General features: G+C 70.4%; 48 protein-coding genes, 1 tRNA gene and 3 pseudogenes (2 of these 52 only partly in view). 25 read left to right on the top strand and 27 right to left on the bottom strand.

Going from position 1 to position 57,671, the window contains the following annotated elements:
• The 8 genes from FHY05_RS11805 to FHY05_RS11770 form a co-directional block, all read right to left on the bottom strand.
• A protein-coding gene (locus tag FHY05_RS11805) for a 3-oxoacyl-ACP synthase III family protein (RefSeq protein ID WP_183944576.1) crosses the window boundary here: on the bottom strand, positions 1-425 show its 5' portion. The gene continues 661 nt to the left of window position 1, outside the view; the window shows 425 of its 1,086 coding nt (coding positions 1-425); it begins with the start codon at positions 423-425; its stop codon lies beyond the left edge, outside the window.
• Positions 422-652, bottom strand: coding sequence for an acyl carrier protein (locus tag FHY05_RS11800; RefSeq protein WP_183944575.1), 231 nt, complete (start codon positions 650-652; stop codon positions 422-424). Before FHY05_RS11800 ends, FHY05_RS11805 begins: the two co-directional genes overlap by 4 nt.
• Positions 649-1,458: a GNAT family N-acetyltransferase gene (locus tag FHY05_RS11795; RefSeq protein WP_183944574.1), complete on the bottom strand. Its 810-nt coding sequence runs from the start codon at positions 1,456-1,458 to the stop codon at positions 649-651. Before FHY05_RS11795 ends, FHY05_RS11800 begins: the two co-directional genes overlap by 4 nt.
• A 1-nt stretch (position 1,459) precedes the next feature.
• Positions 1,460-2,998 carry an amino acid adenylation domain-containing protein gene (locus tag FHY05_RS11790; protein ID WP_183944573.1) on the bottom strand — a complete coding sequence of 513 codons (1,539 nt, stop codon included), beginning with the start codon at positions 2,996-2,998 and terminating at the stop codon, positions 1,460-1,462.
• 140 nt (positions 2,999-3,138) lie between these two features.
• Positions 3,139-3,744, bottom strand: a complete 606-nt coding sequence (locus FHY05_RS11785; RefSeq protein ID WP_183944572.1) for a sugar transferase — start codon at positions 3,742-3,744, stop codon at positions 3,139-3,141.
• Positions 3,741-4,841, bottom strand: a complete 1,101-nt coding sequence (locus FHY05_RS11780; protein ID WP_311732460.1) for a DegT/DnrJ/EryC1/StrS family aminotransferase — start codon at positions 4,839-4,841, stop codon at positions 3,741-3,743. Before FHY05_RS11780 ends, FHY05_RS11785 begins: the two co-directional genes overlap by 4 nt.
• Before the next feature lie 473 nt (positions 4,842-5,314).
• Positions 5,315-5,629: a hypothetical protein gene (locus FHY05_RS11775; RefSeq protein ID WP_183944570.1), complete on the bottom strand. Its 315-nt coding sequence runs from the start codon at positions 5,627-5,629 to the stop codon at positions 5,315-5,317.
• A 297-nt stretch (positions 5,630-5,926) separates the two neighbouring features.
• Complete coding sequence (locus FHY05_RS11770) at positions 5,927-7,273, bottom strand: O-antigen ligase (RefSeq protein WP_183944569.1); 1,347 nt, start codon at positions 7,271-7,273, stop codon at positions 5,927-5,929.
• A 385-nt stretch (positions 7,274-7,658) separates the two neighbouring features.
• Between FHY05_RS11770 and FHY05_RS11765 the strand changes: the two genes are divergently transcribed.
• Positions 7,659-9,173, top strand: a complete 1,515-nt coding sequence (locus tag FHY05_RS11765) for a hypothetical protein (protein WP_183944568.1) — start codon at positions 7,659-7,661, stop codon at positions 9,171-9,173.
• On the opposite strand, the gene FHY05_RS22805 is transcribed toward FHY05_RS11765, so the two are convergent.
• The 12 genes and pseudogenes from FHY05_RS22805 to FHY05_RS11715 all read right to left on the bottom strand — a co-directional run bounded on the left by FHY05_RS22805 (position 9,148) and on the right by FHY05_RS11715 (position 21,861).
• A complete protein-coding gene (locus FHY05_RS22805; RefSeq protein ID WP_311732462.1) occupies positions 9,148-9,279 on the bottom strand; it encodes a hypothetical protein in 132 nt (43 codons plus the stop codon). The genes FHY05_RS11765 and FHY05_RS22805 overlap by 26 nt on opposite strands.
• Positions 9,280-9,282: 3 nt before the next feature.
• A pseudogene (locus tag FHY05_RS22800) lies at positions 9,283-9,516 on the bottom strand (hypothetical protein); the annotation flags it as partial.
• Between the two features lie 115 nt (positions 9,517-9,631).
• Positions 9,632-10,015, bottom strand: a pseudogene (locus FHY05_RS22540) (autotransporter domain-containing protein); the annotation flags it as partial.
• 89 nt (positions 10,016-10,104) lie between these two features.
• Positions 10,105-12,534 carry a hypothetical protein gene (locus FHY05_RS11755; protein WP_183944566.1) on the bottom strand — a complete coding sequence of 810 codons (2,430 nt, stop codon included), beginning with the start codon at positions 12,532-12,534 and terminating at the stop codon, positions 10,105-10,107.
• Positions 12,535-12,555: 21 nt separating this feature from the next.
• Entirely contained in the window at positions 12,556-13,923 is a 1,368-nt protein-coding gene (locus tag FHY05_RS11750) for a hypothetical protein (protein ID WP_183944565.1), read from the bottom strand.
• Positions 13,924-13,966: 43 nt separating this feature from the next.
• A complete protein-coding gene (locus tag FHY05_RS11745; protein ID WP_183944564.1) occupies positions 13,967-14,419 on the bottom strand; it encodes a hypothetical protein in 453 nt (150 codons plus the stop codon).
• Positions 14,395-14,661, bottom strand: coding sequence for a hypothetical protein (locus tag FHY05_RS11740; protein ID WP_183944563.1), 267 nt, complete (start codon positions 14,659-14,661; stop codon positions 14,395-14,397). Before FHY05_RS11740 ends, FHY05_RS11745 begins: the two co-directional genes overlap by 25 nt.
• A 215-nt stretch (positions 14,662-14,876) precedes the next feature.
• Positions 14,877-17,300: a zinc-dependent metalloprotease gene (locus FHY05_RS11735; protein WP_183944562.1), complete on the bottom strand. Its 2,424-nt coding sequence runs from the start codon at positions 17,298-17,300 to the stop codon at positions 14,877-14,879.
• 326 nt (positions 17,301-17,626) lie between these two features.
• Complete coding sequence (locus FHY05_RS11730; RefSeq protein WP_183944561.1) at positions 17,627-18,304, bottom strand: OmpA family protein; 678 nt, start codon at positions 18,302-18,304, stop codon at positions 17,627-17,629.
• The gene (locus tag FHY05_RS11725) at positions 18,301-20,118 is read right to left on the bottom strand and encodes a sodium:proton antiporter (protein WP_183944560.1); all 1,818 of its coding nucleotides are present in this window, start codon (positions 20,116-20,118) and stop codon (positions 18,301-18,303) included. The genes FHY05_RS11730 and FHY05_RS11725 overlap by 4 nt, the downstream gene beginning before the upstream one ends.
• 67 nt (positions 20,119-20,185) lie before the next feature.
• Positions 20,186-20,956 carry a PhnD/SsuA/transferrin family substrate-binding protein gene (locus FHY05_RS11720; protein ID WP_311732457.1) on the bottom strand — a complete coding sequence of 257 codons (771 nt, stop codon included), beginning with the start codon at positions 20,954-20,956 and terminating at the stop codon, positions 20,186-20,188.
• Positions 20,953-21,861, bottom strand: a complete 909-nt coding sequence (locus FHY05_RS11715; protein ID WP_183944559.1) for a fatty acid desaturase — start codon at positions 21,859-21,861, stop codon at positions 20,953-20,955. The genes FHY05_RS11720 and FHY05_RS11715 overlap by 4 nt, the downstream gene beginning before the upstream one ends.
• Positions 21,862-22,389: 528 nt before the next feature.
• Between FHY05_RS11715 and FHY05_RS11710 the strand changes: the two genes are divergently transcribed.
• Both FHY05_RS11710 and FHY05_RS11705 read left to right on the top strand, forming a co-directional pair.
• Positions 22,390-23,232 carry a histone deacetylase family protein gene (locus tag FHY05_RS11710; RefSeq protein WP_409321726.1) on the top strand — a complete coding sequence of 281 codons (843 nt, stop codon included), beginning with the start codon at positions 22,390-22,392 and terminating at the stop codon, positions 23,230-23,232.
• Between the two features lie 16 nt (positions 23,233-23,248).
• Entirely contained in the window at positions 23,249-24,619 is a 1,371-nt protein-coding gene (locus FHY05_RS11705; RefSeq protein WP_183944558.1) for a sugar porter family MFS transporter, read from the top strand.
• 151 nt (positions 24,620-24,770) lie between these two features.
• On the opposite strand, the gene FHY05_RS11700 is transcribed toward FHY05_RS11705, so the two are convergent.
• On the bottom strand, positions 24,771-25,706 hold the full coding sequence (locus FHY05_RS11700; RefSeq protein ID WP_183930684.1) for a ribose-phosphate pyrophosphokinase: 936 nt from the start codon (positions 25,704-25,706) through the stop codon (positions 24,771-24,773).
• Positions 25,707-25,786: 80 nt separating this feature from the next.
• Between FHY05_RS11700 and FHY05_RS11695 the strand changes: the two genes are divergently transcribed.
• The 6 genes from FHY05_RS11695 to ribH all read left to right on the top strand — a co-directional run bounded on the left by FHY05_RS11695 (position 25,787) and on the right by ribH (position 31,158).
• Positions 25,787-27,151: a glutamate--tRNA ligase gene (locus tag FHY05_RS11695; RefSeq protein WP_183944557.1), complete on the top strand. Its 1,365-nt coding sequence runs from the start codon at positions 25,787-25,789 to the stop codon at positions 27,149-27,151.
• A 17-nt stretch (positions 27,152-27,168) separates the two neighbouring features.
• Complete coding sequence (locus tag FHY05_RS11690; protein ID WP_183944556.1) at positions 27,169-27,516, top strand: hypothetical protein; 348 nt, start codon at positions 27,169-27,171, stop codon at positions 27,514-27,516.
• 244 nt (positions 27,517-27,760) lie between these two features.
• Positions 27,761-28,708 carry a bifunctional diaminohydroxyphosphoribosylaminopyrimidine deaminase/5-amino-6-(5-phosphoribosylamino)uracil reductase RibD gene (ribD, locus tag FHY05_RS11685; RefSeq protein ID WP_183944555.1) on the top strand — a complete coding sequence of 316 codons (948 nt, stop codon included), beginning with the start codon at positions 27,761-27,763 and terminating at the stop codon, positions 28,706-28,708.
• A 9-nt stretch (positions 28,709-28,717) separates the two neighbouring features.
• Positions 28,718-29,341 carry a riboflavin synthase gene (locus tag FHY05_RS11680; RefSeq protein WP_183944554.1) on the top strand — a complete coding sequence of 208 codons (624 nt, stop codon included), beginning with the start codon at positions 28,718-28,720 and terminating at the stop codon, positions 29,339-29,341.
• Positions 29,331-30,464 carry a 3,4-dihydroxy-2-butanone-4-phosphate synthase gene (gene ribB / locus FHY05_RS11675; RefSeq protein WP_183944553.1) on the top strand — a complete coding sequence of 378 codons (1,134 nt, stop codon included), beginning with the start codon at positions 29,331-29,333 and terminating at the stop codon, positions 30,462-30,464. The genes FHY05_RS11680 and ribB overlap by 11 nt, the downstream gene beginning before the upstream one ends.
• A 274-nt stretch (positions 30,465-30,738) precedes the next feature.
• Positions 30,739-31,158, top strand: a complete 420-nt coding sequence (ribH, locus tag FHY05_RS11670) for a 6,7-dimethyl-8-ribityllumazine synthase (RefSeq protein ID WP_183944614.1) — start codon at positions 30,739-30,741, stop codon at positions 31,156-31,158.
• Positions 31,159-31,578: 420 nt separating this feature from the next.
• Here the strand turns inward: ribH and FHY05_RS11665 are convergent, their stop codons facing one another.
• The 3 genes from FHY05_RS11665 to FHY05_RS11655 all read right to left on the bottom strand — a co-directional run bounded on the left by FHY05_RS11665 (position 31,579) and on the right by FHY05_RS11655 (position 33,273).
• Positions 31,579-32,388 (bottom strand): DUF72 domain-containing protein, encoded by an 810-nt coding sequence (locus tag FHY05_RS11665; RefSeq protein ID WP_183944552.1) that lies wholly within the window; start codon positions 32,386-32,388, stop codon positions 31,579-31,581.
• A 62-nt stretch (positions 32,389-32,450) separates the two neighbouring features.
• Complete coding sequence (locus FHY05_RS11660; protein WP_183944551.1) at positions 32,451-33,128, bottom strand: HPP family protein; 678 nt, start codon at positions 33,126-33,128, stop codon at positions 32,451-32,453.
• A gap of 70 nt (positions 33,129-33,198) precedes the next feature.
• Positions 33,199-33,273: transfer RNA gene (locus FHY05_RS11655), tRNA-Gly, on the bottom strand.
• 159 nt (positions 33,274-33,432) lie between these two features.
• On the opposite strand from FHY05_RS11655, the gene FHY05_RS11650 reads away from it, so the two are divergent.
• The 11 genes and pseudogenes from FHY05_RS11650 (at position 33,433) to FHY05_RS11600 (ending at position 44,268) form a co-directional block, all read left to right on the top strand.
• Entirely contained in the window at positions 33,433-34,143 is a 711-nt protein-coding gene (locus FHY05_RS11650) for a response regulator transcription factor (RefSeq protein ID WP_183944550.1), read from the top strand.
• Positions 34,144-34,154: 11 nt separating this feature from the next.
• Complete coding sequence (locus tag FHY05_RS11645; RefSeq protein ID WP_183944549.1) at positions 34,155-35,468, top strand: ATP-binding protein; 1,314 nt, start codon at positions 34,155-34,157, stop codon at positions 35,466-35,468.
• Positions 35,469-35,851: 383 nt separating this feature from the next.
• On the top strand, positions 35,852-37,408 hold the full coding sequence (locus tag FHY05_RS11640; protein ID WP_183944548.1) for a SulP family inorganic anion transporter: 1,557 nt from the start codon (positions 35,852-35,854) through the stop codon (positions 37,406-37,408).
• 166 nt (positions 37,409-37,574) lie between these two features.
• Complete coding sequence (locus FHY05_RS11635; RefSeq protein WP_183944547.1) at positions 37,575-38,426, top strand: TorF family putative porin; 852 nt, start codon at positions 37,575-37,577, stop codon at positions 38,424-38,426.
• A gap of 292 nt (positions 38,427-38,718) precedes the next feature.
• The gene (locus FHY05_RS11630) at positions 38,719-39,615 is read left to right on the top strand and encodes a tetratricopeptide repeat protein (RefSeq protein ID WP_183944613.1); all 897 of its coding nucleotides are present in this window, start codon (positions 38,719-38,721) and stop codon (positions 39,613-39,615) included.
• Positions 39,612-40,235, top strand: a complete 624-nt coding sequence (locus tag FHY05_RS11625; protein ID WP_183944546.1) for an LON peptidase substrate-binding domain-containing protein — start codon at positions 39,612-39,614, stop codon at positions 40,233-40,235. The genes FHY05_RS11630 and FHY05_RS11625 overlap by 4 nt, the downstream gene beginning before the upstream one ends.
• Positions 40,232-40,429, top strand: a complete 198-nt coding sequence (locus FHY05_RS11620; RefSeq protein ID WP_183944545.1) for a Trm112 family protein — start codon at positions 40,232-40,234, stop codon at positions 40,427-40,429. The genes FHY05_RS11625 and FHY05_RS11620 overlap by 4 nt, the downstream gene beginning before the upstream one ends.
• A 236-nt stretch (positions 40,430-40,665) precedes the next feature.
• The gene (locus tag FHY05_RS11615; protein ID WP_221191143.1) at positions 40,666-41,169 is read left to right on the top strand and encodes a CheR family methyltransferase; all 504 of its coding nucleotides are present in this window, start codon (positions 40,666-40,668) and stop codon (positions 41,167-41,169) included.
• Between the two features lie 5 nt (positions 41,170-41,174).
• A pseudogene (locus tag FHY05_RS22875) lies at positions 41,175-42,217 on the top strand (chemotaxis response regulator protein-glutamate methylesterase).
• 15 nt (positions 42,218-42,232) lie between these two features.
• Complete coding sequence (locus FHY05_RS11605) at positions 42,233-43,954, top strand: hypothetical protein (RefSeq protein ID WP_183944543.1); 1,722 nt, start codon at positions 42,233-42,235, stop codon at positions 43,952-43,954.
• Positions 43,955-44,025: 71 nt separating this feature from the next.
• A complete protein-coding gene (locus FHY05_RS11600) occupies positions 44,026-44,268 on the top strand; it encodes a glutaredoxin domain-containing protein (protein ID WP_260181499.1) in 243 nt (80 codons plus the stop codon).
• 39 nt (positions 44,269-44,307) lie between these two features.
• Here FHY05_RS11600 and FHY05_RS11595 read toward each other — a convergent pair whose 3' ends face one another.
• From FHY05_RS11595 to FHY05_RS11585, 3 genes are all read right to left on the bottom strand, one after another.
• A complete protein-coding gene (locus FHY05_RS11595) occupies positions 44,308-44,724 on the bottom strand; it encodes a cupin domain-containing protein (protein ID WP_183944542.1) in 417 nt (138 codons plus the stop codon).
• A 65-nt stretch (positions 44,725-44,789) separates the two neighbouring features.
• A complete protein-coding gene (locus tag FHY05_RS11590) occupies positions 44,790-45,668 on the bottom strand; it encodes a type 1 glutamine amidotransferase (RefSeq protein ID WP_311732456.1) in 879 nt (292 codons plus the stop codon).
• A 79-nt stretch (positions 45,669-45,747) separates the two neighbouring features.
• Complete coding sequence (locus FHY05_RS11585; protein WP_183944541.1) at positions 45,748-46,785, bottom strand: cache domain-containing protein; 1,038 nt, start codon at positions 46,783-46,785, stop codon at positions 45,748-45,750.
• A gap of 312 nt (positions 46,786-47,097) precedes the next feature.
• On the opposite strand from FHY05_RS11585, the gene FHY05_RS11580 reads away from it, so the two are divergent.
• The 5 genes from FHY05_RS11580 to FHY05_RS11560 all read left to right on the top strand — a co-directional run.
• Positions 47,098-50,226: a TonB-dependent receptor gene (locus FHY05_RS11580; protein ID WP_183944540.1), complete on the top strand. Its 3,129-nt coding sequence runs from the start codon at positions 47,098-47,100 to the stop codon at positions 50,224-50,226.
• A 58-nt stretch (positions 50,227-50,284) separates the two neighbouring features.
• Positions 50,285-51,793, top strand: a complete 1,509-nt coding sequence (locus FHY05_RS11575) for a tryptophan halogenase family protein (RefSeq protein WP_183944539.1) — start codon at positions 50,285-50,287, stop codon at positions 51,791-51,793.
• A gap of 46 nt (positions 51,794-51,839) precedes the next feature.
• On the top strand, positions 51,840-55,244 hold the full coding sequence (locus FHY05_RS11570; RefSeq protein ID WP_183944538.1) for a glycosyl hydrolase 2 galactose-binding domain-containing protein: 3,405 nt from the start codon (positions 51,840-51,842) through the stop codon (positions 55,242-55,244).
• 203 nt (positions 55,245-55,447) lie between these two features.
• Positions 55,448-56,977 carry a carboxylesterase/lipase family protein gene (locus FHY05_RS11565; protein WP_183944537.1) on the top strand — a complete coding sequence of 510 codons (1,530 nt, stop codon included), beginning with the start codon at positions 55,448-55,450 and terminating at the stop codon, positions 56,975-56,977.
• Positions 56,974-57,671: the 5' portion of a GDSL-type esterase/lipase family protein gene (locus FHY05_RS11560; RefSeq protein WP_311732455.1), read on the top strand. It continues 22 nt past the right edge of the window; the window shows 698 of its 720 coding nt (coding positions 1-698); the start codon lies at positions 56,974-56,976; its stop codon lies off the right edge, out of view. The genes FHY05_RS11565 and FHY05_RS11560 overlap by 4 nt, the downstream gene beginning before the upstream one ends.

Below are 57,671 nucleotides of genomic sequence, written 5' to 3'. Positions count from 1 at the left end.
TTTTCCACCGAGGGCTGGTCGAGAAGCAAGAAGCCGGTCATGGCGCCCACCAGGAAGCCGGCACAACCTTGATTGATGTCGAGGCAGAAGACGTCGTGATGGAGTCCCAGTCGCCCGTGAACGACCTTCGACGTGCCCGGCATGAGATAGTCGGGTGATTGAGTCACAAGAATCAATCCGCCGATCTCCTCGCGGTCCACCACGCCGCGGGCCAGAAGGTGCTCGATCGCTGCCACGGCGAGATCAGACGAGCACACGGGCCCGGCAACGACCCGATGTCGGTCGTAACCCATGACCTCCTTCAGCTTGAGCGATCGCGCGAGCGAGAATTTGAAATTCGCCATCTCCTCGATGAAGGTCCGCTCGTGGGCGGGAACGATCGTTACGAGCCCGGTGATGGCCTTGCCGGTGAACGCGAGTTTCACGCGGCCACCCCATAGCGTGCCAGGAGCGCCTCGATCGAGGCGACACTCGCGAAGTGCGCCGGGACGATGTCCATTCCGTCGATGGAGATCCCGTACACTCGGTCAAGCTCCGCGACGAGCGTCACAAGATCGAACGAGTCGAGCGCACCTTCCTCAAAAAAATCGCCGGTCGCGGCAAAATCCACGTCAGGTCGGATCTCCGCCAGGATCGCTGGTACCTTGCTCATCGACGCTGATCCTCGTTCCTTACCATGATATGATCCAGCAAGCTGTCCATCTCGAACCCGTAGTGGCGATAAATCGCGATCGAGCGCTCGTTGTCACCGATAACCCATAGGACGGTTCGAGCGGCTGCGCGACAGCGCGACAGAAAGTCGGCCATTAAGCGGCGTCCGATCCCCGCCCCTCTGGACTGCGGGTCGACATGCCAGAAGCGCAGGTGCGCGAGCTGTCCTGTCAGATCGTACATCAGTACGCCGGTAGGGCCGCTGCTTCCGCGCACCAGCAGGAGGCGCTCGCCCGAAACCGCTTCGTGCAGTTCGTCCGGCTCCGGCACCTGCTCGACAAAGCGATCTAGCAGTCGATCGAGAAAGGCAGCGATACACTTCACATCGGCCATTGTGGCCACTGCGGTATTGCCTTGTGGCAACGAGAAAGCAGCTCGCTTCCGGATCATTCGCCGCAGGTGGGTGCGCGGATCGAAACCGGCCGCCCGGTAGGCGGAGCATAGGTCGTGGTGGCGCGCGTCGTCGCGACCGATCAGATCGGCGGCGTAGCGGCCAGGGGGAAGCGCCTCGAGGGCCTGCTGTAGGGCGGGGAGATCACGCGCGACGTGATACACATGATCGAAGTCACGATCGCGTCGGAGCAGTAGCACGGCGCCCTCGATCGCTTCAACGCGAAGCCGCCCCTTCTCGCCCCACCGCGCCAGCTGCGCCTGATCCGCGTAGAGATTGGTGCTATATTGATTGCTGACCCTTGGGACACGGTTGACGAGGTCGTGCCATGCCTGCCAGTCGCGAAAAAATTTCATACTAGGCGGCGCTCGATAGTCTCTGAGCCAATCCGTTGCGGTCAATCTTGCCGTTGGGGTTCATGGGCAGCCGCTCCATCGAATGGAACGCGGTCGGCAACATGTATTTAGGAAAGATGTCCGCTAACGCCTTGCGGATCACCGCCACGGGAACGTCTTCACCGACAGGTTGGTAGAATAACGTAATCGCCTTCTTTGGATGATCGTACAGAACGCAGGCATTTGCAATACCGTCGATACTCAGCACCTGATGCTCGATCTCGGGTAGCTCGATCCTGTATCCCATATGTTTGATCTGATAATCTTTTCGTCCCGCCAAGAAGATGCGGCCATCCGCCCGGCGCACCGCGAGATCGCCGGTACGATAGATCAACTCAGGATACAGAGAATTCAACGGATTCTGCACGAAGGCGCGTGCGGTCTTCTCCGGATCGTTCCAATAGCCGAGCGCGAGTGAACTGCCGCGGACGCACAGCTCACCTTGTACGTCGATTGGGCATTGTTGATTGTTGTCATCCAGGATCAGAACGTCAGTGTTCCTGCATGGGCGCCCGATCGAGAGAGGTTCGTCATCGGCCATCTCTCCCTCGATGATGTGGTATGTGCAATCGACATGTATCTCGATCGGACCGTAAAGGTTCACGAAGCGAACATCCTGGAGGGCGCGTCGCCACATATTAAGGTGGCGCGTCGGGAACACCTCCCCAGCGAAGAAGACGGTTCGTAGATCTGGAAGCTTGATTCTGTCGAGCAATCCAAGGTTGGCGATGTTGACCATGATGGTCGGCACCCAGAAAAGAAAGCTGACCTTCTTTTCAGCCAGGAACTCCATCAACTTGGCAGGGAACGCGGCCAGCGTCTCCGGAATGATAACGATTGTTGCCCCTCTGGACAAGCACAAGAACAGTTCGAGCGTATAGATGTCAAAGTAGAACGGCGATAGGCTGCCGATCGTGACAGTCTCGTCGAAGTCGAATGTGTCAAAGACCCAATCCATGAAATCGATGGTACCGCGATGGCTCAATGCCACGCCCTTGGGCGTACCGGTCGATCCCGAGGTGTTGATGATGCAGACCGGGTCGGTGTCGATCACCTGAGCGAGACGCTGCTCGATGACGGAGAAATCTGCATCGGCGGGCACCGATGCAAGATCCTCAATCTGAATGATGTTCGCCGCGTCAAAGCCCGCCGCGATAACTTCAGCGGCGCGATCGTGGGAGGTGATCACGAGCCGCGGGGCGAGATGCGCGAGCACGTTCGCAAGGCGCTGTGGCGGCCACTTCACGTCGAGATTGCTGTAGATGTTGCCGCTGTAGAGAATGCCAAGGTCGGCAACGACGACATCGGCGCTCTTGGGCAAATAGACCGCGATGGGATGCCGAAGCACGTCGGCGCGGCCGATCGCGAGTGCGGCGAACCGGCGCGCGAGCGCGTGCAGCTGCGCGAACGTCACCGTTCGCTCACCATCGACAATGGCTATCTTGTCGGGACATGCTCGCGCCGCGCCATGCTCAAAATAGGCGAGGACGTTCAGCTGCATCGGTGTCTCCCAACGACGATTGACGGACATCAGTTCGGGGCCGCGCGAACCCTGGAGGCTTGGCTGCTAGACGATGATCATCGGCATGGAAAGGCTGCGCGGTCGTCGCGCCAGCTCCGCGACCAGCCGACCCAGTATGGTCATTCCACGCCTCTCGTGCCGGTGAATTCCGGCATCGTGGCGGAGTCCGCGGAGTTGATTCCCCGTCGGCGGATGACCTGCAACACCGTCGCGAAAAGAATTTTAGCGTCGAGCCACGTCGACTGATGGTCGACATACCAGACATCCAGCGCGAACTTCTCTTCCCACGAGATGGAATTCCGACCATTGATTTGCGCCCATCCGGTTATGCCGGGCTTGACGTCGTGACGGCGCGCTTGCTCGACTGAGTAACGGCCTAAATAAGAGGTAAGCAGGGGGCGTGGACCTACCAAACTCATCTCTCCCATGAGCACGTTCCAAAGTTCCGGCAGCTCGTCAATACTGGTGGATCGTAGCCATCTGCCGGTTCTGGTCAGGCGTTCGGCATCCGATAGGAGTCGCCCACTAGCGTCGCGATCATTCGCCATGGTCCTGAACTTGACCATCGTGAACGGCCGCTCGCCCAACCCGGGTCGTGTCTGACGGAAAAGAACGGGCCGCCCCATACTCAGCCATACCGCCGCGGCAGCCGCAGCGATGAAAGGCGATAGCAAGACTAACCCGAGCATCGCACCGACCACATCGAGCGCGCGTTTGACCGTCATCGCTGCGTACGAACCGAGTCGATGATTTCGCATACGCGGTCGACGTCATCGTTTGTCATGTTGGAGCCTGACGGCAGGCAGAGCCCCTCGGCAAAGGCTTGCTCGGCTACGTCGCCGCCGTGGGACGAGGCGCCGGCGAAAATGGGCTGCATATGCATCGGCTTCCACAGGGGCCTGCTCTCGATGTTATGTTCCTCGAGCTTGAGGCGGACGACCTCGCGGTCATACCCGGCCGCGGCCGGATTGATGCGCACCGTGGTAAGCCAGCGGTTCGCCCGCACTCCGGACGCCTCCGGGCTGAACGAGAAGCCGCTTCGATCGCCGAGCTGTTCACGATAACGCAGGTTGATCTCGCGGCGACGTTCAACGCGCTGCGGCAGGACGGCCAACTGGCCCACGCCGATCGCGGCACTGACGCCGCTAAGTCGATAATTGTAGCCGAAGGTGCTATGCTCATAATGGGGAGCCGGGTCGCGGGCCTGAGTGGACAGGAAGCGTGCGCGTTCGATCATGGCGCAATCATTGCTGGCTAGCGCCCCGCCACCAGAAGTGGTGATAATCTTGTTGCCGTTGAAGGACATGATCATGAAGTCCGCGCCTGCGCCAGCGTGCCGTCCGGCGCTGTAGGCGCCCAGCGCCTCAGCCGTGTCGCTGATCCAGAGGAAGCCGAAACGCTGGCGCAACGTGCTCAGCCGCTCGACATCGATGGGGTGACCGTAGATGTCGGTGGTAATGATCGCACGCGGCAACCCGCCCCGGCGAGCGGCACGCGCGAGTTCGGCCTCGAGGAGGTCGAGATCAAGCAGGAAGGTCTCGGCTTCGACGTCGACGAACACCGGCTTGCCGCGCAGATAGAGGATTGGGGCGACGCCGCCGATGAAGGTCATCGTCGCGCTCCAAACCTCGTCGCCGGCCGAGATGCCGGCCAGCCGCAAAGCAAGGTGAAGCGCCGCGGTGCCGCTCGACAGCGCGGCGACGTGAGCGAAGCCGGTCAGGCAAGCGAGATCTTCCTCAAAACGGGTCACCATCGGCCCCGTAGGCGCGACCCAGTTGGTGTCGAACACCTCGTCCACCAAGGCGCGCTCCGCGCCCCCCATATGGGGCGACGAGAGAAAGATGCGGTTGGGTGTCATCTCGTACTCACTCGTTCCACGATGACGGAGGTGCGACCAACGCGGACCGCCTTAGTGTCTCGTCTTTCGGCGCGCCGCATGACGCGATTTAGAGCATTTGACAACGTCGGTCGCGATTTGAGGCAGATTTGCCTTCGCCGTCTGGGTCAGCTAAGCGCTCCCAATGCGATTGATGATGTCCTGCGTCACGGCCACGAGCCTGATTGCCTCGGCGCCCGCCGGCGCTCAGGCAGCGCGGGATACGCGAAGCGTGCGCGAGGCCTATGGTGCGCGACTTACGCCTGTCGGACCTTCGATCGTCGCGCCACCGAATCGACGCATTTCGACCAGGATTAACTCGCGGATCGAATCAAGAATCGAGCGGTACCCGACCCGCGACACTGATGCGGGCAGCGCCTACGCGAGGGCAACAACCCAGCTTTCCAAACAGACGGTTGCTAGCATCTCTTCGTCGTCGCCGGATCAGCGATGATCCGACGACGATAGCCGAAACAGCTGGTGACGCACAGAAAACCGTCATCAAATTCGATCAGCGCACTGTTCATCCCGCCAACGGTCAACACGCGCAGCGATTGTCCGGCGCGGTCGAGCAGATGGGTTCTGCTTCGCCACACGTGATCGTACCCCGCATTCACCGTGTCGGCGCTCATCCCGTAGCTCGCTGCTTCAAAGAGATCGAGAAGCTGTGCCTCCGCACGCCGCCGCTTCCCATCACATGGCAGGCGGACCGAAAGGAACGCCCGATCCAGCACGGGCGGAGATCGGCGCGGACGCGATATCGGGTCATACCTGCTTCTCTACCGCGCCTGTAACGTCGGTCAAGCCGGTCGAGCTGGTCCTCGCGAGCCCTCACGGCGTTGCGGGTGAATGAGGTCGCCCGCTGAACAGCATCAACGATCGTCGCGATCATTGGACGGATCGTTGGGTGGCTCGGCAGCCCGGGCCGCCTGGCGCTGGCGTGCACTTATGCTTCGCGGCGCGGCGATAAGGGACCGGAGCCACGATGACGGTGGGCGATACCCGCGCCGGGCATCGCCGCAGCCACATCCTCAGGAAAGGCTCACGGCTATATCACCCCCAGGCGAGCGGCGCCTCTCTCGCAGAGATGACTCGCGAATAGGAGCGGCCGTCGCAGCGAGGCCGATTGCGTGAAGCACGCCGACGAGCATCAGCAGGCGCGCGTGAAAATAGACGCCGTCGACGAATGACATGATCAACAGGGCGTCGGTGGCCATCAGCAACGGCAGTAACCAGCCATGGGCTTCGCCGCGCCGCCGCAGCTCCAGCCACAATCGCGCAACGAGATAGAAGGCGGCGAGCGCCGCGGGTGCTCCCCAGCTTTCCAGCATCTGTACCGCAATGTCGTGCGGATGGGCGAAACTCACCCCGTCCGAGACGATGAGCCAGAGCGAGGACCCCTCACCCCAGCCGGTCAGCGGCCTCTGCAAGAACAGGCGCAGCGCGGCGCGCCACAGCTCGACTCGACCGCTCGAGAAGCCGGCGCTCGCGACGTCCGACGGGGCCAGCCGGAACCCGAACGAGTCGCTCGGCGGCACAAGCGTCTGTGCCAGCGCGCCACCGACGAGCAACGCCACGGCGATCAGCGCCGCGGCACTCGCCCGCGGCGGGCAGCGCCGCACCGTCACGGTCAGGATAAGCGCTCCCCCGGCGCCGAACACCGCAGCCCGGGTGCCGGACCAGCACGCCGCTCCCCCGACCAGCGCAATCGTGGCGAAGCCGATCCACGGCCGGCCAAGGGCGCGCGGGTCGCGCCACAGTGTTCCCATTGCCATCGCCAGCATGGCGCCCATCTCGATGCCAAAATGGCGGACGCTGAGATAGCCCGGCAGCGCCGACGTCCAGATGATCTCACCGCCAGGTACGGCCGATGGTGCCGGTGCGGCAAGGAAGTGCCATGCCAATATGGGGGCATAGGCAGCGTAGCCGAGCAAGAGAGTGCGCAACAGCCAGCGCACCGCCCCTGCGTCGGACCGACCGCCCAGGTACCACAGCGCGGCACCGAAAAGGAGATGCAATGGCCATAGTGCCGCCCGAGCAATCGAATAGGCGACCATGTCGCTGCCGACCACGGAGCTGATCCAGAAGGTGGACAGGAAGATGATCAGCGCGCAGCGAGCATCACGTGGCAGCCGATGGTAGACATCGGCATAGGAGAAGCCATAATTACGGGCGACCGCTATCACGCCGAGCTCGACCGCCCCGTACAGAAGATCGAGTTGGCGCACGACTTCAAACCAGCGCGGCGCAACTCCCCAGCTATAGGTTCGAAAGAGCAGGGCCGCGATGACCGGCAGCGACGCGAACAGCGCGACGATGCGAATCCAGGGCACGCTTGGCGGGGGCAAGCGGACGCGACACTGCAGAACCGGATCCATGCACGTTCTGGTCGCACGAGACCGGATAACATGTGGTTAAGAACGGTTTGATCTCAATCCACGAGCAACGCCGGGCAAATTACCACCACTAAGACGCATTCTTTTGACGCCGTCCCGCTGACGGCCAAGAGCGACCTGACACCGAGAACGTTCCGGTCGCGCGACGGAAACGTATATCGCTCACGCTCTTGTCGACCTGTTCAACGTGCCGCACGCGGCTCACGGGGGGGCGGCTGCCGGAAATTTCAACCGCCCTCGCGGCGGAGAGATTCAGCCCTCGCCGCGGACCCCGGCGGTACCAGCACCGACGACATGGACGATGAGCCACTCGTTTCCGGCGCTCCGTGGTAAGGTTTGGTAAGATGAGGTGAGCTATACGTTAGCCATGAACGCGTCCGCGCTCCCGACCGATGAGCTGCGCGGCCTCAGGCGCGCGGCGCGCCCGCTCGAATGGTGGTTGCCGATCGGGATCGTCGTGGCGACGATGCTGATCCGGGCACCGGTCTGGGGCGATCCCAACTATCACGTCGATGAGAGCTTCTATCTGCTCGTCGGCGATCGGATGCGCGCCGGTGCGTTGCCCTATGTCGATCTCTGGGATCGCAAGCCCTTCGGCCTATTCTTACTGTACTGGTGGCTCGCCGCGGCGGGGCGGGGCAATGTCGTTTACGTGCAGCTCGCCGCCGCACTCTGTGTCGCGGCGACCGCGATGCTGCTGGCGACAATGGCGCGGCGCACCAGCGATCCGCTCACCGCACTGCTGGTCGCCGTCGGCTATGTTGCGGGCCTCGAGGCCCTGGCGGGGGGTGGCGGACAGTCGCCGGTCTTCTACAATCTGCCGATGACCGCCATGGCGCTGCTCGCGTGGCAGAGTCGCGACGCCGCTCCGCCGGACGGCGGGTTCCGCTTCGCCGGTGCCGCGGTGCTGTGCGGCGGCGTCGCTCTGACCATCAAGCCCACCTGCCTGCCGGAATGCCTCGTGCTGGGTGCGCTGCTTGGGGTGGAGCGGATGAAGCGCGCCAGTAACGCCCGTCGCGGAAAAATCGAGCTCGCACTCCTTGCCGGGTTTGGTCTCGGACCGACTCTGGCGTGCCTGCTGTTCTTCGCTGCATCAGGGCACGCTCGTGACTATATCGACGCGACCATGCTATCGGGCCTACGCCGCGAGGCAATGGCCGGCGACGAGCGGCTCGCCCTGGCGTTTTACCTCCTGCCGCGTATAGGCCCCTCGATTTGCCTCGCGGCGGCCGGCGTCGCGCTGACGTGCCGGCGATCGGCGCGCGATGCGCGCTGGTTGCTCGCCTGGATCACCGGCGCGCTGCTGGGCTTCTTGATGATGCCAAACTTCTACGACCATTACGCGCTTCCGCTGCTACCGAGCTTGAGCCTCGCCGCGGCGCCGCTGTTCGCGCGTCGCCCACTCGGGCTCGCCTTCGCTGCGATCAGTGTCGCGGTGCCGCTGCCACTGTCGGGGTGGCCAGCTATCGATCGTACCCGCGCGTCTGTCGCTGCGATGACCCGTGCGGTACGCGTCGTCGAGCATCACGGCGGCGCTGGCTCGCTCTATGTCTTCGACGGACCGCCCGCGCTTTACACGTTGACCCACGCGCCTGTGCCGACCCGCTGGGTTTTCCCCGACCATCTCTCGACTCGCGAGGAGTACCGCGCGATCGGTACCCACCCGGAAGCCGAGGTCACCACCATCCTGCAGCGCCGGCCCTTGGTGATCGTAGCGGCGGAGGACGCAGGGCCGCGGCACGCGTCGCCGGCGACGCGCGGGCTGGTGCGCGCTGCGCTGGCGGCACGCTACCGACGTGTCGCCAGCGTCTACCTCCCCGACGTGACCGGAGGTCGCCGAATCGGCATCTTCGCGCTTAGAAGCGTAGCCGCATCCCGGTAGTGATCGTCTCCTGGTGGTCGTCGTGTCCGGCCTGCGCCGTGGCGGCGCTGAACAGGTCGACCGCGTCGCTCAGGCGATAGTCGACGCCCGCCGCGGCGGTGCCCACTATCGACGCGCGTGACGCGCCGACCGCGTCAAGTCCGAGCGGCCCTCCGGCGAAGCTCGCCAGCGCGTCAACGCGGAGCCCCTCGACCTGGTGGCGCAGCCCGAGCGCGACGTGCGGCCGGAAGCGGGCATCCGAGGTGTCGTCTCGCGCCAGCGTGAGCCCGGCGTCGACGAAGCCGGCGACGTGGCGCTCGCGCGCGACCTGGAGCGCGAAGCGGCTCGCCCCGTCCTCGCTCACACCGTCGCGCGTGGTGCGGACGACCGTGGCGCCGAGGCGCGGAGCGCAGCGTCCAGTCGCCCCCTTCCGCCAGCGTGTGATGCAGCGACACGTCGCTGATCCAGCTGTGCAGGCCGTAGCGCGCGCTCGCCGCGACCGTGCCGGGCAGCGCGCGGTCGGTGCGCGCCTCGCCGCCGTCGTACAGCAGCGAGCCGCTGAAGCCCCAGCCCGCCGGCGCGGTGTAGCGCGCGTGCAGCCCGGCCACCGTGCCGTCGGCGCGGGTGCGCGCGCCGAGCGCATCGATCTGCTGGCGGCCGTTGAGATAGCCCGCGAAGGCGCCGATCATCCAGCCCCGGTCGCCATAGCCCACCCCGCCGAGGAAGCCATAGCTCTGCGCGCTTGCCGCGCTGCTGCCGCTGGCAGCGTCGCCGGCGAGCCGGTGCCACTGGCCGAGCGTCTGCGCGAAGGTGAACGCGCCCGCCTCGGCGCGATCGGTCGCGAAGGCGCCGCCGCGCGCCACTTGCGCCAGCGACAGCGCCTGGTCGACGCCGAGCTGGGTCGCCGAGGCATAGGCTTCGGGGGTGATCCGCGCGAAGGCGCGCGGGTCGGTCACTCCCGCGGCGTCCAGCAGGGCAGGCGCCGCGGCGAGCAGCGCGGCGCCGCGGCGAGCGCGGCGTTGACATAAGCGACGCTGTTCGCAACCTGCGGCGCGAGGCTGGTCGGCTGGGCGAACTGCGCGAGCTGGCGCAGGCTTCCCGCGTCCTGCACCACCACGCCGGGTTGGTTGCCAGGCAGCTGCACCGTTGTGAAGGCGCCGTTCACCCCGCCCGTGGCGGTGATCAGCTGGTAGCTGGTTCCCGCACGCATCGGCGTGTCGGTGACGAGCTGCAGCGTCGCGCCCGAGGCTATCGACACAGCGCCGTTAACGACCAGCCGGTCGTACACGCTGGGCGTGATCTCGAACAGCGCGGTCGCGCCGCCAACGAGCGCGACATTGCCGTTGACCGTCATCTCACCGGGCGAGGCGCCGGGGCTCAGGGTGCCCGCGACCGCGAGGTCGGCGTTGACCGTGCCCGCCGAGCCGAAGGTGGCGCCGCGCGCGACGGTGATCAGCGGCGCGCTGATCGTCGAGCCCGCCGGCCCGACCAGCCGTCCGCCGCTGACGTCGAGCTGGCGCAGCGCCGCGACGCCCGCGATCGTGGCATAGCCCCCGGTCACCGCCAGCTGCTTGACGTCGGTCAGTTGGGTGAAGGCGATCGGCGCCGCCGCGGTGCCGCCGGTGACGGTGACCGTGTCGATGCCGTCGCCGCCGTCAATCGCGCCGCTCAAGCTGCCCGCCAGCATGACGCGGTCGTCGCCGTCATCGAGGAAGATGTCGCCGACGATACGACCAGTGCTGTCGATCCGGTCGTCAGCGTCACCCAGCGCGATCGAGCCGATGATCGTGCCGCTGTTGGTGAGAATGTTGCCGACGTCGCTACCCTGGATCGCGCCGGCACGATAATAGCTCTGCTCCGGTCCGTACCAATTGGTGAACGCGATCCTCTCGCCCGCGTCGCCGCGGATCGTGCCGGCATTGACCAGCGTGAACACGCCGCCGTCGGCGGTCAGCGCGGTCGAGCGCGCGCCCGTCGCCTCGATCACGCCGCCCGTGGCGTTGGTCACGGTCAGCGCCGTGTCATCGTCACCGGAGAGGGCGAGCGCGACAGCGGGAAGGCGGTAACTCGGCAGATAATACGGGTAGCTGGTGTCGACGACGCCCTCCCCGCCATTGGCCCGGATCGTGCCGCCGTTCGTCACCGCGATCGTGCGCGACGCCTCGCCCGATGAGCTGCGATAGGCGCTCAACCGCACCGCCTCGCCCGCGCCGCCGGTCGCCTCGACCGTCCCCTGATTGTCCAGGGACAGCGCGGTCTCACGCGGCAAGTAGGTGCTCGCTGCCAGCTGCAGCGTCGCCTGGATCGCTGACATCGTCCCGCTGTTGGTGAAGCCGAGCGTCAGGGCGCGGGGGTCGGGCGTGATCGGCGCGCCGCTGTCGCCGCCGCTCAGCATCGTCTCGCCGCGGATCGTGCCCGTATTGCGCGCCGTCAGCGTCGCGTCGGTGGTGAGATACAGCGCGGTCTGCCGCCGAAGCCCCGCCACGGCGCTGATGCTGCCCTCGTTGGTGAAGTCGCGCAATGTGCCGCCGATGGTGCCGGTGACGTCGCCGCGGTTGACCAGGCCGGCGAGCGTGCTGGTCGCTGGCCCCGACAACAGCTGCGCGCTCGTCGCGAGGATATTGCCGGTCAGCGTCGCGGTGTTGACGATCGTGGCGCCACCGGAGAGCAGCAGGTCGCTCGTCAGCGGCGCGTCGGCGCGCAGCGTCAGCACCGTCCCCTCGCCGGTCGCGCGCGCGCCCTCGCGCTCGAAGCTGGGGAGCAGGGGGCCGCCCAGCGTCACCGTCGCGCTTGCGCCGCGCGCGTGTACGAAGGTATCGATGCCCTCACCCGCGTCGATCGTGCCGCTCACGCCGATAGTGTCGTCATAGCTGACGAACTGGTCGTCGCCGTTGCCGAAGCGCAGGTTGCCCGCGATCGTGCCGCCCTGCGCGAAATAGGTCGCCGGTTCGGAGCTGACGCCATAGTCGCCCATGCCCAACAGTACGTCGCCGGTGATCGTCCCCGCATTGGTCAACGTGCCGCGTTTCATCCGCACCGCGACGCCGCTGCCCGCGATCACGCCGCCGGAGCGGTTGACGATCGTGTCGATAGAGCCGCCCGCGATCACCGCGGTGGTCGCGGTGCTGACGAGCCGGCCGCTGTTGTCGATCGTCGCGCTGTAAGAGCGGCTTCGGACCGCCGCACCGGCGACCTCGATCGTCCCGCTGTTGACCAAGTCGACCGCGCCGTCGCTGCCGTCGATACCGTCGGACGCGGTGCTGCCCGCGGCCTGACGGATCGTGCCGCTGTTGATGATATGGCCCGCGGTCGCGGCGCCGACCACGCCGCCGAGCAGGATTGTACCGGCGTTGCTATAGGTGTCGCGCTCGGTCAGGCTCACCGCGACGCCGGGCGCGCTGCTTTAGTCGCTGACGCGCACGAAGGTCAGCGTGCCGCGCGTCGTGATCGTGAGCGCGCCGCTGTCGCCCTCGGGCTCGCCCGTGACGTAGAGCGAAGCGGCGCCACGGATCGCGGGGCTGTCACCCACCACTATGTCGCCGCTGACGTCGACGCTGCCGCTGCCGGCAAAGGCCAGCGGCCCGCTCGCCCCGGTCAGCGTCAGTGCGGCACCGTTGGACAGCTCGTGGCCGAGATCGATGAAGCCCGCTGGCATAGCAGCGGATACGCTGGTGGCGTCGCGGATGCGGTGGCGCAGCCCGCTGTTGAGCGCGGTGACGGTGCCGGTGATCCCGGCGAAGCGGCCGTCGCCGCTGCCGGTCAGCTCGGTCACCAGCACGTCGCCTCCGCCCAGCGTCAGGTTGCCGTGGAGCACGCCGCCCGGCAGCGCGACATAGCGGTTGCCGTTGTAGAAGTCGGGGCGCGGATCGGTGTTGAGGAGGACGTCGCTGTCGATCGACTCGGCGTTGGTCACGTAGACGCGACTCAGGTAGCCCGTATATTCGGACGCGATCGCGCCCGTGGCGCCGCTAATCCGACCGCCGGCTCGATTGTCGATTGCGCTATAATCGTTGATGAGAATCCCAATGCTGGGCGAGCTGATCGGTCCCTTCGTTGACGAGACTGCCCGATAGGCGCAGCCCCGCCACCGCGCCGGTGAGCGTGCCGCTGTGGCGCACGCTGCTGCTCGGAAGATGCGCCGCCGTCCCGCCGGTGGACTGGATCGTGCCCGTGTTGCTGAACGAGATGCCGACGCCGAAGACGCCGGTGCCCGCCGCGGTGATCGTGCCGCTATTGGCGGAGGTCGCAGACGATCCGTCGACCGACACACCATCGCCCGCCGCATCGATACGCCTTGGTTGTCGATCGAGCGCGCGTTCGCCCGGACCGCATAGACGCCCGCGCTCAGCGTGCGCAGCGTGCCGGCGTTGATGAAGCTGGGTGAATCGAAGAAGTCGGCGCTACCCACCAGTTGCCCGTCGCCGGCCCGCGTCGTGCGGTTGATGATCGTGCCCGTCCCAACCAACAGCACCGGGCCGGCGAAGCCGTCGCCCAGCGTGGCGGTGACGCCGCTCGCCACGTTCAGCCCGAGCCACTCGAAGTTGGTCGGCAGGGCCACGGCGCCGAGCGTCGGGTCGCTCGCGATGCCGAGGCGCAGCGTGTCGACGCCGTTGCCGCCGTCGATCGCGCCGGTGACGCCGGTCACCACCGTGCCGTCGACATAGCGCGCGACCAGCACGTCGTCACCGTCGCCCAGCGTGAGCGCGCCGTTGATCGTGCCGCAACTCGAGTCGATCAAGCTGCCCTGGCGACCCGACGACCGCGCCAGCACCGCGCCGTCGATCGTGCCGCGATTGGTCAGCGTCAGCGCCGTGCTAGATCGCGACCCCGCCCACGCCGGAGATGACGCCGTCGTTGACGATCGTCGCCACGCCGCCGCGGATCCCACCGATCGTGCCCGTCGCCGCATCGGTGGCGGAGACGTTCTGCGACACGCTCTGACTCGCCAGGATCGCCGGACCGGCGGTACCGGTCATCGTACCGGCGTTGGTGAGGTCGACACTGACGTAGCTGGCGGCGCGAGGATCGCGCGACACCGTGAGCGCGCTCAAGCCGCTGACCGTCGCCCCCTCGGCGACACGGATCGACGCGCCAGCCCAAGGCGCGACGAGATAATAGGAACCGAGCCTGCAGAAATTCACCGACGCGCCAGCGTAGGGATCGGTGCAGAGCGCGTAATAGGGCGGGCCGGCGTAGACGCGGATCCCGGGCTTCGCATTGCCCTCGACGCGCCCTGCGATCGTCAGCCGGGTATTGTCGGCGGCCACGTCGATCGCCGCGGCTGAACCGATCGGACCACCGCGTCGGCGGTCACCGTCTCCTGCGTGCCAGACGTGCTGACCACCAGACCGTCGGTGTCGGTGTCGGTGCAGCTGGTGGTCGCGTTCGCACGGGTCGGGTCCGCGCTGCACTGCGCCGCCGCGGGACTGCTCGCCGCACCGATCGCGACGATGCTCGCGCCGAGCGCGAGCGACCAGCGGCGCAGACGCATCGAACCCTGCATCTTCATGCTGGTTACCCCGGAATACTGCGCGATCGCCCGATCGCGTGCCGGGTTGCTAGCCAGTTCCGGCCGTTCCCGTCGACCAGCCTTCCGACCCAGATTGACCCAAGCGGTACCGCATTCCGGCGCCGCGACCGGCCCGATCCACGGGATCGAGGCGATGGACGCTGCGCTGAGGACAGACGATCACGGGCGAAAGAGGCTCCCGGCGCATGCTCCCCTCACCCGATCGGCATGCCCGGCGGGATCGCCGGCGCCGGCCGCGACGCCGGCGCGAGCGCGCGGTCGAGCGCGTCCTTGTCGCCGAGCAGCCGCGCCACGCCCTGCGCCCAGGCGTCGCGCCTGTCGCGCGCGAGCCGCTCGCGCGTCGCCGCCAGCGCGGCGTCGAGCCGCAGCACCACGTCGGCGCTGGTCGCGGGCGCGCGCGCCGCAGCGGCGATCGCCAGCAATGTGCGCAGTGCGATCCGCTGCGCCACCGCCTCGTCGTGGCGCGCCACCACGTCGCGGTCGAGCCGGTCGAGTAGGGTCTCCACGCCGGGCAGCGCCGGGTCGGCGGCGTGCTGGAGGTGGAGCCGGGTGAGCCGCGACGGCGCGAGCAGGGTCTCGAGCGTCACCTGCGCCGCGACGTCGGTGGCGACCAGGGGATCGAACACCGCGCCGCCCGCGGTGTCGAACACCTCGGTGTCATATTGCGGGTCGGCGTTGCCGTTGACCCCGGACGACAGGGTCAGCGCCAGCGCGGGCGGCACGGTGAGCGCGGCGGGGCTGAGCGTCGCCATCAGCGCGTCGAGCGCCGCGCCCTGCTCCGCCGCGGTGGCGCGGGTCGGGGGCGGGGCGCTGTCGCCCGCGGTGGCGTAGCTGTAGTGGACCCCGCCGAGCGTCTTGCCGATCGCCGCCACGGCGTAGCGGTGGAACAGCCACAGCGGCACGAAGCTGCGGCGCAGGTCGGCGAGCGGCGCGCCGGCGTGGAGCACGCCCGGGCCGAAGCGCGCCAGCGCGACGCGGCGCACCGCCATCACGTGCGCGAGGTCCGCGGGCGAGTCGGTACCCTCGGCCCACATGCTGTCGCCCGGCACCGCCAGGCTCGAGTCGCGCCCGTCGATGTCGGTGAGGTAGCGCATCCCCGCGCGCTGCGCCGCGTCGGCCTTGGCCGCGGCGGCGACGTCGGGGTCGGTGCCCGCGGCGGGCTGGCCGTAGAGCCAGTCGACAGTGAACTTGTCCCACGCGCCGATGCCGCTGGCGTAGGCGTCGGACAGGTCGATCGCGTCGCCGTCGAGCGCGATCTTGGCGAAGGGATAGTCCATCACCGAGGCGCGATCCTGCGTGCTCGCCGCGAAATTGTGCGCGAAGCCGAGCGCGTGGCCGACCTCGTGCGCGCCGAGTTGGCGGATCCGCGCCAGCGCGACTCGGACCGGGTCGTTGGCGGTGCCCTTGTTCTCCTCGGCGGTGCCGACCAGCCCCTCGAAGATCCAGATGTCCTGGCGCAGCCGCAGCCCCTCGAGCACGACGTTGCCCTTGATGATCTCGCCGGTGCGCGGGTCGGTGACGCCGCCGCCATAGGACCAGCTGCGCGTCTGCCGCTCGTTCCAGTTGACCATGTTGTAGCGCACGTCCTGCGGGTCGGCGTCGGCGGGCAGCACGCGTACCTGGAAGGCGTCGATGTAGCCGGCCGCGTCGAACGCCTGGTTCCACCACGCCACACCCTCGGCCAGCGCGGTGCGGATCGGCTCGGGCGCCTTGTTGTCGATGTAGAAGACGATCGGCTGGCGCACGCGCGAGCGCGCCGCGCCGGGGTCGAGCTTGTCGAGCCGGAAGTGGTTGGCATATTGCTGCAGCACCGGCGCGCCCAGCGGCGTGTTGAACTCGTACACCGGCGTCGCGAACGTGCCCGAGCGGATGTCGAAGCGGCGCGGCACGAAGCCCGGCGCGGGCAGACGCACCAGCGAGTGGTGGACGGTGAAGCTCACCTGCCGTCCGTCGGGGGCGATCGTGTCGACCTCCTTGCCCGGCGTGTCGGAGGCATAGGTCTGCACCGCTTCCATCTCGATATTGTCGGGGAAGACCTTGATCGAGCCGGGGTCGACCGCGCTGAGCGAGTCGACCAGCTTGAAGCCCTTGGCCTCGGCGTTGAGCTTGTCGGCCAGCCGCATCGTGTCGCGCAGCAGCAGCGGGGCGAGGTCGACCGTCACCGCGCCGTCGGGCGCGGTCGCGGCGACGTCGAGCAGGGCGACGGTGCTGAACGGGAAGTCAGCGCTCGCGCCGCGCCGCTCGAGCGCGTCGCCCGAGGAGCGGTAGCGCGGGTTCTCGAACACCACCGCCACCTTCCTGCCGAGCCGGCGGAAGGCGAGGAGCTGGGTGTCGCCGACCATGCCGTGGTCGATCCGGATCGGCGCCGAGCCCAGCCCCGTCTTGAGCGCGGTGGCGTAGAGGAAGCGCCCCGAGACGCCGTCGCTGTCGGGAGCGGGGAGGGTGACGAGCACCTTGCCGCTGTCGCGCTCGACCTTGACCGGGAGCAGGGTCGGCGCCGGCGCCGGTCGCGTCGTCGGAACCGACGCGCGTTGGGCGAGCGCCGCGGGCGCGGCGACGCTCCCGGCGAGCAGGAGCGAGGCGCCGAGCGCGCGGCGGAGACGGTCGGTGCTGGTCATGCGGCCCCTTCAGCTTGTCGTCGGACCGAGGCTAGCACAGCGCTTGCCTCGCATCCCGCCTCTTCTGCCGGGAGGGCATGACGAGCCACGCAGGTTGCAGCATCGTGCAGGAAGAGGCTCGCCGCTCCTCCCTATCAGGGGATCGTTGCGTCGCTCCTGACCGTGCTCCTGCGCAGGCAGGAGCCCAGGGGCCACGCACACCGCGGGGGGTAGTTCTGCTGGGCCCTGGGTTCCGGCTTTCGCCGGAACACGGGAACGCGTCACACGGGCTGAGCAATCTGACGACGGTCCCCTGCGAGGGGAGGATCGCTGCGTCTCGACCTTCCTTACTTGGCCGCCGAGGCATTTCCGACGATCGCGTCCTCGCCTGCCGCGGCGGGGGTGGCGGCGGGCGCGGGCGCACGCGCGGGCGGCGCGACATGCACCTCGACGCGGCGGTTCTTCTGTCGGGCGGCGGGGTCGTCGCTGCCGTCGGGGTGCGCGTTGGGGACGAGCGGGGTGGTCTCGCCGAGCGCGATCACGGTCTGGCGCGCCGGGTCGATCCCCTTGCCGGCGAGATAGTCGCGGACGGTCTCGGCGCGACGGCGCGACGCGCGCAGGTTGGCGCGATCGTCGCCGCGCGAGTCGCTGTGGCCGCGCAGCGTGAAGGCGCCGCCGGCGCGCGCCGCGGGGCTGGCCACCAGCGCGTCGAGCGCCGCCTTCGCCTCGTCGGTCAGCGTCTTGCCGGCCTCGTCGAAGCCGACCACGACGTCCTCGGCACGCGGCGCCTCCTGCTCTGGCGGCGAGGCGGCGACCTCCGGGCGCAGGATCGACTTGGCGGGCGCGACCGCCTCGGCGTCGTTGCCGGGCGCGGCGACGTTGTCGGCGTTGTCAACGACGTCGGCAACCTCCGCGGCATCGCCACGGTCACCCGCGGGCGGCGACGAGCAGGCTGCAAGGCCGAGCAGCAGCACCGCCGCGCCGGCCTCGATCGCCCCGATCCGCTTGGCCCCGGTCCCGCTCATACGCTCACCTCCTGCTGCGCGCGTCGCGCCCCGGCGGGCGGACCGAAGCTGATGATCGTGTCGCCCGACTGCGGCACCGGCCGGCTGGCGTGCGAGAAGAAGCGCAGCGGCGCGCCTTTGCGCAGCAGCAGCAGCATGTCGGCCTCGTCGGCCATGTCGGCGCGCGCGGTCTCGAAATCGAACTTGTCGGTGATCCGCGTCTTGCGGAACGCCCAGCCGTCGTCGACGCGGCGGACGATCTCCTCGACGCCGTGCCCGCTGGTGAAGAGCGCGCGGCCGCGCAGCGAGGCGGGCAGCGCGCGGCGGTCGTCCTCGTGCGTGCCCGCGCCGAGCTGATACACGTTGTCGCGGCCGAGCTCGGGGGCGAATTCATTGCACACCAGCGCGTTATACGCCTCATTGTCGGTCGTGGCGACGAGCACCTGGTAGCGCGACAGGTCGAGCCGGTCCTCGGTCGCCTCGGCGAGGATCTCGCCGTGATAGGTGTCGATCCCGCCGCGCCGCGCCGGCGCGAGCCGCTGCCAGCTGGTGTCGCAGATCGTCACCGGCACCTCGAGCTGGCGCAACTGCACCGCCAGCGCGATGCTCCACGGGGTCGCGCCGACGATCAGCAGCCCGCGCTCGGTCGCGCCGGTCACCTTCAGCCAGCGCGCCACCGCGCCGATCGAGAAGCCGTGCGCCACGATCGTCGCCACCACGACCGCGAAGGAGAGCGTGACCAGGATCGAGCCGTCGTCATAGCCGAGATTGCCTAGCCGCAGCGCGAACAGCCCCGAGATCGCCACCGCGACGATGCCGCGCGGCGCGATCCAGGCGACCAGCAGCCGCTCATTCCAGGGCACGCGCGTGAAGGCGAGGCTGAGCAGCACCGTGGCGGGGCGGACCAGGAACAGCAGCGCCAGCAGGAAGGCGGCGAAGCGCCACTCGAAGCGCTCGAGCACGCCCAGGTTGAGCGTCGCCGACAGCAGCACGAAGACACCCGAGATCAGCAGGACAGTGACATTCTCCTTGAACGGATGGATGTCGCGCAGCGAGTCGAGCCGCAGGTTGGCGAGCGCCACGCCCATCACCGTCACCGCGAGCAGCCCGGTCTCCTGCTGGACGAGGTTGGACACGACGAAGGTGCCGATCACCGCTACCAGCAGCACCGGCGCTTTGAGATATTCGGGAACGTGCCCGCGCGGGAAGGCCCAGGCGACCGCGCGCGCCGCGCCATAGCCGATCAGCCCCGACACCACGCTCGCCGCGAGCAGCGACAGCAGCAGCTGCGGGATCGTCACGCCCTCGCCGGCGCGGCGGAGATACTCGTAGGTGACGACGCCGCACAGCGCGCCGATCGGGTCGTTGACGATCGCTTCCCATTTGAGGATCGCGCGCGGCCGCGCCGCGATATTGCTCTGTCGCAGCAGCGGGAGCACCACCGTCGGCCCGGTGACGACGAGGATGCCGGCGAACAGGATCGCGACCGGCCACACCAAGCCACCGATATAGTAGCAGGCGAGCGCGCCGAGCAGCCAGCCGACCGGCACGCCTACCAGCAGCAGCCGCGTCACCGCGCCGTCGGTGCGGCGCAGCTCGCGGAAGTTGAGGCTGAGCCCGCCCTCGAACAGGATGATCGCGACCGCGACCGAGACCAGAGGCTCGAGCAGCGCGCCGAAGGTGCGGTGCGGGTCGATCAGGCCGGTCACCGGCCCCGCGACGACGCCCGCGACGAGCATCAGCGCGATCGCCGGCCAGCCGGTGCGCCACGCCACCCACTGCGCGCCGATGCCGAGCGCGCCGATCAGCGCGATGACGAGTGCCTGTTGTTCCATCCGGTGCGCATACGCGTGAGAGCGGGGAAAGGAACCGTGCCCGCGCTCTGCCGCGGCGGCGTGCGGCTCAGCGGAGCGCGCGCAGCGCCACGTAGCGGTGGACGCTCGCGGGCGCGACGTCGGCGAGGAACAACGCCGCGCGCGCCCGCGCCAGCGCCGGGTCGCGCGCCGCGGCGTGCAGCGCGTCGCGTAGCGCCGCCACCAGCGCGGCGGGCGTGGCACGCGCGGTGACGAAGGGCAGCGCGGGGGAGGAGCGGGTGAGCGCGAGCTGGCGCAGCCCCGCCACCGCGTCGGGCTCGTCGCGCGCCAGCGCCGCGTAGCTCACCGCGTCGACCGCGGCGACGTCGGCGACCCCGTCGCGCACCGCGGCGGCGCTGGCGCGGTGCGAGCCGGTCTCCACCACTGCCGCGAACACCTGGTCGAGCGGCTCGCCCGCCAGCGCGGCGCGGAGCAGGTTGGCGCCGGTGTTGGAGGAGAGCGCGTTGACCGCGGCGCGGCGGCCGCGCAGCCCCGCCAGCGTCGTCGCCGGATCGTCGGCCCGCACCAGCACGCGGCTGGCGTGGCGCCCCGGCGCGCAGTCGGGCACGGCGTAATGCGGCACCGCGACGACGCGCAGCGCGAGCGCGGGATCGGTCACCAGCGGGTAGCCGCAGCATTGCGCCAGCAGCAGCCGCGGGTCGCGCCAGATCGCCTCGACCGGGCGAGCGCGGTCGAGCGTCGCGGGCGCCGCCACGCCGCGCGCCGCCAGATACGCCGCGATCCGCTGCCACAGCGCGTCATTGGCCCAGCGCTGCGCCGGGTGGTCGTACATCCCGAGCGAGGCGACCGCGCCGCTCACCGGGGCGCCGCGGCGGGATGGACCAGCCGGTCGTGTGCGCGCAGCGCGAAGCGGCGCACGATCTCGCCGTAGCTGCGGTGGATCCGCCCCGCCTGCGCCTCCAGCCGCGCGGCGTGGCGGCGCTGATAGGCCGGCAGCCGATACCAGGCGAGCCCGGGCCGGTCGTGGTGCGCGGTGTGGAGGTGGTTGTTGAGGTACAGCAGGCCGAGCACGCCGCCGCGCGCCACCGTCGCGGCGCGGCTCGGCCCGGGCAGGTCGGCGCGATGCTCGGCGAAGGAGCGCAGCAGCGTCAGCGCGAGCCCGGGATAGACCATCAGCAGCGCGTAGCGCGCCACGCCCAGCCCGGTCCACTCGAGCCAGGCCACCAGCGGCGCGATGGCGGCGAGATGCGGCGCCCAGTCGCGCAGCACCGCGGCGGGGGCGCGCCGCAGCCGCCGCGCCTCGTCGATCGCCAGCGCCAGCACCGCCAGCGGCGGGCCGAGCACCAGCCGCCCGAGCAAGGTCGCCTGCGCCGCGGCGAGCGCGCGAGGCAGGCCGGTCCCCGCGACGTAGCGCGACTCGGGATCGTGGCGCGGGTCGGTGATATGCGCGCTGCGATGGTGCGCGCGGTGGCTGTCGCGGTACACGCCGTAGGGCAGCCACAGCGCCAGCGGCACCGCGCCGATCGCGCTGTTGACCCACCCCCAGCGCGTCGGATGGCCGTGGATCGTCTCGTGCTGGAGCGATCCGTGCCACGCCACCAGCCAGCCGCCCGCCGCCACCGCCACTGGCCAGGGCAGCAGCGCGTGCCAGCGCGTCAGCGCGAGCCAGCCGCCGTAGATCAGCGCCGCCAGCACCACCGTCGGCCACTCGACCGCGCCGCGCGCGAACTCGCGATCGTTCACCGCTGCCTTCTCATCGGACATCGCCACCTCCGGACGCGATCATCCACTAAGCTGGTGGGAATAGGAATCACTATTCCTGATAAGCCGGATAGACGCGCTTTGCGGTGAGCGTCCGGGTAGTGGCAGGGCGCGGCGTCGGCGACGGTCTGCTCGTGACCCCAGCACCTCCGCGGGGAGCGCCGCAAGCGTCGGCGCGGCCGGGTCCCGATCGTATCGACATCGCAGACGAATCGTCGCACGTCGGACGATCACCTTGGTAGGCTCCCGACATGGACACCTTGCTTCACGACCCGCCCGAGCGTCATGCGATCGACACGGCGCGCCAGCTATGCCGACCCTGGTCGCCGGTGCCGCGGGTGACCTGTTGGGACGCGCCATGTCGGTGAGGCGCTTCTACGCGCCGCAGCAGGCGCTGCACGCGCCCGCGCTGGAGCTGCACAACGGTTCCTTCACCGCTTATGCCGAGGTGCCGCAGCGCGCCGCCATGATCCTTGCCGCCATCGAGGGGCGGAGCCGCCGCCCGATCGCGGCCGCGCGCCGATCGCGGCGGTGCACGACGCCGCCTATCTCGACTTCCTGCGCGACGCGCCCGCGCTGTGGCGCGCCGCGGGGCGGCCGGGCGACGCCATCCCCTACGCCTTCCCGATCGTCGGCCGGCGCCCGCTGGCGCTGTCGCGCGTCGACGCGCTGCTCGGTGCGCACGCCTTCGACGCGACCACCCCGATCACCGACCGGACCTGGGACGCCGCTTACTGGAGCGCGCAGACCGCGCTCGCCGCGACCCACGCGGTGCTGGAAGGCGAGCGCGCCGCCTTCGCGCTGTGCCGCCCGCCCGGCCACCACGCCGGGCGCGACTATTGCGGCGGCTATTGCCACGTCAACGTCGCCGCGGTGGCGGCGCAGGCGGCGCGCGACTCGGGACGGGCACGTGTCGCGGTGCTCGACATCGACTATCACCACGGCAACGGCACGCAGGACATCTTCCACGCGCGCGGCGACGTCTTCTACGCCTCGGTCCACGCCGATCCCGCGAGCGACTATCCCTTCTACTGGGGCCACGCCGACGAGCGCGGCGAGGGAGACGGCGAGGGCGCGACGCTCAACCTGCCGCTGCCGCGCGGCACCGCGCTGGCCGGGTTCCGCGCCGCGCAGGCGCGCGCGCTCGACGCGATCGCCGCCTTCGGTGCCGACGTCCTCGTGCTCAGCTTCGGCGCGGACACGTGGGAGGGCGACCCGATCAGCCACTTCCGCCTCGCCACCGCGGACTATGCGGTCCTGGCGAGCGACATCGCCGCGACCGGGCTGCCGTGCGCGATCGTGATGGAAGGCGGCTATGCGGTGGACGCGCTGGGTGCCAATGTCGCCAGCCTGCTGAGCGGGTTCGCAGGCTGAGGGAAGGACAGGACGGATGGCGGTGACGGCGACAGGCCCGGACCAATCGGGCGGCAGCGCGCCGCCGCTCAACGCCGGGCTGCTCGCCTGCATCGTCACCGCGGCGCTGGCCGGGCTGCTGTTCGGCTTCGACACCGCGGTGATCTCGGGCACGACCGTGTCGCTGACGCGCGCCTACGGGCTCGACAGCTTCTGGCTCGGCATCACCGTCTCCTCCGCGCTGTGGGGCACGCTGGTCGGTGCGCTGTTCGCGGGCATCCCGGGCGACCGTTTCGGCAGCCGCGACACGCTGCGCGTGCTCGCGCTCTTCTACGTCGCCGGCGGCATCGGCTGCGGGCTGGCGTGGAGCTGGGAATCGCTCGTCTTCTTCCGCGTGATCGCCGGGCTGGCGGTGGGCGGCTCGTCGGTGCTGGCGCCGGTCTATATCTCCGAGATCGCCCCGCCGGCGCGCCGCGGCGGGCTGGTGGCGGCGTTCCAGTTCAACATCATCCTCGGCATCCTGCTGGCATATGTGTCGAACGCGATCATCGCCGCGCTGGCGCTGGGCGCGGACGACTGGCGCTGGAAGTTCGGTGTCTCGGCCGCGCCAGCGATCGTCTTCCTGCTGCTGCTCCTGCGCATCCCGCACTCGCCGCGCTGGCTGATGGCCAAGGGTCGCGTCGCCGCGGCGCGCGACGCGCTCGCCCGCGTCGGGATGGGCGAGGAACAGGCGGAGAAGGAGCTGGCCGCGATCCACGCCGGCTTCGCCGCCAAGCCGAGCGGCGAGAAGCTGTCGTGGCGGCGCCATCGCAAGCCGATCATGCTGGCGCTGCTGGTGGCGGGCTTCAACCAGCTCTCGGGCATCAACGCGCTGCTCTATTACCTCAACGACATCTTCGCGGCGGCGGGGGGCGCCCTCTCGGCCGACGTGCAGGCGATCATCATCGGCGTCGTCAACGGCATCTTCACCGCGGTCGGCATGCTGCTGATCGACCGGCTCGGGCGCAAGACGCTGCTGATGATGGGCTCGGCGGGGATGGCGGCGAGCCTCACCATCGCGGGGCTGGCGCTCGGCGGGTCGCTGCCGGGCTGGATCGTGCTGCCCGCGCTGATCGGCTTCATCGCCTTCTTCGCGCCGAGCACGGGCGCGGTGATCTGGGTCTATATCAGCGAGGTCTTCCCCACCGCGGTGCGCGGCCGCGGCAGCGCGGTCGGCGCGTCGACGCACTGGGGGCTGGACGCGATCATCGCCGCCGCCTTCCCGACGGTGGCGGCGCTGTCGGTGAGCCTGCCCTTCTACGTCTTCGCGGCGATGATGCTGCTGCAGCTCGTCGTGGTGGCGCTCTATTTCCCCGAGACCAAGGGCGTGCCGCTCGAGGAGATGGAGCGGCGGCTGGGAGTGAGCTGAGCGCGGCGGCCGAGGCGCGTATCTGGTCTACCGTCAGCCGTGCTCCTGCGCACGCAGGAGCCCAGGGTAACGAAGGGCGACGCTCGCGGCTCTGGGCTCCTGCGTGCGCAGGAGCACGGCCTCATCCTCCGGGACGCCCTGCGCCGTTGCCTCAGTCGAACAGGCTGCTGACGCTCGACTCGTCGGCGATGCGGCGGATCGCCTCGGCCAGCAGCGGCGCGATGGTGAGGTGGCGGATCTTCGCCGCCCCGCCGATCGCCTCGTGGTTGCCGATCGAGTCGGTGATGACCAGTTCGTGCAGCGCCGAGCCCTCGACCCGCGCCACCGCGCCGCCCGAGAGCACGCCGTGGCTGACATAGGCGACCACGCCCTCCGCGCCCGCCTCGCGCAGCGCGGCGGCGGCGTTGCAGAGCGTGCCGGCCGAGTCGACGATGTCGTCGATCAGCACGCAGAAGCGCCCCTCGACGTCGCCGATGATGTTCATGACCTCGGACTCGCCCGCGCGCTCGCGGCGCTTGTCGACGATCGCGAGCGGGGCGTTGTCGAGCCGCTTCGACAGCGCGCGCGCGCGCACCACGCCGCCGACGTCGGGCGAGACCACCATCAGGTTCTTCTCGCCGAAGCGCGCGCGGATGTCCTGCGACATCACCGGCGCGCCGAACAGGTTGTCGGTGGGGATGTCGAAGAAGCCCTGGATCTGCCCGGCGTGCAGGTCGACCGAGAGGACGCGGTCGGCGCCCGCGGTGGTCAGCAGGTTGGCGACCAGCTTGGCCGAGATCGGGGTGCGCGGCCCGGGCTTACGGTCCTGCCGCGCGTAGCCGAAATAGGGGAGCACGGCGGTGATCCGCTTCGCCGACGCGCGCTTCAGCGCGTCGATCATGATCAGCAGCTCCATGAGATTGTCGTTGACCGGGTAGCTGGTCGACTGGACCACGAACACGTCCTCGCCGCGCACGTTCTCCATGATCTCGACGAAGATCTCCTCGTCGGCGAAGCGGCGCACCAGCGCCTCGGTCAGCGGCACCTCGAGATAGTCCGAGATCGCGCGCGCCAGCGGCAGGTTGGAATTGCCGGTCATCAATTTCATCGAGAACACCCTTTCACGCCCGTTGCTCTAGGCTGGGGGGCTGGCGAGGGAAAGGGGCGGCGCGTAAGCGCGGGCGGGCCATGACCAGCCCTTCCTCCCCCGTCGTCACCCGCTTCGCGCCGTCGCCGACCGGCCGGCTCCACGTCGGCAACATCCGCACCGCGCTGCACAGCTGGATGCTGGCGCGGCGCGACGGCGGCCGCTTCGTGCTGCGCATCGACGATACCGACGCCGAGCGCAGCGAGGAGCGCTTCGTCGACTCGATCCGCGCCGACCTCGCCTGGCTCGGGCTCGTGGCCGACCAGGAGGTGCGCCAGTCGGAGCGGTTCGCGCTCTACCAGGCGCGCTTCGACGCGCTGGTCGCGGCGGGGCGGATCTACCCGGCCTATGAGAGCGCGCAGGAGCTGGACCTCAGGCGCAAGGTGCTGCTCGGCCGCGGTCTGCCGCCGGTATACGACCGCGCCGCGCTGCGCCTCACCGACACCGAGCGGACGCGGCTGGAGGCAGACGGCGTGCGCCCGCACTGGCGCTTCAAGCTCGACCACGAGTCGGCGATCGAATGGGACGATCTGGTGCGCGGGCCGCAGCGCTTCGATCCCGCGACGATGAGCGACCCGGTGGTGCGCCGCGCCGACGGCTCGTGGCTCTACATGCTGCCCTCGGCGATCGACGACGCCGACCTCGGGATCACGCACGTCGTGCGCGGCGAGGATCATGTCTCGAACACCGCGCTGCAGCTGCAGATGTTCGCGGCGATGGGGGCGCCCGCGCCCGCCTTCGCGCACGCCGCGCTGCTGACCGGGAGCGAGGGCAAATTGTCGAAGCGGCTCGGCTCGCTCGGGGTCGATCATTTCCGCGAGGGCGGGATCGAGCCGGCCGCGGTGCTGTCACTGCTGGCGCGGATCGGCACCAGCCAGCCGGTCGAGCCGCTCGCCGACCCGGCGCCGCTGATCGAGTCGCTCGACTTCGCGCAGTTCGGCCGCGCGCCGGCGCGGTTCGACGAGGCCGAGCTGGCGCAGGTGAGCGCGCGGATCGTCCACCAGCTGCCGTTCGCCGCCGTCGCCGAACGGCTGCCTTCGGGGATGGACGCCGCGGCGTGGGTTGCGGTGCGGCCCAACCTCGCCACCGTCGCCGAGGCGGCGGACTGGTGGGGCGTGATCGAGGGACCGATCGACCCGCCCGCCGCCGCCGAGGACGGCGCCTATCTCGCCCGGGCCGCCGCCGCGGCGCGCGCGATCGACTGGGCGGGCGACCCGTGGCACGCGCTCACCGCCCGCCTCAAGGAGGAGAGCGGGCGCAAGGGCAAGCCGCTGTTCCTGCCGCTGCGCCGCGCGCTGACCGGGCGCGACCACGGCCCCGACATGGCCGCGCTGCTGCCGCTGATCGGGCGCGACCGCGCGCTGGCGCGGCTCGACGCCGCGGCGGACTCGAACCGGAGCGGCTGAGGCCCTATATCCACGCGATGCAGTTCTTCGCCCGACTGTCGCCGCTGCGCGCCGCGCGCGACCTCCGCTTCTTCTTCCACACGCGCGAGCGCTACGAATGGGGGTTCCTCGCGCTGTCGGTCGCGATCACCGGCTTCCTCGTCTGGGCGTTCTTCCACGATTCGTACTTCGAGAAGGAATATAAGCCCAACATCATCTACTTCGAGCAGTGGAAGCTGGATCGCACCGACGCCCAGATCATCGCGCAGCAGCAAATCGACCAGGCCAAGCGCGAGATCGCCGAGCGCGAGCAGCGCGCGCGCGAGGAGAAGCTGCGCCAGGGCTTCAAGCGGCTCGACGACAAGCTCAACGCGATGGGGATCTGAGCTGAGCAAGGCCGGCGCCGAGATGCGTGGAAGGTGCGGCTGGGCCGCTGAACTCGCTGCCGCCCCGGCGAACGCCAGGGCCCAGGTGGGAGGGCCGTCGTGAGACTCATCACCGCCGCCCAGCCGGACCCCGGCGTTCGCCGAAGTGGTGCAGGAGATGGCGCCGAACCCGATAGAAGCTCCTGTCGCTGATCGCTTGCCGCGCATGTCATCTCCAACACTCCCCGCCGCCGATCCCCGCTGGATGGCCGCCGCGCTCGCGCTGTCCGAGCGGACTCGCGCGCGCACCTATCCCAACCCGAACGTCGGCTGCGTCCTCGTCCGCGACGGGGCGGTGGTCGGGCGCGGCTGGACCCAGCCCGGCGGCCGCCCGCACGCCGAGGCGATGGCGCTCGACCAGGCGGGGGAGCGCGCGCGCGGCGCCACGGCTTATGTCACGCTCGAGCCCTGCGCCCACGCCAGCCCGCGCGGCCCCGCCTGCGCCGACCTGCTCGTCGCGGCGGGGATCGCGCGCGCGGCGGTGGCGCTCGGCGACCCCGACCCGCGCACCGACGGCAGCGGCATCGCGCGGCTGCGCGCCGCTGGGATCGCGGTCGACGTCGGCATAGGCGCGGACGCGGCGCGGCGCGCGATGGCGGGCTTCCTCGCGCGGCGCGCGCTGCGACGGCCGCACGTCACGCTCAAGCTGGCCCTGTCGCTCGACGGCGCCGCGGCGATGGCGGACGGGCGCAGCCAGTGGATCACCGGGCCGGAGGCGCGCGCGCACGCGCATCTCGAGCGCGCGCGCCACGAGGCGATCCTGGTCGGCCGCGGCACCTGGGAGGCGGACCGGCCGCGGCTCGACGTGCGGCTCGCGGGGCTGGAAGGCCGGACGCCGCTCCGGGTGGTGCTGTCGGCTGGGGCGGCGGCCGCGGGAGAGGGTGACTGGCGCTGGATCAACTCCCCCGCGCAGATCGACTCGCTCCCCGCCGACCACCTGCTCGTCGAGGGCGGCGCGCGCACCGCCGCGGCCTTCCTGCGCGCCGACCTGGTCGATCGCCTGCTGCTCTACCGCGCGCCGATCCTGATCGGCGGCGGGCGCACGCTGCCGGACATCGGGCTCGCCGCGCTCGGCGACGCGCACGCGCGCTGGCGGCTCGCCGACTCGCGCCAGCTTGGCAGCGATCGGCTCGAAGTCTACGAGCGCGGCTGAGAGGTCATCATGTTCACCGGCATCGTCTCCGACATCGGCACCATCCGCCAGATCGCGCAGCGCGGCGACACGCGCGCGGTGATCGACACCGCCTATGACGTCGCCACGATCGAGCTGGGCGCGTCGATCGCCTGCTCGGGCGTGTGCCTCACCGTGGTCGACAAGGCGCCGCACGACAGCGGCACCGGCGGCTGGTTCGCGGTCGACGTCTCGCACGAGACGCGCAGCCGCACCGCCCCGGCGCAATGGGCGGAGGGACGCAGCCTCAACCTCGAACGCGCGATGAAGCTGGGCGACGAGCTCGGCGGGCATATCGTCACCGGCCATGTCGACGGCGTCGCGACGGTGGAGGCGATCACCGCCGACGGCGACTCGCGCCGCATCGCCCTGCGCGTGCCGGGCGAGCTCGCCCCTTTCCTCGCCGCCAAGGGTTCGGTGACGGTCGACGGCGTCTCGCTCACCGTCAACGCGGTGGAGGATCTGGCCGACGGCACGCGCTTCACCGTCAACCTGATCCCGCATACCCAGGCGGTCACCACGCTCGGCGCGCTGGAGCAGGGTCAGGCGGTCAACATCGAGATCGACGTGCTCGCGCGTTATCTCCAGCGGATGGAGCATTATCGTGGTCGCTGAGCCCGCGGCGCTGGCGCGGCTGCGCCACGGCTATCTCTCCTCGCCCGAGGAACTGATCGACGAGGCGCGCAATGGCCGGATGTTCATCCTGGTCGATGACGAGGACCGCGAGAACGAGGGCGATCTCGTCATCCCCGCGCAGATGGCGACGCCCGAGAAGATCAACTTCATGGCCAAGTACGGCCGCGGGCTGATCTGCCTCGCGCTCACCAAGCCGCGCGTCGAGCAGCTCGGGCTCGACCTGATGAGCCGCAACAACGGCACCCGCCACGAGACCGCCTTCACCGTGTCGATCGAGGCGAGGGACGGCGTCACCACCGGCATTTCCGCGGCCGACCGCGCGCGCACGATCGCGGTGGCGATCGACTCGACCAAGGCGCGCGACGACATCGTCACCCCCGGCCACGTCTTCCCGCTGGTGGCGCGCGACGGCGGCGTGCTGGTGCGCGCCGGCCATACCGAGGCCGCGGTCGACGTCGCGCGGCTCGCCGGGCTCAACCCCTCGGGCGTGATCTGCGAGATCATGAACGAGGACGGGACGATGGCGCGGCTCGACGATCTCGTCACCTTCGCGCAGTTCCACCATCTCAAGATCGGCACGATCCGCGACCTGATCGCCTATCGCCGCCGCCACGACCATCTCGTCGAGCTGGTCAGCGAGGCGCCCTTCACCAGCCGCTGGGGCGGCGACTGGACGGTGCGCGCCTATCGCAATAAGGCGACCGGCACCGAGCAGGTCGCCCTGGTCAAGGGCCGCGTCGACCCGAGCAAGCCGACCTTGGTGCGGATGCACGCGCTGTCTCCCTTCGCCGACATGTTCGGCGAGGACAGCCAGCGCAGCCACCTGCTGTCGCGCTCGATGGAGCTCATCGGCTCGGCCGGCGCGGGGGTGATCGTGGTGATCAACCGCCAGCGCGCCGACGCTTTCACCACCGCGGTGCGGATGAAGGCGGGCGAGGCGGTGACGGTCGATATGGAGGAACTGCGCGACTATGGCGTCGGCGCGATGATCCTGGCCGAGCTCGGCGTCCACGACATGGTGCTGCTCACCAACACGCACCACACGCTGGTCGGGCTCGACGGCTACGGCCTGTCGATCGTCGGCGAGCGCGAGATCGACTGAGGGGTGGGCATGGGATCGTCGGTGATGCCTGTCCCACTCCTCTCCTCGTCATCCCCGCGAAGGCGGGGATCGAGACGCGCTGACGGGTTCGGTGATGAGCGGCGCTCGCGGCACAGCTCTACGACACGCCAGCGACGCGGCTGAGGCAAGAGGCGCGAGGGCAATGCGTCTGGATCCCCGCCTCCGCGGGGATGGCGGGAGGCCGGGAGGCCGGCGCGCTCCAGCTTCGGCAGACACGGCCACATGATTGAACGACCACACCGAGGAGACCAGCATGGCGCATATCCTGATCGTCGAGGCGCGCTTCTACGACCATCTCAACGACCTGCTGGTGGCCGGCGCGCGCGGCGCGATCGAGGCGGCGGGGCATAGCTGCGAGGTGCTCACCGTGCCCGGCGCACTCGAGCTGCCCGGCGCCATCGCCCTGGCCTCCGAGCGCGGGCGTTGGGACGCCTTCGTCGCGCTCGGCGTCGTGATCCGCGGCGAGACCTATCATTTCGAGATCGTCGCCAACGAGAGCGCGCGCGGCATCATGGCGCTGACCATGGACGGCGTGGCGATCGGCAACGGCGTGCTCACCACCGAGGACGAGGCGCAGGCGATCGCGCGCGCCGATCCGGCGCAGCTCGACAAGGGCGGCGCCGCGGCCAAGGCGGCGCTGGCGCTGCTCGATCTGCGCGACCGGCTCGGCTGAGCGGGACCGCAGGTCTGTCCTACAATCGGCGGGCGCGGCTATCGTCCGGTCTTAATCGTCGGGACCGACGCGTACTCCTGCGAACGCAGGAGCTCAGAGCCACGAGCTTCGTCCTCTCGGCCCTGGGCTCCGGCGTCCGCCGGAGCACGGATCGGCTCGGGTGGATCGGAGTGCAGGATGCCCGTATGCTCGCTGGCGTTGCCGGTCGATCGCCTGCCGTGCTCTCGTCGGCACGCGTGCCACCGACTCAACATTCGCACCATTCGCGTGCCCAGGGCGGCGCGCGGGCATTGTTCACGGCGCAGGCGAGACCGCCTGCTGACTCAACATTCGCGGCATTCACCCGCACCGGTCGCCGCGCTGACGCGGCGCGCGCCGCGAGCGAACCCGCGCAGCGACTCAACATTCGCAACATTCGCGCTACGCCGGCGTCCACCCCAGCCGCGCGAGCAGCGCCATCGCGGCGTGCGGCGCGCGCACCTTGGCGCCGTTGATCATGAACACGAACGTGTCGCGCGGCCGCACCGGCGCGGGCTCGGCGACATAGGGCAGCCCGTCGGGGCTCTTCCCTGCCGCCCAGTCGCGCGCCACCGTCGCCCAGCGATCGAGCGCGTCCGGCGCATAGCCCGCCGGCTCCTCCTCGCGCGCGTCCTCGAGTCGGGCGTAGACGAAGTCGCCCGAGACGTCGGCGAGCGCGGGATAGTCGGACGAGTCGCCGTAGACGATCGCCACCCCGGCGGCGCGGCACAGCGCGGCGAACCCGGGCACCGCGAAGGACTCGTGCCGCACCTGGATGGCGTGGCGCAGCGCGACGCCGTCCTGCTTCGGCGGCAGCAGCGCGAGAAAGGCGCGCAGGTCGTCGGGGTCGAACCTCCGGGTCGCCGCCATCTGCCACAGGATCGGACCGAGCTTGTCACCCAGCTCGGTGATCCCCTGGCCGACGAAGCGCTGCACCGACTCGCCCGCCTCGGCCAGCACCTTGCGGGTGACGCAGTAGCGCGACGCCTTGAGCGCGAAGACGAAGCCGTCGGGCGTGCTCTCGCGCCAGGTCGCGAAGGTGGCCGGCTTGAACGAGGAATAGAAAGTGCCGTTCACCTCGATCGCACTGACGTGGCGGCTGGCATAGTCGAGCTCGCGCTTATGCGGGCATCCCTCGGGATAGAAGGTGCCGCGCCACGGCTCGTAGGTCCAGCCGCCGATGCCGACTCGGATGTTCGCCTCGTTCGTCATGACCACCGGGGTGCCGCCTGCGGCGCGCGCTGTCCACCGCCGGCGACGCCGCGGGGGCCGCGCTACCGTCGTGTCGGCGGTGTCGCGCGGCGACGCACGGCGTGCCACTCGGCGCGCGTGAGCAAGGCGTCGAGGTCGGCCGGCGCGATGTCGAACGTCTCGTGCAGATCGGCCAGCGCGGCGTCGATGTCGGCGGCGTGGAGCCCGGCCGCCACCGGGGCGGCGGCGCGATGCGGATAGGAGCGCGCTGTGACACGGTGGAACAGCAGCCCCGCGCCGACCAGCGTCAGCGAGTTGAGCGCGACCGGCAACAGCGCGAAGGCGAAGCCCGCGGCATGAACCGCCGGTCCGCCGATCACCGCGGTGAGCGCGGCGGCACCGCCGGGCGGGTGAAGGCAGCGCAGCAGCGACATGACCAGGATCGCGCTGCCCGCCGCCACGCCCGCGGCGAGCGCGGTGCCGGGGACGAGCCGATACACCGCCACGCCGACCAGCGCGGAGAGCGTGTTGCCGCCGATCACCGGCCAGGGCTGCGCCAGCGGGCTCGCCGGCACCGCGAACACCAGCACCGCCGAGGCGCCCAGCGGCGCGACGATCAACGGCAGGTCGGCGCGCTCCAGCGGCAGCGCGGCGCAGACCAGCGCGGTGAGCGCGATGCCGACCGCGGCGCCCAGGCAGGCGATCAGCCGCTCGCGGAAGTGCGCGCCGGAGAGCAGGGGTTTGAAGAGACGAAGCGGCATGCCGCGCCTGTGCCGAGGCTCGTACCGCGCGTCAACGCACCGACGATGATGAGAGAGCCGGGAAACCGACTGGAGCGGGCGAAGGGATTCGAACCCTCGACCCCAACCTTGGCAAGGTTGTGCTCTACCCCTGAGCTACGCCCGCTCTGGCGCCTGTGCCGTCCTCGTGGTGAGGACCGGCTGGGTGAGGCGCGGCCACTAGCAGCGGCCCCGGAGCCCCGCAACAGCTTTTTACACGGCGCCGCATTTTTCTGCCGCACGCGCGAATTGACCCCGATCAGCCCGGACCTTAGGTCCCGCTGGCATGACCGCTCCAACGATCCTGCTCGTCGAGGACGATCCCTCGCTCCGCATGCTCACCGCGCGCGCGTTGCAGGAGAACGGCTTCGCGGTGCGCCCCGCCTCCGCCGCGCCCGAGATGTGGCTCGCGCTCGACTCCGGGCCGGTGGACCTCGTCCTCCTCGACATCATGCTGCCCGGCACCAGCGGGATCGACCTGTGCCGCGCGCTGCGCCAGAAGAGCGACGTGCCGATCATCTTCATGTCGGCGCGCGCCAGCGAGACCGACCGCGTCGTCGGGCTCGAGCTGGGCGCGGACGATTATATCGCCAAGCCGTTCGGCACGCGCGAGCTGGTGGCGCGGGTGCGGGCGGTGCTGCGCCGCCCCGCGCTCGACCGCCGTGCCGGCGCGGGCGACCAGGGCATGCTGACCTTCGACGGCTGGACGATCAACCTGCCGCGGCGCGAGCTCAGCTCGCCGAGCGGCGCGATCGTGGACCTCACCGGCGCCGAGTTCGATCTGCTCGTCGTGCTCGCCGACCATGCCCAGCGCGTGATCGCGCGCGAGCGGCTGATCGAGCTCAGCCGCACCCGGCTCGGTGACAGTTCGGACCGCTCGATCGACGTGCTTATCAGCCGGCTGCGGCGCAAGCTCGGCAGCGCGGGGGCGCCCGCGCCGATCGTGACGGTGCGCGGCGTCGGCTATATGCTCAACGCCCCGGTCGAGCGCGGCTGACCCGCGCGCGCATGCGCTCGCTGCGCCGCCCAGCACTCGGCCTGCTCGGCCAGGTGGTGGCGATCCTGCTGCTCACCCTTGTGATCGAGTTCGGCGCGAGCACCCTGCTGTACGAGCGCGCGAGCCGCTTCGCGGTGCGCGACGACGAGGCCAACCGACTCGCCGAGCATCTCGTCATCAGCCGTCGCCTGCTCGCCGAGCGCCCGGCGACGCAGCGCGAGCGCATGGCGGCCGAGCTCACCACCGACCGCTACGCGCTGCGCTGGAGCGAGGCGCTGCCCCCGCCGCCGCCGATCGCCCCAGCGCTCGACGAGATGCAGCGCCAGGTGCTCGAGTGGGAGCCGTCGCTCGCGGCGACGGACCTGCGGTTGCGCATCCAGACGCCGGGGCGCCACTCCGTGGTGACCGGCGGGCTGCGGCTACCCGACGGCAGCTGGCTGTATTTCCGCACGCTCGAGCCGGTCGCGACGATCAACCTCGCGTTCGAGCGGATCGCGCTGGCGATGGTGCCCGCGATCGCGCTGATGGTGCTCGGCGGGATCCTGCTGCGCCGCGTGCTGCTGCCGCTGCGCCGGCTCGCCGCCGCGGCCGAGCGGGTCGGGCACGGCGAGGTCGTCCCCGTCGAGGAGGACGGGCCGGGCGAGGTGCGCCGCGTCATCGGCGCGTTCAACCGCATGCAGGACCGCATCCAGGCGCTGATCGTCGGGCGGACGCAGGCGCTCGCCGCGGTCGGGCACGACCTCCGCACGCCGCTGGCCCGGCTCCACCTGCGCACCGAGTCGCTGCCGCACGTCGAGGCGCGCGAGGCGATCGCGCACGACGTCGCCGAGATGGAGGCGATGATCACCTCGCTGCTCGCGTTCCTCGGCGGCGAGGCCGAGCCCGAGCCCGCGAGCGTGGTCGACCTGGCGGTGATGTGTGCCACCGTGATCGACGACGCGCAGGACCGCGGGGCGGACGCCGAGTATGACGGGCCGGATCACTGCGAGTGGAGCGTGCGCCGGCTCGGCTTCAAGCGGGCGTTGGTCAACCTGGTGGAGAACGCGCTCCACTACGGCGAGCGGGTGCGGCTGAGGCTGCTGCCCGGCGGAGCGACGCTGACGATCCGTGTCGAGGACGACGGTCCGGGCATCCCCGACGACCAGCTCACGCGCGTGCTCGAGCCCTTCGTCCGACTCGACCCGGCGCGCGGGCGCGACACGGTGGGGTTCGGGCTCGGACTGTCGATCGTCCAGCTCGCGGTCGCCGCCGAGGGTGGGACGCTGACGCTGTCGAACCGCCCGCAGGGGGGGCTCCGCGCCGAGATCGCGCTGCCGTCGCGCTGAGCCGCCCGCTGAGCCACGAGCCTGTTCTCCGATCCTGCCGGGCTCGCTCGACATGTGCGTCATCCTGAACGCGTCCCAGGATCCACTGCCCCGCGCGCTCGTCGGCGGGAGGCGCTCGCCGCACCGCGGATCCCGAGCCGAGTTCAGGATGATGTCCGGAGAGCAGCCGCGCGGCGCCAGGCGACGCCGCCGACACACCCGCCCGTCCGAGCAACACAACGACACGCCGCGGTCGAACGCGGGACACCGCGCCACGCTACTCCCTGGACGATTATTCATCGGGAGGTTGCCGCCGTGGACGACGCCAGCGGACGCGTGTTCAGTCGAGAGGTCACGGCGTCTCAGCCGGTCCTCGTCCCCGCCCAGCGCGCGGTCGCGGCGTGATGGCGAGCCTTGTCGCACCGGCCGCCCCGGCCGTCGCTCGCCCCGGAGTCTCGGTGCCGTCGGTCCGCTTGCTGGGGCGCGACCTCACCGCCTCGATCGTCGTCTTCCTCGTCGCGATGCCGTTGTGCATGGGGATCGCGATCGCCTCGGGCGTGCCGGCGGAGAAGGGACTGATCACCGGCATCATCGGCGGCATCGTCGTCGGCGCGATCGCCGGCTCGCCGCTCCAGGTCAGCGGCCCCGCGGCGGGCCTCGCGGTGATCGTCTACGAGCTGGTGCGTGACCAGGGGATCGGCGCGCTCGGCCCGATCCTGATCCTCGCCGGCCTGGTCCAGTTCGCTGCCGGGGTGTTCCGGCTCGGCGGCTGGTTCAAGGCGATCTCGCCCGCGGTGGTACATGGCATGCTGGCCGGCATCGGCGTGCTGATCGTGGTCGGCCAGTTCCACGTGCTGTTCGATCACCGCCCGCTGCCCAGCGGCCTGCAGAATCTCGCCGCCGCGCCGGGGCGGCTGTTTGGCCTATCGAGCAACCTGCAGGCGACCGAGTTCGCCTTCGCGATCGGCGTGGCGACGATCCTCGCGATGCTCGGTTGGGAGAAGTTCCGGCCGAAGGCGCTGCGGCTGCTGCCGGGCGCGCTGGTCGGCGTCGTCGTCGGCACGTTGCTGTCGCTGACGCTGGGGCTCGAGGTCGCGCGCGTCCAGGTGCCCGCCTCGATCATCGGCGCGATCGCGCCGCCGAGCGCCTCGGCGCTGGCGAGCTGGCTCAATCCCTCGATCCTCGCCGCGGCGCTGGCGATCGCCTTCATCGCCTCGGCCGAGACGTTGCTGTCCGCCGCCGCGGTCGACAAGATGCACGACGGCGTCCGCACCGACTACAACAAGGAGCTGCGCGCGCAGGGCGTCGGCAACCTGCTGTGCGGTCTCGCCGGCGCGCTGCCGATGACGGGCGTGATCGTGCGCAGCTCGGCCAACGTCCAGGCGCAGGCGGCGACGCGCCTGTCGTCGATGCTGCACGGCGTGTGGATCCTCGGCTTCGTCGCCGCGCTGCCGTTCGTGCTGACCGCGATCCCGATGGCGGCGCTGGGCGCGGTGCTGGTGGTGACCGGGGTGCGGCTGGTGAGCGTCAAGCACGCCACGCACCTGTTCCGCGACTATGGTGCGCTGCCGGTGCTGATCTGGGCGGCGACCCTGGTCACGGTGGTGACGACCGACCTGCTCACCGGCGTGCTGGTCGGGATCGGGCTGACGATGCTCGAGCTGGTGCCGCACCTGCGCCGGCTTCGCCTCAAGGTGTTCGAGGCGAGCGACGGCGAGTCGCACGCGATCACGCTCGACGGCACCGCGACCTTCGTGACGCTGCCCCGACTGTCCGAGACGCTCGACCGCGTGCCAGCCGGCACCAACGTGCGGATCGATGCGTCGCGCCTCGACGCGGTCGATCACACCAGCGCCGAGATGCTGCGCGACTGGTTCCAGCGCCGCCGCGCCGCCGGCGCCACGGTGGAGATCACGGGCGCCCGTGGCAGGATCGCCACACTCGCGGACGATCGGCACTGAGCAGGCGCAGCAGCATCTTTTGACATCAACCAGAAATGATCGGGCAACAAAGCCCGAATACGTCGGGAGGGTGGCTTAGCGGCTGCCCTCCCGACGCCTCTCGAGGCGCGGGGGAGAGCGAGCCCGGGTCACGAGCAGGAGGAGCCTCTGCCACAAGGGAGGTTCCATGAACTATCATCTTCGTCTCGCCGCCGCGCTGCTCGGCGCCGGCCTCGCCGTTCCCGCCGCCGCGCAGGACACCGCACCGCCCAAGCCCGTCACCGTCTCCGGCTCGGTCGGCCTCGTCAGCGACTATCGCTTCCGCGGCGTGTCGCAGTCCGACGAGAACCTCGCGGTGCAGGGCGGCTTCACCATCGCGCACGAGAGCGGCGTGTACATCGGCACCTGGGGTTCGAACCTGGCCGGCTGGGGCACCTTCGGCGGCGCCAACATGGAGCTCGACCTGATCGCGGGCTACAAGTTCCCGGTGGGCGGCGGCACGCTCGACGTCGGCGCCACCTGGTATATGTACCCGGGCGGCTTCGACAACACCGACTTCATCGAGCCCTATGCCAAGCTGTCGGGCACGCTGGGGCCCGCCTCGCTGACCGCCGGCGTCGCCTATGCGCCTAAGCAGGAGGCGCTCGGCTCGTGGTATCTCTACGGCACCTCGGCGGCGAACGGCGTCTATGATCGACCCGGCGACAAGAACGACAATCTCTACGTCTGGGGCGACGTCGCCGCGGCGATCCCGAACACCGGGCTGACCGCCAAGGCGCATATCGGCGCCTCCAAGGGCAACAAGGGGCTCGGGCCGTTCGCCACCAGCGTTGCGCCGACCGGCGAGTACGTCGACTGGATGCTCGGTGCCGACTACGCGATCCCGACCACGCCGCTGACCCTTGGTGTGGCCTATATCGACACCAACATCTCCGAGCGCGAGGCGGCTTATCTCCAGCCGAGCTTCAGCAAGGGGCAGGACGGCACCGGCACGATCGCGGGAAGCACCGTGGTGGTGTCGCTGACAGCGGCGTTCTGAGGGCGAGAGCGCGGTTCAGTCGAGGGCGTCATCCTGAACTCGGTAGAGGATCCACCGTCGCGCGCACTCCGATCGAGAGGCGTTCGCGTCACCGTAGATCCTGAAGCGGGTTCAGGATGGCGCAGCAGAAGGAACAGACCTCTCACGCTCCTCCGACCGAGTCCAAAGCTCGTCGGGACAGAACGAGCGCCGCTCAACGCGCCCGCCGTGCCCCAGGGGGTTTGTATCCCCAGCGGCCTTCCCACATAAGGGCCCCCAGCAATCGCAGGAGCGCCCCTTGGCCACGCTAGGAATGTCATCGGCAGAGAAGGAGGCCGTGCAGCGCTTCCGGTCCGAGGTCGTCGAGCCCTCGATGACCAGCCTCGTCATCATCGATTTCTGGGCGGAGTGGTGCGGGCCGTGCAAGGCGCTGGGGCCGGTGCTGGAGAAGGTCGCCGCCGATTACGCCGACAAGGGTGTCGTGCTGGTCAAGGTCGACACCGACAAGGACCAGTTCATCGCGGCGCAGTTCCAGATCCGCTCGATCCCGACCGTCTACGCGATGTTCCAGGGCCAGCTCGTCGCCGACCTGACCAGCGCGCGCACCGAGTCGCAGCTGCGCACCATCCTCGATCAGCTGCTGCGCCAGCTGCCCGTCGCGGGCGAGGCGCAGGCGCAGGAGGCCGAGCTCGAGCCGCTGATCGCCATGGGCGAGCAGGTGCTGGCGGAGGGGGACGCCACCCGCGCGCTGTCGATCTTCGATCAGCTCGCCGACATGGCGCCCGACCATCCCGCGGTGCTATCGGGCCGCATCCGCGCGCTGGTGGCCGCGGGCGAGGTGGACGAGGCAGAGACGGCGATCGCCGCGCTGCCGGAAGAGGTCGCGGCGCTGCCCGACGTCGCGCGCGCGCGCTCGGCACTGGCGCTGGCGCGCTCCGCACCCGCGGTGGACGACCTCGCCCCGCTCGAGGCGGCGGTGGCGGCCGACCCCGACGATCTCCAGGCGCGCTATGATCTCGCCAACGCGCGGATGGCCGCGGGCGACCGCGACGCCGCGGCCGAAGGCTTCCTGTCGATCGTCGCGCGCGAGCGCGACTGGAAGGAGGGTGCCGCGCGCCAGCAGCTGCTCAAGCTGTTCGAGGTGGTGGGCCTCGAGGATCCCTGGGTGTCCGCGCAGCGGCGCAAGCTGTCTGCGGCCCTGTTCGGATGAGCGAGACGACGCGGCTCTCGATCTTCCCGCTGCCGGGTGCGCTCCTGTTCCCTCAGCTGCACCTGCCGCTGCACATCTTCGAGCCGCGCTACCGCGCGATGGTGTCGGACGCCATGGCGCGCGACCGCCGCATCGCGATGATCCAGCCGCGTCCGGACAGCGAGGATCGCGACAGGCCGGGGCTGTTCGAGATCGGTTGCGTCGGCCGCATCGCCGAGGTGGAGGCGCTCGAGGACGGGCGCTACAATCTGATCCTTCAAGGTCTCGCACTGTTCCGCCTGGTGCGCGAGATCGCGGTGTCGACGCCGTTCCGGCAGGTGGAGGCGGTGCTGCTGCCGTCCCCGCCGGACGAGACGCTGTCGCTCGGCGCGCGCTCCTCGCTCGAGCTGGAGGCGCGACGCTTCGCCGAGGCGCAGGGCTATGCGGTCGATTGGAAGGCGGTGGGCCGGCTCGACGACACCAGCCTGGTCAACGGCATCGCGCAGATCGCGCCGTTCGACGTAGCGGCCAAGCAGGCGCTGCTCGAGGCCGGCGGCATCGCCGAGCGCGCCGAGCTGCTGGTGCAGCTGATGCAATTCTTCGGCCGTCACGACGGCGAGGACCGGGTCACGCTGCAGTGAGCGACGCCGTACCGCCGCTCCTCGACGACTGGCTGCTGGCGCGGCTGGTCTGTCCGGCGACGCGGACCCCGCTGCGCTATGACGCGACGCGGGGCCTGCTGGTGTCGGACGTGGCGCGGCGCGGCTACCCGGTGCGCGACGGCGTGCCGGTGCTGCTGGTCGAGGCGGCAGTACCGCTCGATGACACGCCGTAGGTTCGGAAACTGGCTGACCCGATTTGGCGAAGTTATGTCCGGCCCCCTCCGGCCTGATCTCCTGATCTCGGGCCGCGGTGCCTGGTCTCCGCCACTGACCCGGATCGGCGCCAAACTATGGACGCGCTGTCGGATCTCTAGCTAAAATGCCGTAGACGGCATGTGCTGAGCACGTTCGTCAGTCTTTGCTTCATCGATGCCGCTGGATAGCGGCGTTCATCGATGAATCGGGTAAGATGATGTCACAAGGGCCGACCGAGAAGGCCTCGGCGACCGAAGGGGCGTCCGCGTCGATGGAGCAGATGGCCGCCAGCATTCGACAGGTCGTCGGCACCGGCAGGCAGATGGAGACGCTACCACGGCCATGTGCGCGAGCCGCCGAGAACAATGAGGTGATGGCGCCGGCGCGACGCGGTGTGTTCCCGAGCGCGCAGCCCGGTCCCGTGCCGCTGCCGCCGCGCCAGGGCGATCTCCGCCGCGACGTCGACGGGCGCGACGGGCGGCACATGGTGCCCGAGCGGCGTGCCGCCAGCGGTTGCGCGCCGCTCAACCTGATCGACGGACTTCACCCTATGGGCGCGCCGACGCACCTGATCTTCTATCGCGACGTGCTGCTCTATCTCGAACGCGCGACGCAGGTCGCGGGGATGCGGCGGCGCGCCGACTGGATCGCGCCGGGGAGGCTGCGGTTCCTCGGGCACAGCGAGCCGATCGCCGGACCCGTCCTCGCGCGGGTATGAGGCGTATGCGCAGGACCCGCGTCCTGGTGGTCGACGCCGACGCGGGCGTGCGTCAGGCGATGGCCGCGATCCTCACCGCCGATCCCGACCTGGAGGTGACCACCGCCAGCGACCCGCGCGTGGCGGCGCGGCACATCGCGCAGACGGTGCCCGACGTGATCACGCTCGACGTCGAGATGCCGCCGAAGGACGGCTTGACCTTCCTTCGCAAGCTGATGGCACAGCGGCCCCGCCCGGTCGTGTTGTGCTCGTCGCTGGTGGAGGAGGGATCGGCGACGCTGCTTGACGCACTCGAGGCGGGGGCGGTCGACGTTATCCTGAAGCCGCGGGTCGATGTGGTGGAGCATCTCACCGACGCGCATGTGCAGATCCGCGCGCCCGGCCGCGCGCGCGTGCCACCCGCGACGTCCCGCCGCGCGAGCTCTCCGCCGAGGCGGTGCTGCCGCCGCGGAGCGGCACGGCGATGAGCCGCGCCACCGGTACGGTCGTCTGCGTCGGCGCCTCGACCGGCGGCACCGAGGCACTGCGCGAGGTCCTGGAGGCGCTACCGGCCGACGCCCCGGGCATGGTGGTGGTGCAGCCTATGCCCGAGCGCTTCGCGTGCGCCGTCGCGCAGCGGCTCGACTCGCGCTGCGCGGTCGACGTGCACGAGGCCGCCGACGGCGACACGGTGATGCGCGGCCGCGTGCTGATCGCCCCGGGCGGGCTCCGCCACACGCTGCTCGAGCGGCACGGCGCGCGCTACGTCGTCGCGGTGCGCGAGCGGCCGTTGGTGGCGCGCCATGGCCACTCGGTCGACGTGCTGTTCCGCTCCGCCGCACGCCACGCCGGCGCCCATGCGGTGGGGGTGATCATGACCGGCATGGGGGACGACGGCGCGCGCGGGTTGCTCGAGATGAAGCAGGCCGGCGCGCGCACGATCGCGCAGGACGAGGCGACCTCCGTGGTGTTCGACATGCCCAAGGAAGCGATCGCGCGCGGTGCGGCCGACCGGGTGGTGCCGCTGGGGCGGATCGCGCGCGAGCTGCTCCAGGCCGCGGTGCGCTGAGCGAGGAGAAGAAGGATGCTGGTGGCCCCGATCACGCCCGACCGCGATCTCACCCCGATCGAGCAGCTCGTCGACGGGCTCAACGCGCTCGCGGGCGGGCTGGAGGTGCGCTTTCGGGAGGTCGGCGAGACGCTCGCCGCCGCGGTCGACGCGATCGACCGCATGGCCGGCGCGCTCGACGAGGTGCAGCGCGCGCTCACGCCCGAGCGCGCCGGCGCCGCGGTGGCCGAGCTGCGCGCGGCGGCGGCGCGGCTCACCGCGCTACCCGAGGCGCAGCGCCGCCGCGCAGAGGACGTCGCGCGGCTGACGCAGCGCACGCGCACCTTGCGCGCGCTGCTCGCCGAGATGGGCGAGGTGATGCGGCTGCTCGGCTGCTACGGCATGAGCATCAAGATCGCCTCGGCGGGCGAGCCGGCGTTCTTCCAGTTCGTGGCGGTGATGCAGGGCAAGCTGGACGGCAGCGAGCAGCAGCTGCGGCGCTTCGCGCAGGAGCTGGAGCGGTTCGGGCGGATCGTCGCCGACGTGCGGGCGACGGACGCGCGGCTCGCCGGCGAGTGCGCCCGGGTGGGCGAGCAGGTGCCGGTCGAGCTCGCCGCCAGCGCCGACGCGCTCGAGGCGCAGCTCGCCGCGATCGGGCACATGGCGCGGGACGTGGGCACGATCACCCGCGCGCTTCAGCGCGAGATCGCGCGCGTGCTTGCCGCGATCGAGATCGGCGACAGCGTGCGCCTGCGGGTCGAACATTGTGTCACGGTGCTGCGCGTGATCGACCCGTCGGCGGGGATCGACGGCGAGCGTCCGTCACCGCCGCCGCGCGGCGCGGTGGCGCATGTCGCGCGGTTGATCGCGGCGCAGATGCGCGCCATCGCCGACGACTTCCGCGATGAGAGTATCGCGCTGCTCGACTCGCTGGCGCGGCTCAACCCACTCGCCGCCGAGCTGCTCGCGCTGGTCGAGGCACAGGCGGCGAGCGTCACCGGGAGCGCCGGCGGAGCGGGCGGGGACGGCGGCGCGCTGCTCCGGCTGGAGCATGGCATCGCCGCGTCGGGGGGCGTCACGGCGCAACTGTTCGACACCGACGAGCAGCTGGCGATGTTGGCCGCCTTCGTGGAGGAGACCGTGGTCGATCTCGGGCGCGGGTTGCAGGCGATCCGCGCGGTGACGCTCGACGTGCAGGACATCGCCACGAACACCCGCCTGCTCTGCCGCCGCCACAGCGACACCGGGCGCGCGGTCGCGGTGATCGCGACCGAGGTCGACCCGTGCGCGCGCAAGCTCGAGCGGCTGCGCGGTGTGGTCGTCGAGCAGATCGCGGCGCTCGGGGCGATCACGCTGGGCGGCGACCGCCTCGGGAAGGGCGGTCACGCGCGCGGAACGCTGCGCGACGCGCTGGACGTCGTGCGAGCGGCGTGCGAGCGCTCCGACTCGGCCTTGGCGGGGAGCGGCGACGCGGCGCGCCGCGTCATCGCGGCGCTGGAGCACAGCGTCGAGGAGCTGAACGAGCAGCAGATGTTCATCAGCGCGCTCGAGGCCGCGTCGGGGTCACTCCACGACTGCACCGAGGGGCACGAGACGCTGAACGACGTCGACGTCGTCTGCCTGGACGGATTGCTGCCGTGGATCGCCGGGCTCTACACCACGACGCGCGAGCGCGAGATCCACGCGCGGTTCCTGCTGCCGGGCATGACGATGCGGGCGAGCGAGACGGCGGCGGAGGAGGACGACAGTCTCTTCTAAGTCGCGTCGGGAACCCGCGGTGCCGGCACGGCTTAGGTCGCATATCTCTTGAGAAGCATGAGGATCAGGCGATGACGCACCAGGCCACTCTCTACCGCATGGTCTTGCCCGACCATGTCTGCCCCTTCGGCGTGCGGGCCAAGGCGATGCTGGAACAGGCTGGGTACGAGGTGGACGATCGCGTGCTCGCGACGCGCGACGCGGTCGATTCGTTCGAGCGCGAGCAGGGAGTGGAAACCACCCCCCAGGTCTTCGTCGGCGGCGAACGGATCGGCGGCAGCGACGATCTGCAGCGCTGGCTCCGGCGCGGCTGAGATCGGTGCGGGGGCGGGCGTACGCCCCCGCACCCAGCCTCAGTGGCCGACCACCTCGCGCACCTTGTCCGCCGCTTTCGCGAGCAGGCCTTTCTCGGCCTCCTCGGCCTCTTCCTTGGTGCGGAACGCGGCGCCCTCGGGCTCGGCCGGCGGTGCGTAGACCGAGAAGAGCTTGAGGTCGCCGCTGCCCTTGTTGACGATGTTGTGCTGCGCGCCCTTGGGGACGACAACGAGGTGGTTCGGCCCCGCCTTGGTCGAGTGACCGTCGATCACCACCTGCGCGTCACCGGCGACGATGAAGGTGGTCTGGTCGGCGGGATGGGTCTCCATGCCGATCTCCTCACCCGCCGGGATGCTCATGAGCACGATCTGCACCTTGGCGTCGCGGTAGACTTCCTTCTGCCAGAGCTCGTTCTTCGACGCGAGCTCGACCATGTCCTTGTTGAAGATCGTCACAGGATCGTCCTTCCTTGATGTCTCGTTGAGCCGGACGTTCGAGCCGGGCAGAGCGTTCCCGCGGCTCAGCGGCGTCGCCGCGCGCGCGCCGGCAGCACGAGCAGCTCGATGAAGTTGCGGATCTCGATGGAGCGCGTCGCCGCGTCGGTGACCTGTGAGTCGAGCCCGAGCCGCCAGGCGAGATCGCGGCGGTCCGGCTCGGCGCCCAAGGCCTCGACCAGCGCGGCCTGCGCGTTGACGTCGTCGTCGTCGCGCGCGAGCCGGTGCTCGATCAGATCCTCGGCCTGGCGCCGCAGCGCGGCCGCGACCTCGGCCAGGTCGATCTCGGGGTGATATTGCACGCCCCAGAACACGCCGTCGCCGTGGCGGATCTCGGCGGCCTGTACCTCGGCCACGGCGTTGCCGGCGAGCAGCGTCGCGCCCGCCGGCAGCTCGGCGACCTCGTCGGTGTGGATCGCGGGAGCGTCATAGGCGAGCGGGCGGCCGCGCAGCAGCGGATGGTCGCGTCCCGCAGCGGTGGGCGCGATGCGGCGCGCGAAACCCGCCTCGCGGCGCTCACCCATCGCACGCACGCGCCCGCCGGCCGCGACCACCGCGACCTGCAGCCCCGCACAGGAGCCGAAGGAGGGCACACCCGAGCCGAACACGTCGCGCATGAAGGCGATGATGCGGCGGCACTCGGGGCTGTCGTCGTAGAGGTGGAGCGGCGAGCCGGTGAGGAACACCGCGTCGTGCGCGGCGATATCGGCTGCCGTCAGCGGGGTCGCGCCCTCGTCGGCGGGGGTGACGCGGGTGACTCGCGCGCCGGGCGCGATCGTATCGAGCAGCGCGGCATAGGTCTCGCCCGAACTGCGCCCGACGCTGTCGCGGCGCCGCGCGCGCGCGGCGGGCGGCTCGCTCTCGGCGACCAGGAAGGACAGCGCTGGGAGAAGGTGATCGGACACGGGGCGCTGGAACGTGCCGCAGCGCGATCGGGTCCTCTCATCGGTGGCTTAGTTTGACGCCGCCTGCCTGTATGTGACGCTAGAGCGCGGCCGGTCGTCGCGTCAGGGCGGCGACGATCTCGCTCTCGGAGGCGACATGATCCTCGATCACGCAGCGGAACCCCAGCCCCGGCATGCCATGGTCGCTCGGCACCCGCGCCTGAGCGACGGTGAGTCCATCGAGCGAACGGGTAAGCCGCTCGGAACTGGCGACGACGTGCGGGTGCGGCTCGAGGTGGCGATAGCCGCCGGTGGTGGCGACCACGCGCCCCTCCGGATCCACGATCGAGATCGTCGCGCGCGCGGCCCGGTTCATCACCCCGATCAGCTCCGCCACCTGCCCCTCGAAGTCGAACTCGAGGTAGCAGATCCCGACGATCACGCCCTCGCACATCACGGGCGCGACATAGATGAGCACCTTGCGATCGTTCGACCAGGGATTGACCCAGACCTCGTCGGTGACCCAGCCGGCGGTCGCGCCGCCCGACAGCACCCGGCGGAATTGCGCGAAGTCGGCGAAATGGACGTCGCGCACCGCCATATTCTCGTGCGCGCACACCCGCACCTTGCCCTCCGCATCGACGAGGAAGGCGTTGAGGAAATAGGGCGAGTAGCCGAGCAGCGCGCGCAGCCGCTCGAGCGCGCGCGCCTCGGCGCGCGGGTCGGTGTCGAGCAGCAGGCTCTCGCGGATGGCATGGTCCGAGGCGAGGAAGCGCACGTCCACCGAACGGTCGTGCAGCATCCGCGCCAGCGCGTCCGCAATCGACTGGGCCAGCTCGCCGAGCCGTCCGCCCTCGAGCTCGCTGACCAGCTCCGCCGCGATCTCGCTGCCCTGGCGCAGCCGGCCGAGCAGGTCCTCGCGGAACGCGTGCGAGGAGCTGCTCGCCTGCGCCGCGAGCGACTTCACCTCCTGCGCGACGACGCCGAACCCGCGCCCCGCCGCGCCGGCACGCGCTGCCTCGATCGCGGCGTTGAGCGCGAGCAGCTTGGTCTGCGCCGCGATCGCCTCCGACCGGTCGGCATGCGCGCGGACCTCGGTGCTGAGCGAGCCTAACAGCGAACGGATGCGACGCGGCATGGTTATCCTTACGTGAGGCAAGCTGTATACGCAGAGAGCGTGAACCTGGGGTAACTCACCTGTGTCAAGCGCGACCTCCGCTGGGAAGGCGGGTGTGCGGGTGGCGGCGTTCCCACGAAGACTTCCTCGGCGCGCGCCGCCTGATCGCTACTTGACGAGCTTTGATCATACTTAATCCGTATAATGTGAGAGAACGTTCACATCATAGCCGTTCGGCGATCGCTTTGCCGCTTGACAGGGCCATGACTTCCACGGATTAAATCAATTTGATTGACGTATCGCCGAAGAGCGCGTCCACTAAGGAGGGGATTTATGAAGGGGCTCAATGGGTTGAACGCGAGCCGCGCGAAGCTGCTCGCCGCCGTTTCGCTGGTCGGGTTGCTCGGCCTGCCGATCGACGCGCTGGCGCAGACCGGCGCAGGCACCGCCACCGGCGACGCGGCCACGACCGATCCGGACCGCGTTGCCGCCCCCGACCAGGCGGGCGAGGAGCCCGCCGAGATCGTCGTCACCGGCATCCGCGCCTCGCAGGCGCGCGCGATCGAGGTGAAGCGCAACGCCGACAGCGTGGTCGAGGCGATCAGCGCGCAGGACATCGGCAAGCTGCCCGACGTCACCATCTCCGACTCGCTCCAGCGTATCCCCGGCGTGCAGATCCGCCGCGACGCGGGCGAGGGCGCCGCGGTCAACATCCGCGGCCTGCCGCAGGTGACCACCCTGCTCAACGGCGAGCAGTTCCTCGGCGCCAACTCGGTGACGACGGTGCAGCCCAACTTCACCGACATCCCGTCGCAGCTCTTCTCGGGCGCGACCGTGTTCAAGTCGCCGACCGCGTCGCTCCAGCAGGCCGGCCTCACCGGCACGATCGACCTGCTCACGCGGCGTCCGTTCGACCTCAAGCAGGGCCTCACCTTCTCTGCCGCCGGGGAGGGCCAGTACGGCGACAAGACCGAGAAGTGGAACCCGTCGTTCAACGGGCTCGTCGCCTTCCATGGCGACCGTGTCGGCCTGCTCGTGTCGGCGTCGTACAGCGACCTGACGCTCGCGAACAGCTTCCGCGGCGTGCAGGACTATGGTGTCGCGCTGCGCAACGAGTCGGGCAGCGCCACCAACCAGGGCGATTTCGCGGTCGGCAACAACGGCGTCAGCCGCGGCACGCCGGTGCGCGACGCGAGCGGCAACATCACCGGCTACGACGTCAACGGTGACGGCGACGCCAATGACGCGTTCATCACGCCGCAGTCGCACACCGCATGGAACCGCATCACCGATCGCCAGCGCTTCGGCGCGAACGCGTCCTTCCAGTTCGAGATCAACGACGCGCTGCGACTGACCGCGGACGGCTTCTACACGCGCCAGACGCAGTATGACCGCACCGCCGGCTTCCAGTTCCAGAACATCGACTGGCTGTCGTCGCCCTTCTCGCCGACCAAATCGCGCGACACCGGCGCCACCTCGGGCGGCTACAACGTCAACACGGTCCAGCAGTATACCTACGCGCTGCCGAGCTTCGACAGCTACTCGGAGACCTTCCGCACCAAGAGCGAGTCGCAGAACTACAACGTGCAGCTCGACTGGAAGCCGAGCGACACGTTCAAGGCGACCGTGCGCGGCATCTACGGCAAGGCCAATCGCGACCGCGACCAGTCGTACACCCAGTTCAGCCTGACCAACGGCCGCCAATGGGGCTATCAGGCCGACGGCACGCCGCGCACCCCCGGCGTCGCCAATGGCGGCCTCGGCAACTACCCCGCCTCGGTCGGCGGCGACCGCACCTTCAACCCGACCGGCTACCAGGTCTACAGCGACACCGCGACGGTGGATTATTCGAGCGGGGCGCCCGTCTTCGGCTTCTCGCCCGGTTTCCTCGCCCAGGCGGGTGACGCCTCACGCTACGGCCTGAAGACCGTCTCGTCCGAGGGCAACGTCTACCAGAAGGGTGACATCTGGGCGCTGCGCGCCGACGGCGAGTGGCAGCCGAACGACCAGCTCAAGATCGCTTTCGGCGCGCGCTACGGCGAGCGCAGCGTGAACCAGTACACGTTCGATCGCGCCTCACCGGTCTATGCCGGCAACACCGACAACCCGGCCAACCCGGCGGCGGGCTGCCTGGTCAAGTGGAAGGCGTTCGACGTCAATCTCGACGACAAATACTGCCCCGTCCTGGACGCGCAGGGCCGCGGTTACACCGCCGGGCTGACGCGCCAGGCGACCGACCCGATCTTCGCCGGGCTGATCAAGCAGTATCAGCTCCCGGCCGCCGGCGCGCCGACGCTGTGGGCGCTCGATCCGAAGGCGATGGACGACAGCGAGGCCTGGCAGAACAAGTTCTACCCGGGCAGCGTGAACGTCATCAACCCGGCGCTGTCGTTCGACGTCAACACGCGCCAGATCTCGGGCTATGCCCAGGTCTCGGGCGAGGGCGAGCTGCTCGGCATGCCGTTCCGCGCCAACGGCGGCCTGCAGGTCGTCAACACGCGGCTCAACGTGCGGCAGAATATCGTCGGCGTGCCGCAGCCCTACGGGGTCGCGGGCGTGGACGCGGGCGACGTGCGTACCCAGCGCGAGTTCACCGACTTCCTGCCCTCGATCAACATCGCGTTCGACGTGACCGACAAGCTGCGCGCCCGCGCCGCATTCTCGAAGACGATGACGCTGCTCGACTTCCAGCAGTGGGGCGGCGGTCTCAACATCAACTATGCGATCAACACCGCCACCAATCTCTTCGAGGCGCGCACCGCCGACTCGCTCGGCAATCCGAACCTCAACCCGTGGCGCGCCACCAACGTCGAGGGCAGCCTCGAATATTACACGGGCCGGTCGAGCCTGATCGCGGCGGGCGCCTTCTACATCGCGGTCGACAGCTTCATCGATCGCACCACCGAGCTGCGCAGCGACATCCCCGACAACGACGGCGTGATCCGCCGCCAGGTCGTCACCAACACCTTCCGGCAGGGTGAGGGCGGCACGCTCAAGGGGATCGAGCTCTCGGCGCGTCAGTCGCTCGCCGACTACGGTGTCAACGGGCTGTTCGGCGGCTTCGGCGTCGACGCCAACTACACGCTGTCGCTGGGCGACGCGGGGCTCGTCGACCTGGCCGGCAACAACCAGCCGTTCCAGGACAATTCGAAGCACCAGATCAACGCCGCGCTGTGGTTCGAGAAATACGGTCTGCAGGCACGCGTGGCCTACAATTACCGCTCGAAGCGGCTGGTGTCGTCCAACTACGGCGGCATCGACGGCCTCGCGCAGTATCAGCAGCCCACCAACTATCTCGACGCCTCGATCTCGTACGACGTGACTCCCTTCCTGACCCTCTACGGCCAGGCCTCCAACCTGACCGCGGAGACCGAGCGTTACTACCTCACCTGGCCCGACCAGGTGCTGTACGAGAACATCTACGAGCGGCGCTTCATCGCCGGCGCGCGCGTCCGCTTCTGATCGCCCTGGCCACCGCTCCCGCCCTCGGGCAGGAGCGGTGGCGGGTGAGGGACGCTTCATGACGCACGCACCGATCCGCTCGATCACGATCGTCGGCGGGGGGACCGCCGGCTGGATGGCGGCGACCTGGCTGGCGCGGCGCTTCGCCCACCTTCGTCTCGTCATCACCGTCGTCGAGAGCGCCGCGATCGGCACCGTCGGCGTCGGCGAGGCGACCGTGCCCGCGATCCGCGACTTCCTCGCCGCGGTCGAGCTCGGCGAGGCGGAGGTGCTGCGCGAGACCGAGGGCACGATCAAATACGGCATCCGCTTCCGCGACTGGCAGCGCGACGGCCACGATTTCTTCCACCCCTTCGGTCTCTACGGCGTGGCGGCACGCGGCGTCGCCTTCCACCATTACTGGCTCAAGCTGCGCCAGGCGGGCGACCCTACCTCGCTCGGCGCCTATTGCGTCGCGACCCAGCTGGCCGAGCGCGACCTGTTCCTGCCGCCCGCCGATCGACCCGCCAACGATCTCGGCGTGTTCAACTTCGCGCTCCACTTCGACGCCTCCAAGTTCGCCGCGCTGCTCAAGCGGCTCGCGCTGGCCAACCACGTCCGCCACGTCGAGGGTCGGATCACCGAGGTGTTCCGCCACGGCGAGCGCGGCACGGTCGAGGCGGTGCGGCTCGAGGACGGCTCGCGCGTCGAGGGCGACCTGTGGATCGATTGCTCGGGCTTTCGCAGCCTGCTGCTCGGCGAGGCGATGGAGGTGCCGTACGTCGACTGGCGCCGCTGGCTGCCGTGCGACCGCGCGGTGGCGATCCCGTGCCGCGCGTCGGGCCCGCATCGCCCGCTCACCACCGCGACGGCGCGCCCGGCGGGGTGGCAGTGGCATATCCCGCTGCGCCACCGCACCGGCAACGGCTATGTCTATTGCTCCGACTTCGCGAGCGACGATGAGGCGGAGGCGCTGCTGCGCGACAGCCTGGAGGGCGAGGCGCTCGCGTCCGCCAACCGGCTGCGCTTCACCGCCGGGCATCGCGCGCGCTTCTGGGAGAAGAATGTGGTGGGCCTGGGGCTCGCCTCGGGCTTCCTCGAGCCGCTCGAGTCGACCAGCATCTCGCTGATCCAGTCGGGGCTCGACCGGCTCGCCCCGCTGTTCCCCGACGAGGGCTTCGACCCGCGGTTGGCGGCGACCTACAACCGCCAGTCGGTGCTCGAGTTCGAGCGGATCCGCGACTTCCTGCTGCTCCACTATCTGCCCAACCGGCGCGAGGGCGAGCCTTTCTGGGACGCGATCCGCGCGGTGCCGCCGACCGACGGACTCCAGGCCAAGCTCGACGCGTGGCGCGCCGCGGGCGAGTTCGTGCGGCGCGAGTGGGACACGTTCCAGGACGCGAGCTGGCTCAGCCTCTACGCCGGCTTCGACGACCTGCCCGCGCGTCCGTCGCCGCTGGCGGAGCAATATGACGTCGCGACGCTGACCGATAGCCTGACGCGGATGCGCGAGGCGATCGCGGGCACGCTGCGGCTGGCCGAGCCGCACCAGGATTTTCTCCGCCGCGTCGCCGGCGGGGGACAGTGAAAGAGCGCCGCGGCGCCAACCGGGAAGAGAGACGATGGGGTCGAACATGAGGCGGGCGGCGTGGCTGCTGGCGGGGACCGGGCTGGCGCTCGGCGGGACGATCGCCGCGCGCGCCGACGTGCCGGGCAACGGCGGTCCGTACAACGTGCGCAGCCTCGCCGGCGGAATCGGGATCGAGCGCCCGCTCGCGCGCGCCGACGCGCTGGTCGCGGCGGGCGCACCCTACACGCTGAGCGCCTGGGTCCGCCCAGACACGGTGCAGGACGGCGCGGTCACGCTGGTCGCGCTCGGCGCCGCGCCGACGCAGCGCGCGCTGCTGCTCGACGGCGGCCGGCTCGTGCTGCGTGACGGCGCGGCGACGGTCCGCGGGCCGGCGCTGCGGGCCGGCACATGGGTCCATGTCGCGGCGGTCTCGGACGGCGCACGCGTGACTCTCTACGTCGACGGGCGCCGCGTAGGGGGTGGCGCGGCGCGCGCGTCGGCGGTGACGCCCGTGATCGCGATCGCGCCGCCCGGCGCGGCGCATTTCGGCGGCCAGCTCGTCGGCGCGACGGCGGAGAGCGGCGCAACCGACGCGCGGGCGCTCGCCGCCGCGGCGCGCGCCCGCCCCGACTTTGACACGGTGCAGATGACCGAGATCGGCGTCGGCTGGCCCTTCCAGAAGACCGCCAACATCGGCCTGACCGTTCAGCAGGACGCCTGGACGCTCCCCAAGTCACGCGCCGACGCGACGACCCGGCCGGTCGCCAAGCCCGTGCCGCAGCGACCCGTGATGCAGCCGACCGCGCCGGGCCACTGGCAGCTCAACGGCTGGCAGCTCGCCGCCGCGCCCGAGGTGGCCGGTGATGGCGCCGCGCTGTCGCGCCCCGGCGCGGCCAAGGGTGACGCGTGGCGCGCGGCGACCGTGCCTGGCACCGTGCTCCAGACGCTGGTCGACCGCGGCGTCTACCCGGACCCCTATTACGGCCTCAACAACCTCCAGATTCCCGAGCGGCTCGCGCGGCAGGATTATTGGTACCGCACGCGCTTCACCGTCGCGCCCGAGGCGGCGGGGAAGCGGCTGACGCTCGTCTTCGGCGGGATCAACTACGCTTCCGAGGTGTGGGCCAACGGCGAGCGGCTCGGCACGACGCGCGGCGCGTTCATCCGCGGCCAGTTCGCCTACACGCCGGTGGCGGGCGAGAATGTCGTGGCGGTGCGCGTCTCCCCGCCGCCGCACCCCGGCATCCCGCACGAGCAGTCGGTCGCCGCGGGGGTCGGCGAGAACGGCGGCCAGCTCGCGATCGACGGCCCCACCTTCGTCGCGACCGAGGGCTGGGACTGGATCCCCGGCATCCGCGACCGCAACACCGGCATCTGGCGCCCGGTCGAGCTGGTCGCGACCGGCGCGGTGAAGATCGGCGACCCGCACGTCGTCACCGACCTGCCGCTGCCGCGCACCGACAGCGCCGACGTCTACGTCACGGTGCCGCTGGACAACGCCGGCGCGGCCACGGCGGTGACGGTCCGCGTCGCGTTCGGTGGCGTCACGGTCGAGCGCCAGGTCACCGCCGCGCCGGGGCACAGCGAGGTCGCCTTCACCCCGCGCGACTTCCCGCAGCTGCGCGTCGCGAACCCGCAGCTGTGGTGGCCCAACGGCTATGGCGAACCGCACCTCTACGACGTCAGCTATCAGGTGAGCGACGCCGCGGGCGTCTCCGACCTGCGCAAGGGCCGCTTCGGCATCCGCGAGGTGAGCTACGACCTGTCGCTGTTCGATCCCGCCGGCGCGCTGCGCCGGGTCAACGTCCAGACCACCGACGGCGCGCTCGCGGGCACGAAGCTGATCGACGTGCGCCACGCCGCGATCAAGGAGTCGCCGCGCGGCTGGGCGGAGTCGCTCACCGCCGCGGGTGCGACCTCCAGGGCGGTGACGCCGATCGCCGAGACCCTGCCGGAGCCGCACCTCACGCTGCGCGTCAACGGCGTCCGCATCGCCGCGCGCGGCGGCAACTGGGGCATGGACGACGCGATGAAGCGCGTGAGCTACGACTGGCTCAAGCCCTTCTTCCGGCTCCAGCGCGAGGCGCACATGAACGTCATCCGCAACTGGATGGGCAACAACGACGAGGAGGAGTTCTTCGATCTCGCCGACGAGAACGGCATGATGGTGCTCAACGATTTCTGGCAGTCGACGCAGAACTTCCAGGTCGAGCCCGACGATCCCTCGCTGTTCCTCGCCAACGCGCGCGACACGATCGCGCGCTACCGCAACCATCCCTCGATCGTGCTGTGGTTCGGCCGCAACGAGGGCGTGCCCTATCCCACGCTCAACGAGGGGCTCGACCAGGCGGTGTTCGAGCTGGACGGCACGCGCTGGTTCACCGGCAGCTCGAACGTGGTCAACCTGCAGGGCTCGGGGCCGTACAATTACCGGCCGCCGGTCGGCTATTTCACCGATCTCGCCACCGGCTTCTCGGTCGAGACCGGCACGCCCTCGCTGTCCACCGCGGAGTCGATCGCCAGCTACGTGCCCGCGGCGGACCGCTGGCCGCTCGGCGACGTGCTCGCCTACCACGACTGGCACGTCAGCGGGAACGGCGACACCAAGACGTTCACCGCGACGCTCGACCGGATGTTCGGCGCGGGCACCAGCTTCGCCGACTTCGAGCGCAAGGCGCAGATGATGAACCTCGAGACGCACAAGGCGATGTACGAGGGCTTCCTCGGCCATCTCTGGACCAAGAACTCGGGGCGGCTGCTGTGGATGACCCATCCCGCCTGGCCGTCGAACGCGTGGCAGATCTACTCCTGGGACTATGACACGCACGCGGCCTATTACGGCGCGAAGAAGGCGGCCGAGCCGCTCCACGTCCAGCTCAACCTGCCCGGCAACGAGCTGGTGGTGCTCAACACGACGCAGGCCGCCGCGCCGGGTCTGACCGCGCGCGTGCGCGTCGTCGGGCTCGACAATCGCGAGCTCTTCGCGCGCGAGGACCGGCTCGACGCCGCGGCCAACGCGGCGACGACGCTGGCGGCGGTGCCGCTCGACCGGCTCTTCGCCGAGCATCCGATGGTGCTGGTCAAGCTGGTGCTGGCGGACGCGGCCGGGAAGACGGTGTCGGAGAACTTCTACTGGCGCGGGCGCGACGAGGGCGCCTATCGCGCGCTCAACGACCTCGCGCCGGTCGCGCTCGCGACGTCCGCGGAGAGCGCGGCCGAGGGCGACGATCACGTCGTCCGGGTGACGCTGAGCAACGATGGCGCCGTGCCCGCGCTCAACGCCAAGCTGACGCTGGTCGATGCCGCCGGCAAGCGCGTGCTGCCGGCCTATTACGACGACAATTACGTTGCGCTGCTGCCGGGCGAGAAGAAGGTGATCGCGATCCGCTATCCCGCGAGCGGCGCGACCGCGGCGGCCGTGACGCTGGCGGGCTGGAACGTCCGCGCGACCAAGGTGGCGGTGAAGTGAGGCGCGCGCTGCTCGCCGCGCTGGCGCTGGTGGGGATGGCGGCGGCTGCCGCAGCGGGAGGGGCCGACCTCGACATTCGCGGGCCCAGCGGACGCGGTGCCTCCGCGTCGCTCCGTCATCCCGGACTTGGTCCGGTATCCACGTCGCCTCGCACCTACCGCGTGGTGGACGTGCGGAACGGTGGATCCCGCACCCAGTCCGGGATGACGGACATAGAGGTCGGGAGCGCCTCGCCCCCGGCTTCCAGCCCCGTGTTCCTGCGCGCGCAGGAACCCAGGGCCGCGAGCGCGGGCGCCCGTGACCCTGGGCTCTCTCGTCCGCAGGAGCACGGCGCCGGCGCCCCCGTCGCGCGCACCAGCCTCGGCAGCGTGCGCGGCACGAGCGCGGGCGGGCACCTCGTCTTCCGCGGCCTGCCCTATGCCGCGCCGCCGCTCGGCCCGCGGCGCTTCGCTCCACCGGCAGCGCCCGCGCGCTGGCCGGGCATCCGCGACGCCGCCGTGCCGGCCGCGGCCTGCACCCAGCAGGACTACGCCTGGAACCGCGCCGATCACCTCCACCAGTCGGAGGACTGCCTGACGCTCGACGTCGGCACCGAGGCGCTCACCGGTCGCCGCCCCGTCCTCGTCTGGATCCACGGCGGCGCCAATTACGCCGGCTCGCCCGGCGACATGGCCGAGTCGCCGATCGTCGCGCGCGGCATCGTCATGGTCGGGGTGCGCTACCGGCTCGGGGCGCTCGGCTTCCTCCACCACCGCAGCGCCGGCGGCGGCAACCTCGCGACGCAGGACCAGATCGCGGCGTTGCACTGGGTCCATGAGAATATCGCGCGCTTCGGGGGTGACCCCGACGCGGTGACGATCGCGGGCGAGAGCGCGGGCGCGCAGGACGTCGGGCTGCTCGTCGCCGCCCCCGCCGCGCGCGGGCTGTTCCGTCGCGCCATCATGGAGAGCGGCACGCCCGGCTTCGGCCTGCCGTGGCGCTCGCGCGACGAGGCGCTGCGGCTCGGCGACCAGGTCGACGACGCGCTCGGCGCGCACGGCGACGCGGCCGAGATGCGCTCGGTGGCGGCCTGGCCGCTGCTCGTCGCCGGCGAGACCACGCACGACCAGCTGCTCACCGACGACAGCTATCGCTGGCTGCGCACCACCGTCGACGGCACCGTCTTCCCGGACGCGCCCGACCGGCTGCTCGCGGCCGCCCCGAGCGTCGACGTGCTGATCGGCACCAACCGGATCGAGCTCGACCTGCCCGGCGGGCACACCCGACGCGACGCCTTCGTCGCGCTGAGTTATCCCGGCCACGAGGCGGAGGCGCGGCGCTTCTACCGGCTCGACCAGCCCGAGCCGCGCGCCGACCCGGCCGACCGCGACGGCACGCGCGACCAGCGCATCGCCACCGACGCGACCTTCCGCTGCCCGGCGCAGCGCTTCGCCGCGTCGATGGCGCGGCGCGGCGGAAAGGTGTGGCGCTACCTGTTCGACGGCAGCGCCACCGGCGCGCCGACGCGGCACGCGCTCGAGATCCCCTTCATCTACGCCGATCAGCCGCTGGGCTCGCTCCACCTGATCGACTATTGGGCCAATTTCGTGAAGACGGGTGACCCGAACGGCGCTGGCCTGCCGGTCTGGCCCACGGCGGACGCGGCGCAGACCTATCTGGCGCTCGACGCCGCGGGCGCGCGCGCCGCGACGCCGCCCGCCGAGGACGTGTGCCGTTGGGGAGATTCGCTGTGATCGATCGTCGCGCCGCGCTGCTGGGAGTCGCCGGCGGGATCGCCGCCGGAGCGCTCGCCGCCCCGGCCGCCGCGGCGGACGAGGCGGCCGAGCGCCGGCTCCACGAGGACTGGCCGTGGCTCGGCCGCTACGCCGCGGACAACCGCCGGCTGATCGAGGCGCGGACGAAGACCGGCATCGTCTTCCTCGGCGACTCGATCACCGAGGGCTGGGGCAGCAAGCGACCGGGCTTCTTCACGCCGGGGCGCGTGAACCGCGGCATCGGCGGGCAGACCACGCCGCAGATGGTGCTGCGCGTGATGGCCGACGTGGTGGCGCTGCGCCCGCGCGCGGTCCACCTGATGGCGGGCACCAACGACATCGCGGGCAACACCGGGCCGATGACGCCGCAGCAGACGCGGGACAACGTCACCGCGATGATCCAGCTCGCGCGCGCCAACCGGATCGAGGTGCTGCTCGCCTCGATCCCGCCCGCGGCCAATTTCCCGTGGCGACCGGGGCTGGAGACGGTGGCGCCGATCCGCGCGTTCAACGCCTGGGCGCGCGAGGCGGCGCCGCGGCTGGGGGCGCGGTTCGTCGACTACACCCCCGTGCTGGCGGACGCGGCGGGCGGGATGCGCCCGGGACTGGCCTACGATGGCGTGCACCCGACCGAGCGGGGCTACGACGCGATGGCGACGGTGATCGAGCCGGT

It is taken from the genome of Sphingomonas sp. BK580 (assembly GCF_014194975.1).
GTDB lineage: Bacteria > Pseudomonadota > Alphaproteobacteria > Sphingomonadales > Sphingomonadaceae > Sphingomonas.
This window is presented reverse-complemented; position numbering and strand designations above follow the sequence as displayed.

Excerpts from the sequence above, each read along its gene's own strand:
- FHY05_RS11800 (WP_183944575.1), bottom strand. The coding sequence starts at position 652 with ATGAGCAAGGTACCAGCGATCCTGGCGGAGATCCGACCTGACGTGGAT.
- FHY05_RS11795 (WP_183944574.1), bottom strand. The coding sequence starts at position 1,458 with ATGAAATTTTTTCGCGACTGGCAGGCATGGCACGACCTCGTCAACCGT.
- FHY05_RS11790 (WP_183944573.1), bottom strand. The coding sequence starts at position 2,998 with ATGCAGCTGAACGTCCTCGCCTATTTTGAGCATGGCGCGGCGCGAGCA.
- FHY05_RS11785 (WP_183944572.1), bottom strand. The coding sequence starts at position 3,744 with ATGACGGTCAAACGCGCGCTCGATGTGGTCGGTGCGATGCTCGGGTTA.
- FHY05_RS11780 (WP_311732460.1), bottom strand. The coding sequence starts at position 4,841 with ATGGGGGGCGCGGAGCGCGCCTTGGTGGACGAGGTGTTCGACACCAAC.
- FHY05_RS11770 (WP_183944569.1), bottom strand. The coding sequence starts at position 7,273 with ATGGATCCGGTTCTGCAGTGTCGCGTCCGCTTGCCCCCGCCAAGCGTG.
- FHY05_RS11765 (WP_183944568.1), top strand. The coding sequence starts at position 7,659 with ATGAACGCGTCCGCGCTCCCGACCGATGAGCTGCGCGGCCTCAGGCGC.
- FHY05_RS11740 (WP_183944563.1), bottom strand. The coding sequence starts at position 14,661 with ATGAAGATGCAGGGTTCGATGCGTCTGCGCCGCTGGTCGCTCGCGCTC.
- FHY05_RS11735 (WP_183944562.1), bottom strand. The coding sequence starts at position 17,300 with ATGACCAGCACCGACCGTCTCCGCCGCGCGCTCGGCGCCTCGCTCCTG.
- FHY05_RS11730 (WP_183944561.1), bottom strand. The coding sequence starts at position 18,304 with ATGAGCGGGACCGGGGCCAAGCGGATCGGGGCGATCGAGGCCGGCGCG.
- FHY05_RS11725 (WP_183944560.1), bottom strand. The coding sequence starts at position 20,118 with ATGGAACAACAGGCACTCGTCATCGCGCTGATCGGCGCGCTCGGCATC.
- FHY05_RS11715 (WP_183944559.1), bottom strand. The coding sequence starts at position 21,861 with ATGTCCGATGAGAAGGCAGCGGTGAACGATCGCGAGTTCGCGCGCGGC.
- FHY05_RS11705 (WP_183944558.1), top strand. The coding sequence starts at position 23,249 with ATGGCGGTGACGGCGACAGGCCCGGACCAATCGGGCGGCAGCGCGCCG.
- FHY05_RS11700 (WP_183930684.1), bottom strand. The coding sequence starts at position 25,706 with ATGAAATTGATGACCGGCAATTCCAACCTGCCGCTGGCGCGCGCGATC.
- FHY05_RS11695 (WP_183944557.1), top strand. The coding sequence starts at position 25,787 with ATGACCAGCCCTTCCTCCCCCGTCGTCACCCGCTTCGCGCCGTCGCCG.
- FHY05_RS11690 (WP_183944556.1), top strand. The coding sequence starts at position 27,169 with ATGCAGTTCTTCGCCCGACTGTCGCCGCTGCGCGCCGCGCGCGACCTC.
- ribD (WP_183944555.1), top strand. The coding sequence starts at position 27,761 with ATGGCCGCCGCGCTCGCGCTGTCCGAGCGGACTCGCGCGCGCACCTAT.
- FHY05_RS11680 (WP_183944554.1), top strand. The coding sequence starts at position 28,718 with ATGTTCACCGGCATCGTCTCCGACATCGGCACCATCCGCCAGATCGCG.
- ribH (WP_183944614.1), top strand. The coding sequence starts at position 30,739 with ATGGCGCATATCCTGATCGTCGAGGCGCGCTTCTACGACCATCTCAAC.
- FHY05_RS11665 (WP_183944552.1), bottom strand. The coding sequence starts at position 32,388 with ATGACGAACGAGGCGAACATCCGAGTCGGCATCGGCGGCTGGACCTAC.
- FHY05_RS11660 (WP_183944551.1), bottom strand. The coding sequence starts at position 33,128 with ATGCCGCTTCGTCTCTTCAAACCCCTGCTCTCCGGCGCGCACTTCCGC.
- FHY05_RS11650 (WP_183944550.1), top strand. The coding sequence starts at position 33,433 with ATGACCGCTCCAACGATCCTGCTCGTCGAGGACGATCCCTCGCTCCGC.
- FHY05_RS11645 (WP_183944549.1), top strand. The coding sequence starts at position 34,155 with ATGCGCTCGCTGCGCCGCCCAGCACTCGGCCTGCTCGGCCAGGTGGTG.
- FHY05_RS11640 (WP_183944548.1), top strand. The coding sequence starts at position 35,852 with ATGGCGAGCCTTGTCGCACCGGCCGCCCCGGCCGTCGCTCGCCCCGGA.
- FHY05_RS11635 (WP_183944547.1), top strand. The coding sequence starts at position 37,575 with ATGAACTATCATCTTCGTCTCGCCGCCGCGCTGCTCGGCGCCGGCCTC.
- FHY05_RS11630 (WP_183944613.1), top strand. The coding sequence starts at position 38,719 with ATGTCATCGGCAGAGAAGGAGGCCGTGCAGCGCTTCCGGTCCGAGGTC.
- FHY05_RS11625 (WP_183944546.1), top strand. The coding sequence starts at position 39,612 with ATGAGCGAGACGACGCGGCTCTCGATCTTCCCGCTGCCGGGTGCGCTC.
- FHY05_RS11615 (WP_221191143.1), top strand. The coding sequence starts at position 40,666 with ATGATGTCACAAGGGCCGACCGAGAAGGCCTCGGCGACCGAAGGGGCG.
- FHY05_RS11605 (WP_183944543.1), top strand. The coding sequence starts at position 42,233 with ATGCTGGTGGCCCCGATCACGCCCGACCGCGATCTCACCCCGATCGAG.
- FHY05_RS11600 (WP_260181499.1), top strand. The coding sequence starts at position 44,026 with ATGACGCACCAGGCCACTCTCTACCGCATGGTCTTGCCCGACCATGTC.
- FHY05_RS11585 (WP_183944541.1), bottom strand. The coding sequence starts at position 46,785 with ATGCCGCGTCGCATCCGTTCGCTGTTAGGCTCGCTCAGCACCGAGGTC.
- FHY05_RS11580 (WP_183944540.1), top strand. The coding sequence starts at position 47,098 with ATGAAGGGGCTCAATGGGTTGAACGCGAGCCGCGCGAAGCTGCTCGCC.
- FHY05_RS11575 (WP_183944539.1), top strand. The coding sequence starts at position 50,285 with ATGACGCACGCACCGATCCGCTCGATCACGATCGTCGGCGGGGGGACC.
- FHY05_RS11570 (WP_183944538.1), top strand. The coding sequence starts at position 51,840 with ATGAGGCGGGCGGCGTGGCTGCTGGCGGGGACCGGGCTGGCGCTCGGC.
- FHY05_RS11565 (WP_183944537.1), top strand. The coding sequence starts at position 55,448 with ATGACGGACATAGAGGTCGGGAGCGCCTCGCCCCCGGCTTCCAGCCCC.